The following is a 55200-nucleotide window of genomic DNA, read 5'->3' as shown; positions in this document are numbered from 1 at the left end:
CCAGTAGAGCGAGTTGTGGCGCGAGTGGTGGCCGGGTTTGGCGAACGAGGAGACCTCGTAGTGCTCCAGGCCGCGCTCCTTCAGGTACTCGTGGGTAAACAGGTAGCGATCCAGCATCGCGTCATCGCCCTCGGGAATCACGGTTCCGAGTTGGACCTGTTTCGCCAGAGGCGTCTTGGGCTCGACGGTGAGGGAGTACGCGGAGATGTGCGGCGCGCCCAGGCGGAGCGCTTTCTCCAGGTTCGCGCCCCAGTGCTCGAACGGTTGCTCGGGCACGCCGAAGATGAGGTCGACCGAGAACGAGTCGAACGTGTCGGCGGCGATCTGCACGGCGCGCTCGGCCTGGGCGGCGTCGTGGGCGCGGTTCATGAACGCGAGGTCCTCGTCGAAAAACGACTGCACGCCGAGCGAGAGCCGCGTGACGCCCATCGCGCGAAGCGAGCCCAGGCCGCTGGCGGTGAGGTCCTCGGGGTTCGCCTCCAGCGTGACCTCCTCCACCTGCGAGGTGTCGAAGTGCGCGTGGACGGCGTTGAGGATCGTCGCGAGGTCCTCTGGCGGGAGCAGCGAGGGCGTCCCGCCGCCGAAGTAGATCGTCGCCAGAGGCTCGCGGGACCCGAACTCCTTGCCGTACGCCTCGATCTCGACCGCGGCGGCGCGCGCGAAGGCTCCCGTCTCACGGCTCGTGGTCGTGAAATAGAAGTCGCAGTAGATGCAGCGCTGCGAGCAGAAGGGGACGTGGATGTAGAGGCCGGCCAATGCGGAGCGGGAAGCGGGACGAGGCAAGTACGCCTCTGGCGCGTGCCGGAGTGTGCGCGCGGCTGCGAGGTTTGGGTGGGTTCTCGCTAGAGGCGGTGGAATGGGCGCCCACGCCAGAGGCCCCTGGCGCCGGCGACGCGCGCCGGGGCGGGATTCTACCTTCCAGGCTCCGCCGCCGCCTCTTCTCTGTGATCGACTTCTCCCGCCTCGCGAGCCAACTCGGCGACTTCTCGGCCTACCAGCGCCAGGAGCAAAACCGCCACGCGTGGCGGCTGGAGACGGCGTGCGCGTGTCTGGACGAGTGCGCGCCGGACTGGGAGCCTCTGGCAGAGCGCGCGCGGAAGGCGGGGCGTGGGCCGCTGCGTGGGATTCCGCTCGGTCAGCCCGATGTGGGCACCGCTCCAGGCAGCCGTCCCGCGACGGTCACGGTCGTGGCGACCGACGGCAGCCAGATCTTCCCAGACCGGCACTCGGACCCGGCGTGCTACCTCCTCAACGTCGGCCGGATCGCGCTGCACTACGGCACGCTGGACGCGCCGCTCATGCGCGCCGAGCCTGACTTCCGCTACTCGCGCGGCGATCTGGACGACCTGGCGCCGGACGACCCGGCCACGCCAGAGGCCTCGGCGGAGGTGGTTTCGGCCCTGCGCGACGAGCAGGAACTGGACTGGCTGCACAAAACGGCCGTGGAGGAGCGCCGCAGCGGGCGCGAGATCGTGGCCCTCGCGGACGGCACACTCATCCGCTGGATGCTGCGCGGCATGAAAAACCGCGCGCTGGAGACGACGCTGCTCGCGCGCTACGTCGCCATCCTCGACCGCTTCCAAGAGGACGGCGTGCCTCTGGCGTCGTACATCTCGCGGCCGGGCGCGGCGGAGGTGGTGAACCTGCTCCGCTTGCACCGAGGCGAGGAAGACTGGGCCACGGGCGATGACTCCCTGCACGGCCTGCTGGACCGGCACCTGTTCGAACGCGTGTTGGAGGTGGGCGAACGGAGCACGACGTTCCAGAGCCGGAGCGAGGTGCTCTCGCAGTACGGGCCGCACCAGATCGTAGCGTTCTACCTCCGCCTGAAGGGCGAGGTGGCGCGCGTGGAGATGCCTGCGTGGGCTGCGAACGTGCCGGGCTGGCTGGACCTCGTCCACTCGGTCCTGCTGGACCAGGCGGAGAAGGGGGGGGGCTACCCGATCATCCTGCAAGAGGCGCACGAACGCGCCGTGGTCCGCGCGGAGGAGCGGGAGATGTTCTTCCGCCTGCTCGCAGGCCGCTTGCGCCGCGATGGCTTGGCGGGGGACGCCAGCGGCAAGAGCGTCTCCAAGCAGGTGCCGCGGGTGTAACAGTGTGGCGCCAGAGGCCTCTGGCGCTGGGATGGCTCAGGCCGAGCGTGGACTTCGTCCGCGGGAGGCCTGCAGCGGTGGGTTCTGCCGCGCGCGGTTCGACGGCTACGAGAGACATAGGGATGCCGTGGAGGCTACCACCCGAGCACAACCGCCGCTACGAGTAAAGCGGCGTACGCCGTGAACACCGCCCTCGCGGCTACTGACCTCCTGCTCTTGCTCAGTTCAAAAAAGCCGGGGTCTTTCATCTTAGCCCGCTCTAGGAAAAGCACGACGCTAGAGCCGATGACCACTACCGGGCTAAGAACGATCAGTGCCTTAATGAGCATGATGGGAGCGCGGCAGAACAGATTGGCGCTCAGCAGCGGAGGGCGAACGAGCGCAAAAGTGGGAGCGCGCAACGTACGACGCGGGCCTCTGGCGGAGGCGAGAACGCCACGGCCCTCCGTCGGCTGCAGCGCCGGGTTACACCGCGCGCGTTTAGAAGAACAGGGCACCACCCACGCTTGCACAGAACAGCATGGTGTAAGACGCTAGGTATAGGTAGTACAGCACTGGAGCGGTGTCCCGGCTGTTTCCATTCATCTCCCCTCGTCTGACCCCGTCCCATAACATTCCCCCCGTAAGTGCCGCCGAGGCAACCATAACCAGACGAAGGCCTGTAGGTCCGCTGTGGATAGCCCAAAGCACGATAGCATAGAAAACGGTGGTCGCCAGCATCCCGCCAAGCACGATCAGCGTGACGGACACCCAACGAGGCCGGGCAGGATGTTGAGGGGCAGGGTCCGGCGGCTCGAACTTGACCTCAACGGTTGACAACCGCGCGAGAGGGTCGGGCGCGCCAGAGGCAAATCTCTCAAACACCGAGGCGACCGTCGAGAGTGCAAGCGCGGTGTTAGTCGCACGATGGTGTTTCCCGTTTGTCGCGTGATGCTCAAGAAGGAAGCCCCCAGTAGGTGAGCCGTGCGCCTGCACAAACGTCCCGTCGCCCCGGTCCAGAATCGCGAATGCATCGGGGCTCCCGTCAAGCGCCACCAGCGCCTCGCGGGTCTGATCTGGGGTGGGCGACCGGACCGAAGTTCCGTCACCGAGGGTCAATTCCACAGTAGCGGGAGCGCGGTGTAACAGATGGCGGCTCAGCCGCAACGGGCAACGACCGCGGACCATAGGGAAGGCAACGTAGACGCCGAGCCCCGGACGAAGCAAGAGCGCTGGAGCCCGTTGTCGGCCTGCAGCCGCTGGTTATGCAGATCTTTGGGCGTAGACCTCTGCCAGGTCTCTCAAAACCGATACGACATCCTCGTAAGCCAGCTTCACGAAGTCGTAGTTGAGAGATAGCTGCTCTTGGTTCCAGCTTCCAGTTACGATCTCGACTCCATTGGTTGCGCTGATGAACGAGCGGAGCGCATTGCTACCGCCGTCCGCCGAGACGCGGCCATAGGAATGAATCAATGAGTTGCGGACCCTGTTGTAGCCCTCGACTCTCTCCCAAGCGTCGCTTTGGTCAGGAAAGGGGATGTCCATCACCTTCTGGTGATACACCTGGGACCGGAAGATTCCGCGATGACTCAGTTCCTTGGGTGTGACCTTGCCCTCTCCCTCCTCACGGGCTAGGTACTTGGTGAGTTGATCGAGTGTGTTTTCAAGAAACGAGTAGAGTGAGAGGAAGAGAGAGGCGTAGATCAGATTGGGAAACGCCTCAGACACTTCGTTTGCCTCCATGCCTGCGGCAAAGAAGTCCATAAACGAGTCAGTGGTCTGCGCTTCGACGTGAGCGTCCAAGGCTGTCTGCTGAGCCGCCTCAGCGTCAGCCGCCTGATCCGTCAGGAAGCCGTTGACATATTCGATAAGGCGACCGAGCCTTTCCAACTCAGTGCTGATCCAGCTTGGGAGGTAACCGTAGTTCATCGGAGTTGGGTGATCTGCATAACTAGTACTTCAGCGGCACTGAGTGCCGGTTGAAGTCCGGAATCGGGACAAAAGGCGGAAGCTGGGCGGCATGAAGCGATGGTTCGCGCACTTCATGCGTCAGAACATCCGGAAAGCGTCCAACCTACGCACGCGCAAACTCCAGCGGAAATCCGCCCGCACCGCCTCTGGCGACCTCCAGGCGCAGGTGGATTCACCGCGCGCACGAGTTCGCCCCGGCCCGCTACACCGCACTCGCCAGAGGCCCGGGAGGACCGAACCTCTGGCGCCGCGTCCCGCCAGAGGCGCGATCTTCCGGCATGAGCACCCCCATCGCCGAAGTCGTCGCCAGCAGCACCCGCGAGATCGTCGCTGAGACGTACCGCGACGCCGAGCCGCCCGCGTTCGGGACCTGGATCGAGGTCGAGATCGCCTCTGGCGCCATCGTTTACGCCCTCGTGAGCCACACCGAGACCGGGAGCCTGGAGCCCGGCCGCCGCGCGATGGCGCTGGGCGCCGGCTGGGACCGCGAGACCATCCAGCGCGAGATGCCTCAGCTCCAGGAGCTCATCCGCACGACCGTCCGCGCGCAGATCCTCGGGTGGTGGGATGGAACCTCGCGCCGCCCCGACGGCCGCCCCCGCGTCCGCCAGTCGCTCCCGCCGCACATCGCCGCGCTGCACGACCGCGTGCGCTGCTGCGCGCCAGAGGCCGTCGCCCTCCTCGGCGAGCCGTTCGACGCGCTCCGCACCCTCGCGCGGCACCCCGACCCCGCCGTCCCCGCCGACGACCTGATCGCGGCCGTCCTCAGCGGCCTCTACAAAGCTCACGGCCGCGGCGACGAAGGCGACGCCGTGCTTCTGGCGGCGGGCCGCGCGCTGCTCCGCCTGCTGGACGACGACCACGAGCGGCTCACCTCCATCCTTCGCCGCGCGCAAGATGCCATCTAGCCGCCTGTGGCGACGCATCCCGATAGGCACCTCGGGCCTCTGGCGCCAGAGGACTGGGAGAGTGCTGCTCCTGGTGATGTGCCTCGCCAGCGGCTGCGCGGACGAGCCCGAACCCGTCGCGCTTCCAGATCCTCCGAGCACCGAACAGATCAGCGAGGACCTTGTCGGCCTCCGGTTCGACTTTTTCGAGGACGGCTCGGGCGCGAGGCCGTGGACCATCGAGGCCGAGGAGATCCGCCAGCTTCGGATCGTGGATCAGGTAGTGGACGACAGCGGACGGGTCGCGCGGTCCCGCGTCGCGCTCGCGCTCCGCGCCGAAAAGCGCTCCATCCAGGGCGAACTGATCCTGCGCCACCGGCGCGAGGCCCCCAACTGGGTTTTCGAGGGCGGAGGCCGCTCCGGCCCCAACTGGCGCGCGGGCGACGCCGAGGCGACGCTGTTCGCCGTCCGCGTCCTCTCCGACTCCACCATCCGCCGCCGCACGCTCGCCTTCAGCCCCATCGCGCGCTATGAGAACGGCCGCTACCTCGCGCCTCTGGCGCCGTACGAGCAGCGCGCACGCGCCCTTTTCGACTCCACGTTTGCCAGTGACAGCCTCGCGCTCGCGGCGGAGACAGGCCTGAACCGAGCCGCAGCCGATGCCCTCGCGCCTCGCGGCAGCAAGCTCTACGCGCTCGGCGCCGGCCAGCCGCCCGCCGAGGTCCGCGTCGATAGCGTCCGCGCCAGCCTGCTCGGTTGCCAGTACGTCACCGCCTACGCCGACCCGCCGACGCCAGAGGCCGCGCGCTGGGCGCGCCTCGGCACCACCTCCAGCGTGATGGGCGCGCCTCTGGCGGAGGGCACCGCTCTCAACCGTCCGCTCGCGAGGGCGCTGGAGGGCGTCGCGCGACAGAGGTTCGAGATCGCGGGCGTGGACACGCAGCGGCTTCGTCAGCAGCGCGCCATCGCGGCGGACCTGGACGGCGATGGCCAGGACGAGGCCGTGGGCGTGTTCACCATCGGCGAGGGCGAACGGCGGCGGAGCCTCGCCGTTGCGGCATCGCCCGGAGCGACGGCGCCGCGCCTCCTTTTCGAACGCGTACCGGACCGCCCCAGCGGCTTTGCCACGCTCTCACTGCTCGGCGTGCTGGACGTCGATGCCGACGGCGCCGCCGAAGCGCTCTTCCTCGAAGAAGGCACCGAGGTCTACCGCTACCTCATCGTCACCTTCCGCGGCGGCCGGTTTACGGACGCCTTTCGGGGCGGCGGGGGCGGCTGCTGAGCCTCTGGCGCCAGAGGCCCCGCGCCTAGAAGATCACGCCTGCGCGGAGCGGCACGACCACCGTGAGCGCGTCCGAGCCCACCACGAGTGCCGGATCGATCTCGAAGTACAGCGAGGTCTCGGAAAGCGGAACGGCCCAGCCAAACCCGAGGTGGACCGTCGGACCCGCGCCGCCGCCGGAGAAGGGCACGTAGCCGCCGAACCCGCCCAGGATGTAGCGCACCGAGTTCTCTCCACCCGGCAGCGTCACAATCATCGACACCTGCGGCGTGGCCGTGATGACCGCGTCGCTCGCGAGGCTGGTCGAGATCCCCAGGCTCGCCGCGGCGGAGAGGTCGGCGTTGACCGGCAGCGCGATGCGTCCGCGGATGCCGAGCCCCACCGAAGGGTCCACGTCGCCGCTGCGGACCGGGATCGCCAGCGCGTCGATGCCGATGCCGATGCGGGCCGGCGCGTTCTGGGCGGAGGAGGGGACCGCCGTCAGCAAGAGGGCGAGCAGGGGGAGGGCGAAGCGCAAAACCATGGGAGCGTCGGGGGTGCGCCGCAAACTATCACGGCGCCAGAGGCCCTTGCCGCCTCTGGCGAGCGCCCTCGCGCGAGATTCGAGCGGGAGGCGCACGAGGCCTCTTGCGAGCCGCGCGCGTCACCGCCTCTCGCGTCAGCGGCCCCGTGCAACAGGCTCCAGGCTGCGCCGTAGTCTCCGGCCACCCCCGCCGCTCCTCGCTGTTATGGAAGTCATCATCGTGTTCATCCTCTTCGTCCTGGCGCCTCTGGCGGTGTTCCGAGGCATCAAGATGCTCCGCGACTCTAGCCCCGCGCGCGAGAGGCCCGAGCGGGCATCCAGCGGGGCCTCGAGCGCGATGCGTAAAAGCGAGCTCGAAGCGCTCATCCAGGACGCCGTGATCGACGCGACGGCGCCTCTGGCGGCCCGCATCGACGAACTGGAGCGCGAATTCCTCCTCGGCGACGGACGCCTCGACGCGTCCACGCTCTCCGAGGCGTTCGACGACGACCTCGCGCCAGAGGCTTCCGGCCGCAACGAACTCCGCGCCCGCGACCGCGCCTGATGAGCACCGTCCGGCCCGATCCCGGCGACGAGGTCTGGGACGACCTCGCCCAGCGCCGCTGGCGCCGCATCCGGTGGCGCCAGACGACCGATCCCACGCCAGAGGCCGCCTCGCGTCGGCAAAGGGGCGCGCCGCCCGAGGACGCCGTGTGCGCCGCCTACGGCTCGCCCATCCACCGCACCGGCACCTACTACGTCCGCCCCGCCTACACCGACGGCGAGATCTGGCTCAGCCAGCAGGGCTACGACGCCCTTATCCGCCGGACCCGCGGCCGGCGCGCATCTCGACGATCTGGCGAACGACCGTAGGTGCCGTCGCGCATCCCCCGGCCTCTGGCGTCTGCGTGCAGACCGCCGCCTGCACGGGGTCCAGCATCGCGCCTGCGGCCACGCCGAGGCCTAGCGGGCGCCAGTGGATCTCCGGGAAGTAAAGCCGCGCAATGGGCTCTCCGGTCTGCGCGAGAGGCTCGGTAAACGCGAGCCCGTCGATGCCCTGGCGGCTCAGCATCTGCGTAAACGCCGTCTGGTCCTCGGTCGGCACGCCGGTTCTGCGGAAGGCGGCCACCTCGGCGGCGCTGGGGATGTAGAACGCCAAAAAGCGCCCGCCGCGCGATTCGACCTCGGCTTTGAGCGCCTCCATGTACACGTCGTTGAGCCACTGGCGGTGCGGCTCGGAGTACGCCAGAGGCGTGTTCAGCGTGTCGAGGTCGAACGTGCTGGGACCGGGCTGGCGCTCGCCGAACAGCCCCACGCCCACGCGGCGTACCAGCCCGGCCACGTGAGAGTGGCTTTGAAGCGTGTACGCCCCCGGAAGCTGGGACCATCGCGTCTTCGTCTGCCGCGGCGTGTCGCGCGGCGAGACAGGCGTGAGGGTGCGGTCCTCGCCCACGTCGAAGTACGTCGCGTGCTGGAGGTTCGCGTAGTCGTTGTAGCAGAAGAGGTAGACCACCACCTCGGGGCGCCAGAGGCGTCCGCGCGTTTGGAGCAGCCGCAGCGCGTAGCCCGGCCCGGCGCCGATGCGTGCCGCGTTGGTCACGCGCACGTCCATGCCTCTGGCGGAGAGCCCACCCGCGAGCTGCGAGGCCGCGGTTTGGTCGTCTTCCACGCCCATGCCGTAGGCGAAGGAGTCGCCAAGGATCAGGACCTCTGGCGCCGTCGAGTCGGCCGTAGAGGTCGGCGTTTCGCGGAAGCCGTGGGCGTCGTGGTGGAACGTGTACGTGTAGATGCCCGGCAGGCGGACCGTCCCGGAGAGGCCGGGCTTGGGGATCACGCCCAAATCTGCATCTAGCGTGAGGTGCGAAGGCCCCACCGGCTGCGGCGCGAAAAGCCGCAGCGCCACCTCGGCGAGGCCGAGCGCGAGGACGAGCCCGATCCCCACCGCCGCGATTCCGAACAGCCGGCGCGTGCGGGGCGCCAGAGGCGAGTCGGCAGAAACGGGCGTGTCCACAAGCGGGGGAGCGGGGCGCCAGAGGCTCGGCCTCTGGCGGGGTCGCTAGGGGGTGCGGAGCGTGCCTTCGCCGTCGTCCTCTTCGGCGGCCTCCTGGTCGGCGCGCACCTTGGGGTCGCTCAGGTCGGTCTCTTCGTCGATCTCGCGGTCCGAGTGGAGGTCCGGGCGGACGCGCGGGATAAACGTGGCGTAGACGAGCTGGCCGTTCTCCTCGAATGCGTGAACGTAGAGGTTTTCCCGCAAGAGGGAGACGGCCATAAAGCCCGAGACGCGGAGCGCGAACAGCGTGTTGGGCGTTTGCACCACGCCGCGCGTGAGCGAGCCCGCGCCAGAAACGAAGTAATCCACCGGTGAGCCCTCCGGGCGGTGGTGCTGGAGGTTGTGGTCGTGGCCCGCGAAGTACGCCTGCACACCGCGATTCTCGAAGATGGGCACCAGGCTCTCAATCAACCGCGGGTTGTCCTCGTAGCGCACCGAGCCGACGTAGATCGGGTGGTGGCCGACCACGATCTTCCACGCCGCGTCGCTCTCCGCCAGGGTCTTGTCCAGCCACGCGAGTTGCGCCTCAGGGTCCCAGTCCTCCGTCTTGTTGTACTTGCCCCGAGGCTCGCGTTCACTGAGCGGCGTGGTGTCCAGGTAGACGAAGAGCGCCTGGGTGGAGTCGTCCACCTGAACGGTCTCGGTGTAGTAGCGCGCGGGCATGTGCCACCGCGGGCTTTTCGTCATGTAGTCGATCTGCGCCTGGTAGTCCCCTTGCCAGTCGTGGTTGCCGAGCACGGAGTACCACCGGCTCTGAAGCGCGGGCGCGGTGTAGATGTTCTCGAACGACCGCTCCCACTTCGGGTCCTCGATGGAGTCCACGCCCTCGGTGTAGAAGTTGTCGCCCGTCGAGATCGTGAACCGGCTGTTGATGCGTGCGCCCACCTCGCCCATCGTGACCGCCACGTCGCGCTGGTTGAAGAACCCGTTTCGGCCCCAGTCCCCGACCACGAGGAAGTTCATGACGTCCGGCGAGAACGCCTGGGACTCCTCCGGCACCTTGTAGTCCGCGAGGATCTCCGGCGTGAACTCGTCGGCGCGCGTGCCGACGGCGGTAGGCGTGCCGCTGCACCCGGCCGCCAGGAGGGCGGGCAGGATGCCCAAGAGGATCAGGAGAGGGGAGAAGCGGCGCATAATCGGGGGTTCACGGGCGCGGGGCCAACGCCCTCAAGAACGCACACGTATGCCGGGACGCCCGCGAAGTTCGGTCGTGGCGCCAGAGGCCGTCTCGTCTTAGCCTCTGGCGCGAAGCGGGCACGACCCTCCGCTGGTGGTTAGCGCGCGTTCATGCCGCGCACGCCGTCGCGGAGCGCTTGCTGGCGGCGGTTGAGGTCCGCCTGCGCCTGCTCGATCTCGCGGTCCAACTGCTCCAGCCGGCTCTCTTGTTGGTCCAGCTTTGCGAGGAGGCGGCGGCCGTAGTCGGTGTCGCTGTCCACGGCCTGGAGGTTCTGGCGGATGCGGTCCTGGTCCCGCGAGATCTCGCCCCGCTCGTTCTGCAACGCGTTCAACCGGCGCTGCGCCGTCGCGACGTCCTCGGCGAGCGCTGCAGCGCGTTCCAGCATACGTCGGGCCTCTGGCGAGAGGCCCGACGTAGTACGGACAAGCGCGAGGATGCGCTCCGGCGTCTGCGACGCGAGCGCGTAGGTCTCGGAAAGGGGCGCGGTCTCGTTGACCACCAGCGTGTCCGCCTCGCCAGGGGCCACGTCAACTCGCAGGCGGTAGAGCGCGGGCGTGGTCTCTTCGGCCGTGAGGCTGGAGAGCGCGCCGCCGCTCATGCGGGGATGCTCAACGAGAACGGTTCGGTCACGCTCGCCGCGGTTCTCGATGCGGTAGCCGGTTCGGCGCACGCGCTCGCGTACGATGCGGAGCACGCCGTCCGCGATGGTTGCCGTTTGCACGTCGCCTATATCCTGGCTGCCGGGAACGGGATCGACGAGCACGTCCTGATCGACGGCGAACGTGACGAGGCGGTCGTCGCCGGGGCCGAGGTCGTTGAGGAGCGCGTCGCCGGCGTAGCCGTCGTCGAAGACGGTGATGGGGCCGCCGCGGAGGTGCTTGTCCGTCCGGTTCGTGATGCGCGCGCCGCGCAGAGGGTGGCGTCCGGCGCTGCCGGGCGTGTAGACGCTTAGCCGCTCCGTGCCGATGGCATCGGTGACGATAGGGAGCATCGCGGACCCGCGCCGGGGGATGGAGATGCCGTCTAGGATGTAGGCGAACAACTCGCCGAGTGCGCCCGCCTGCGCGTTGGAGACGACGCCGGCATCCAGCGCCAGAGGCTCGGCAGCGGGTGGCGGAGGCGCAGGTGCTTGGACGCCTCCTCGAAGAGCGGTTACGCCAGCGACGCTTCGGGCAGGTAGGTTTTCCATCTCGTCACCTGAAACAGTACGCGCGCTCTGGATTTTCTCACTCTGAACCCCATTGGCGCCCACGCCATCCTCGTACGTGCGCGGGCGCACGCCAGAGGCGTCGTCCGGGATTTGCACGGTGGGCCGCTGGAGGTATCGCGGCGAGTACAGGTCCATCTCGAACGAGATCGGCCGCCCGCTCACGAGTTCGAGGCGCACGTCGTCCCAGTCGCTCTCGGTCGGGTTCTCTACCACGGCCCAACCCTGGAGGTAGCCGTCGGCCTCGCCCGGCTGCGGAAGGACGAGCCGGTACGTCGTCTTCCAGACGGGGGACTCAACGACGTAGCCCAGCTTGACCGGCCTCTGGCGCGAGCCGCGGAAGCGGACCGTCACCGGCTTGCGCTCGCCGCTGCTGCCCTCGGCGAGCGCCATCAGCGCGCCCTCCACCTCGGCGCGAAGCTCGGCATCGAGGATCTCGACGCGGCGCGCGTCCGAGAGTTGGATCGTGCGGAGTCCGCCCGAGGTGAGAATCGTCAGCCGCACGCCGGGATCGTTCTCGCCGCCCGTCGGGCCGTCCACGCTCGCCAGAGGCCCACGGAACGTGCCCGCGGCGGTCTCCACTTCGAGCGCCGCGCCGCGCATCTGCGTCAAGAGTGACGCGATGCCGCCTACACCCGAGAGGTCGACCGCGAACGCTTGCAGCCGGCGCTCCAGCGGCGCCTGCGACGGGTACACAACCTCGCTCACGCGGCCCTGCTGGTCCTCCACGACGAGCGACTTGATCACGTCGTCCAGCGCGCTCTGCTCGAAACGCAACGTGAGGTCGGCGTCGCCGCTGACGCGCCCGTCGTGCTCGAAGTAGCCCACGCCAGACGTGAACAGAATCACCCGCTTGACCGGGACATCGGCGGAAGGCTGGGCGCCAGAGGCGAGCGGCGTGAGGAGAAGCGCGGCGAGGGCGAGGCGGAGGCGCATGGAAGCGGCGGGAGGGAGCCGACAGGATCGCCCTCGGCGTCCAAAGTTGCCACCTCCAGATCCGACCTCTCGCGCGGAGCCGGCCTCTGGCGTCAGCCGCCGGGGAAGCCCTCGGCCTCTTGGAGCCGCTTCAGTTGCGCGGCGTGGTGCGCTCGGTGGTCGGTCGCGAACAGGGCGGCCCCCCGGGCGGTGATTGCGCCCGCGCGCGGGTGGAGGAGAAGGCCCACGTCGGCAAGCGCTTCGGGGACGGAGCCGAGGGCCTCGCGCCAGCGGCTCGGGAGGCGGTCCCAGCGCTCGCGCACCTCGCAGGGGTCGTCGCCCTGCGGCGTGATGTGCGCAGTGGCGCGTGCCGGAACGCGCGTGCGCCCGCCGGAGCGCAGAAACCTGCGGACCGCCTCCAGCGCCTCTGGCGAGGGAACACCCACGTCTCGGCGGCCCTCGCCTGCGGCGATCTGGCGCTCTAACCCGACGATCAGGCCCTCCTCCACGCGCACGAGGTGCTCCATCACGTCGTTCGCGTTCCACTGCTCGGGACCGGGCCGCCAGAGGCGGGCCTCGGGCGCGAACGCGTCGAAGCGCTCAGTGAACAAGCGGTGCTCGGTGTCGAGAAGGAGGGCGTCGGTGGTCATCATGTGGAGGCGCGCGATCCGCACGGCGGGACGGAACCCCACCCGGTCTTCGCATGGACGAAACGCCGCGGCGCCGTACCCTCAGGCAGGGTTTGCACGCCTCTGGCGTCGCTGGGGAATTGCAGAACCCGGTTGCGTAGACGGTCCCACTCGCGCGGAGCGGTTGTTGATCCGCCAGAGGCCAGACCCCCCGATCCGATGGAAACGCTCGTCCTCGATACGTCCCGACCTTTTCGCAGCCGCCTCGCGCTGGCGAAGCGGCACGCGGCTGCGCACGCGCGGCGCGCGGCCTTGAACTCGGCCGTTCTGGGGGGAGCCGAGGCGCTGGGACTCACGCTTGCGCTGGTCTTGGCCGGCGGCGTCCGCTTGCTCTGGGCGGGCGAGCCGCAGATGGTCGTCGGCGCGGGGTGGGCGGCGATCCCGCTTTATCTCGCCGGAGCCGCCCTCTGGCGCCTGCTGCCCGGCTGGGGCCTGGGCGCCGTAGAGGAGTTCCGCCGCCAGACCATCACGCTTGTCGGCGCCTTCGTGGCGACCGCGCTCGGTATTTGGATGGTGCGGCACTCGTCGGTCCTGCTGGATTCCAGCCGGCTCACGCTCGGTGTGGCTGCGGTGCTCAGCCTCGTGATCGTGCCGCTGATGCGGATCAAGGCCAAAGACCTGCTTATTCGCCGAGACGCCTGGGGCGTGCCGGCGGTGATCTACGGCGCGGGTGAGGCGGGCTCTCGCATCGTGCGCCAACTGCAGGAGGAGATCGGCATGGGCTACAAGCCCGTCGCCGTGTTCGACGAGGACCCCGACCGCTGGGGCGGCTACCTCGATACCGTGCCCATCGTCGGCGACATGGAACGCGTGGCGCCAGAGGCCGCTGTGGCGTTCCTCGCGCTGCCGGAGGCGGACCGCGAGCGGCAGTCGCTGCTCTTGGAAGGGCCTCTGGCGATTTACCCCACGGTCGTCGTCGTCCCCGAGATCCTCGACGCGCCGAGTCTGAGCGTGCGCCCGCGCGACTTCGCGGGCATCCTGGGACTGGAGATCACGGCCACGCTCACGCAGCCCGCCGCGCGGTTCGTCAAGCGCGCGTTCGACCTCTCGGTCATGGTCCTTCTCGCGCCGTTCTGGGTCCCCGTCGTCGGGCTCCTGTCCCTCGCGATCTGGCTCGAGGACCGCACGACGCCGTTCTACGGGCAGGAGCGGATCGGGCTCGACGGCCAGACGTTCCGCGCCTGGAAGCTCCGCACGATGGTCCCCAACGCCGAGGCCGTGCTGGCGAAAGCGATGGAGGAGGACAGCGCTCTACGCGAGGAGTGGGAGACGTACTTCAAGCTCGAACACGATCCGCGGATCACGAAGGTGGGGGCGTTCCTGCGCAAGACGAGCATGGACGAGTTGCCGCAGCTGTTCAACGTGCTCCGCGGCGACATGAGCCTTGTTGGCCCGCGTCCGCTTCCGGCGTACCACCACGAGGAGTTGCACGCCCGTGTCCGAAACCTGCGCGAGCGCGTCCGGCCCGGCATTACGGGCATGTGGCAGGTATCGGGCCGCAGCGACAGTGGCAACACCGGCATGGAGCGGTGGGACCCGTACTACGTCCGCAACTGGTCGCTGTGGTTGGACGCGGTCATCCTCGTGCGGACGGTCCGCGTCGTCCTCAAGGGATCCGGCGCGTACTAGCCTTTTACGTCGTCGCCAGAGGCCTCTGGCGGAGCGGCATCGGGTGCGTCCCCAGCGGGGTCGGCGAGCCCGCCCGGGGTGTCCCGTGGCGCCATGGACGGCGTCGTATCCGTGGACGGCGGCTCCGCCTCGGGTAACGGGGACGCAGGCAGTCGCGAGATGGCGGCGGAGACGGCGGCCTCCAGGCTCTGCACCTCGTGCATGTCGATCGCGCCCTCACCGGCCCATAGGATGGCGCCGGTCGCGCGCTCGACGAGAAACGGGTACACGTCCGCCTCCTTGGAGAGCTTGAGCGTTTTGCGGAACGGCTTTTTGTCCACGTAGATCGGCAGCGTCCGCGCGTGCTCCGCGTCATCATCCACCTGGCCGCGGATGCCCATCGTCGCGAGGGAGCCGAACAGCTTCATCCCGCGGCCGACAACGGGCGTTTCGACAACGGCCATCTGCCCGGCGTGCTGCGCCGCGATCTCGTCGCCGAGCCGCGCCCATTGGTCCGCGAGCGGGTCCAGGTCGTCTTGGAACAGCACGATCACGAGCGCCAGAGGCGCCGGGAGGTCGGCGGGAAGGGTGAGTTCCTTGCCGTCGAGGTCGGTCGCGCGGACCTCGGGAAAGGTTTCGGGGGGAGAGGAGGAGCCGAAGAGGGCCATGGCGTGTGGCGAGAGGGGACACGAGGATAGCGCCTCTGGCGTACGTTGCCGTCCCCATCCTTGCTCTGACATGCGCACGTTCCTGCTCGCCCTGCTTTTGTGCGCCTCTGGCGCTTCAGCCCAGACCACCCACACGGTCGTCGTGCGGAGCTTTACGTTTACGCCCGCTGCGCTGACGATTGAGGCGGGGGACACCGTCCGGTGGGTCAACGAGGACGGCGCCCACAACGTCTCGCAGCTGTCGGGGCCGGAGGCCTTCGGGCGCCCGGACGTCGGGGCGGGGTGGACCTACGAGTTCACGTTTAGCCAGATCGGTACCTCCACGTACCAGTGCGACCCGCACTCGGGCGTTATGCAGGGCTCCATCACCGTCACGTCCAACACGTCCACGGAAGAGGCGCCCGACGCCAGCGCGAGCCTGACCCTCGCGAGCGAGAACCCGTTTACGGGGTCCGTCCGCCTCGTGCTCACGCTTGTGCAGTCCGAAACCGTACGCGTCGCGGTGTTCGACGCCAGAGGCCGCGAGGTCGACGTGATCTACGAAGGGGTGGCCGCCGCAGGGCAGACCGACTTCGTGTGGGCCGCTGGCGCCTCGCGCCCCGGCGTCTACATCATCCGCGCGACGGCTCCCGGCCTCGCGCTCTCGCAGGGCGTGTCTCTCGCGGGCAAGGCCGAAGCCCACACGGGCGGGCACTAAGTCGGGGCCTCTGGCGCCATGGAGGCTCGCCAGAGGCTGAATCCCAAACGGCGCAGGTGTTACGCCGCGGAGTCCTCGCTCTCGGTGTCGATCACGACGGGGACGAGGTCGTAGCCCATCGCGTCCAGCATGCCGCGGACGTCGGTCCCGGCGAGTTCGGCGGCGCGGCCCAGCGAGATGTGGTCGGCTTCGAGAAGGCGGACGGCGACGCGGGCGGGGGCGTCGAGGCTGGGGTCGATCTGGGCGGACATGCGGAGCGGGTATGGTGGGCGAGGCGCGGCGCGCTCCTGGAAGGTATTGGAACCCCAGGAGATTGTCCATGAAACCCCGGTCCCGCTCTGGTGAAGCCCCGCCGCCAGAGGCCTCTGGCGCTACTGCTTTACGTTACGCGTCAGCTTGTACGTGCCGCGACCCACGCGTGCCGCGTGCCCGGTCTGTACGAGCTTGCCGAGCACGCGCCCGGCGTAGTCCGGCGTGGTCCCCGCGGCTTTCGCGAGGTCATCCCGGTGGACGGCGCCGGGGATCCGGGCAAGTTGAAAAAGGACTTCCTGGGTGACGGTTCGCGTTTCGGTCTCGGGCATGGGCGGTGCGGATGTGAGACCGTTCTACCGCCAGAGGCTGAATTTGTTTGCTAGGCGTCGGCTCGGTCCCCGCAGGCCTATCTGCGCAGCCGCAGGCTCCGCCTCTAGCGCCTACAAAAGAGGCCCGGCTCTATGGAGAGAGCCGGGCCGGAAGCGCCTCTGGCGCGAGACGGGGTCGCCAGAGGCTAGTCGTCGTAGTTGTCGATCTGCGCGCGCTGGAGGCCGCCGGAGAAGTCGATGTAGCAGGTCTTGGTTTCGGTGTAGAAGTCGTAGACCTCCCAGCCGCCTTCGCGGTGGCCGTTGCCGGTGGCTTTGACGCCGCCGAAGCTCATGTGCGCCTCGGCGCCGATGGTCGGGCCGTTGACGTACGTGATCCCGGCGTCGATGTCGCGCAGCGCACGGAAGGCGCGGGCCACGTCGCGGGTGTAGATCGCGCTGGAGAGGCCAAAAGCGACGTCGTTGGCGACCTCGATGGCCTCGTCGAAGCTCTTGATCTTGATGACCGAGAGGACCGGCCCGAAGATCTCCTCTCGCGCCACGCGCATATCGCGGGTGACGCCCGTGAGGAGCGTCGGCTGGAAGAAGTAGCCGTCGTCCAGGCCTTCGCCAGAGGCGCGCTCACCGCCCATCGCGATCGTCGCGCCGTCCTCGCGGGCGACGTCCATGTAGCCGGTCACCTTGTCGAGCGCCTTCTGGTTGATGAGCGGGCCCATCTCCGTGTCGGAGTCGTTGCCATAGCCCAGCTTGAGCGTGCTCGCCTTGGCGATGATGCGCTCCACTAAGTCGTCGTGTACGTCCTCGTGGACGATGAGGCGGCTCGTGGCGGTGCAGCGCTGGCCGGTCGTGCCGTAGGCGCCCCAGATGAGGCCCTCCATCGCGAGGTCCACGTCGCCGTCCTCCATGACGATGGCCGGGTTCTTCCCGCCCATCTCCAGGCTGACGCGCGCGTGCCGTGCCGCAGCGTCGGCGGCGATCTTCGCGCCGGTCTCCGAGGAGCCGGTAAAGGAGATAGCGGCCACGTCCGGGTGGTCCACGATCGCCTGGCCGGTCACGCCCGCGCCCTGCACCAGGTTGACGACGCCCTTAGGAACGCCGGCATCGTGCATCACCTGCACGAGAAGCGCGCCCGAGTGCGGGGCGTCCTCGCTGGGCTTGAACACAACGGTGTTGCCGCTCAGGATGGCGGGAAACATCTTCCACGTCGGGACGGCGACGGGGAAGTTCCAGGCCGTGATGAGGCCGCAGACGCCGATGGGGCGCCGGACGGTCATGTTGAACTTGTTCGACATCTCGCTCGGGACCGTGTGGCCGAAGAGCTGGCGGCCCATCGTCATCGCGTAGTAGGCCGTGTCGATGGCCTCCTGCACGTCGCCCTTGGTCTCGAAAAAGGGCTTGCCCATCTCGCGCGTCATCGCGTGCGCGATCTCGCTTTTGCGCTCGGTCATGATGTCGCCGACGCGCTTGAGGATCTCGCCGCGCTTGGGCGCGGGCATCAGGCTCCACTCGCGGAAGGCCGCCTTTGCCGCCGCGACGGCCTCGGCCACGTCCGCCTCGCCAGAGGCGGGGAAGGTGCCGACGAGGTCGGAGTTGATCGCCGGGTTGCGGCTCTCGAACGTCTCGCCAGAGGCGGCGTCGCGCCACTCGCCGTTGATGTAGTTCTTGAAGATGTGGTCGGCCATGAGTCGGGATTGAGGAGAGGGAGGGGGCCTGTGGCCCGGAACGTATCGCGTGAAGGTAGCCGGAAGGGCTTTCAGGGGCGGCCTGCGCGCCGATTCTCCGCCCGAGGTTCGCAGTGCGCCGACGGTCTCGAAACCGCCGACGATCCGCAGCGGGATGCCTCTGGCGCCAGAGGCCTAGCCCAGCGGGACGAGCGCGAGGTACCGGAGGCCACGGACCGAGACCACGAGCGCGATGAACACCCACGGGCGCACGCGCGCTACGCCCGCCGCCAGCGTCAAAGGGTCGCCGATCACGGGCAGCCACGAGAGAAGCAGCGCCGGCACGCCGAACCGCTCCGTCCACCTAAGCGCGGTCCGGCCTGCGCCAGAGGCCTGAAGCTTGGGCTCGATGCGCTCGCGGCCCCACCGCCCGAGCACGTAGTTCAGCGCGCACCCGAGCGAGTTGCCAAGCGTCGCCCAGAGGAGCGCCTCTGGCGCCGCCATGCCGAGGCGCAGGGCAGCCACGAAGGCGACCTCGGAGGAGATCGGCACGAGCGTCGCCCCCAGAAACGCCGCGCCTGCGAGGCCGAGCGCGCCGTAGGCCTCGACCCACAGCGCGAGGTCGGCGCTCACGGCCCCTGGCGCCAGAGGCCTACCACCGCAGCAGCACGTCCGCGACGACGAGAGCGAAAAAGCACGGGACCCAGATCACGGACGTGAGGAAAAGGCGCCGTGCGCGCTCGTCGTTGGGCTCGGAGTAAAACGAGAAGGCGGGAATGGTGAACACGACCCCGATAAAGGCCATCCCGACGAGGTACAGCATCCCGGCCGCGCCCGTCGCGCCGGGCAGCATGCCTACGACGAGAAGCGCGAGCGTGGAGACGAGCGCGATGCTCGTGGTGGCGCGCACCCCGCCTCTGGCGCTCGGGAGCATCTTGAAGCCGCCCTTCTGGTAGTCCTCGCGGAGCACCCACGCGAGGGCGTAGAAGTGCGGGAGCTGCCACAGGAAGAGGATGCCGAACAGCACCCAGCCGGTCGTGTTGAGCGAGCCCGTGGCCGCCGTCACGCCGCCCAGCGCTGGGAGGGCGCCGGGGATCGCGCCGACGAGCGTGTTGTGGACCGTCCGTTGCTTGAGCGGCGTGTACACCAGCACGTACAGGCCGACGGTCAGGACCGAGAGGGCGGTCGTGATCGGGTTGGTGGTCAGCGCAAGGACAACCGCGCCCGCTACAGCGCACCCGATGCCGTAGAGCGCTCCCGCCAGAGGCGAGACGCGGCCGGCCGACACCGGCCTTTGGCGCGTGCGGCCCATGCGGGCGTCGAGGTCCCGCTCCACGACGTGGTTGAGCGTGCCCGCGCCGCCGGCGGTCAGCCCCGTCCCCACCATCAGGCCGATCAGCGTTTTCCACACGATCGTGCCGTCCGAGCCCAGCAGGTAGCTCGCCGCCGCCATCACGACGACGAACGAGGCGATGCCGGGTTTGAGCAACTCGCGGTAGTCCGCGAACCGAGCGAACTCGGCGGTTTCTGCGGGAGCGGTTAGCGGTGTGGAGGACCGCATGGGGCGGGTGTCGTTCGTGCTTCAATCAAACCCCAACCACGGGATCCGTTCCGTCAAGTTGCGGCGGATCGCGGAGGGATGAGGGATGAGGGATGAGGGATGAGGGATGAGGGATGAGGGATGAGGGATGAGGGATGAGGGATGAGGAGGGGCGCCGCCCGATTTGTTCCGCCTCTGGCGCCAGAGGCCGAGCGCGGCACCGAACGGTTTAGGACCTGGACCTGACCGGTAAGGCTCCTCGTGGCTACCCCTACCGCATCACGCAGTACGCATCCCCTGAAGCGCCAGAGGCCCGCCCAACTGCGATCTTCCAGTCCCCAGTCCCCAGTCCCCAGTCCCCAGTCCCCGCATGACCGTCCGCTCCTTTACCGTCGGCCCGTTTCCCGAGAACACCTACGTCATCCACAGCGCGGGCGAGGCGGCCGTGGTCGACCCCGGGACGGCCTCTGGCGAGGAGCGCGACCGCGTGCACAGCTACATCGAGCGCAACGGGCTGCGCGTCCGGCACCTGCTGCTCACGCACGGACACCTGGACCACATCCTCGGCTGCTCGCAGTTCGCGGCGCGCTACGCCTCTGGCGCCGAGGGCGGAGGCTGGGCGATGCATCCGGCGGACCTGCCGCTGCTGCAGAACGCTCGCGTTCAGGGTGAGATGTTCGGCATCCGCGTGACCGAGCCGCCCGCGCCGACGCGCGACCTCGCGCACGGTGACCAGATCGAACTAGGTGAATCCACGCTGGAGGTGCGCCACGCGCCCGGCCACTCGCCGGGTTCGGTCGTGTTCGTGGACCACGCCAACGGCCAGGTCATCGGCGGCGACGTGCTGTTCCAGGGCTCCATCGGCCGCACGGATCTGTGGGGCGGTGATACCGCCACGCTCCTGGCGTCCATCCGCGAGCAACTCCTCACGCTCCCCGACGAGACGGTCGTCTACTCCGGCCACGGCTCGAGCACGACGGTCGGCGCCGAGCGCCGCTCGAACCCGTTCCTGGTTGGGTAGCGGCCTCTGGCGTCACCGCCAGAGGCCGGAGCGGTTAGCGGCTGCGAGAGCCTCGGCCGCGGCCCTTGCCGCCGCCGGAGCTGCGCTTGCGGCCGTTGCCCTTGCCGGCGCCGCCAGAGGCCCGGCCGCCGCCGCGGTTTCCACCGCCCCGGTTCCCGCCCTTACCGCCAGAGGCCTTCTGGATGGCCTCGCTCATCGCGGGCGCGTCGAAGCCTTCGTAGGTCACCTGCTCGATCTCACGGCCGGTGTGCTTCTCGATCGCGCGGAGGTTGTCGTTCTCCGGTGCCGAGATGAAGGAGATCGCGTCGCCCGTCGTCTCCGCGCGGCCTGTTCGGCCGATGCGGTGGATGTAGTCCTCCGGGATGTTCGGCGTGTCGAAGTTGATAACGTGCGAGACGCCGTCGATGTCGATGCCTCTGGCGGCGATGTCGGTCGCGACCATGATCTGGTACTCGCCGCCCTCGAAGCCCTTGAGCGCGCGCTGGCGCTGCCCCTGGCTGCGGTTAGAATGGATGGCGATGGCGCTGTAGCCCGCGCGGTCCAGCTTTTTCTTGATGCGGTCGGCGCGGTACTTCGTGCGGGAGAAGACGATGATCTTCTGCACGTCCTCGGTCTCGATGATGTGGTGCAGCAACGCCTGCTTCTCCGCCTCCGCGATGCGAACGGCGCGTTGCGTCACGGTCGCCGCCGGGTCCCGCCGCTGGCCCACCTCCACGGTCTCGGGCTTGTAAAGGATGCTTTTCGCAAGCTCCTGGATAGCCTTGGGCATCGTGGCCGAGAACAGCATCGTCTGGCGCTGCTCCGGCACGGCGGCAACAATCTTGCGCACGTCCTTGATGAAGCCCATGTCGAACATGCGGTCGGCCTCATCCAACACGAGCACGTCCACCTTGGAGAGGTCGATCACGCCCTCGCCCATAAAGTCCAGCAGGCGGCCGGGGGTGGCGACGACCAGGTCGGTGCCTCGGCGAATGGCCTCGCGCTGCTTGCCCTTACTTACGCCACCGTAGATCGTCGCGCTGCGGATGGAGGTGTGCTTGCCGTACGTCTTCGCGGCGTCCGTCACCTGGATCGCCAGCTCACGCGTGGGCGTGACCACGAGCGCACGGATGGGCCGCTGGCGCCCGGATCCCTTCGAGGGCTCGCGCTCCAGGTAGTCCAGGATGGGCAGCACGAAGGCCGCCGTTTTGCCCGTCCCCGTCTGCGCCACGCCGACCACGTCGATGCCTTTGAGGCCGTGGGGGAGCGTCGCCGCCTGGACGGGGGTGGGCGTGGTGTATCCCGCGTCTTGCACGCCCTTGCGGACGGCGGGGGAAAGGTTGAAATCGTCGAACGTCATGCGTCGTGGGCTCAGCCTCTGGCGCCGGAGGCCCAAGAGGGCCTACAGCGAAGGCGAGCGGGGAAGCGAAGGGGTCCGCTTCCGAGAATCACGACGGCGCCGACGGCGCCCCGGCCGGTAGCGATGAGCTTCTAAGATCGGGGACGGGGCGGCTGGGCGCCTCTGCTTCGCCTTCTTGCGGAGCGTCGTAGGCCTCACAAAGGGTGCGCTGCACACCGCCTCTGGCGCCAGAGGCCTCTCGGGGGATCCATCGGCGGACGCAACAACCGTTGCCAATTCACCCCCCATGCACCCGCCTGCAGGGCTCGGTTTCCTAGTTTTGTGTCCGTCGCTGGCGCCACGTCGCCAGAGGCCCCTGCCTGCCTCGGCGCGCGCTGCGCCTCTGGCGGGCATACGTCGGCCGCCCGGAGAGACCGGGACCGGCCGGACTCCACACGTATCCCACAGGGACACCCGCGGGACTGCCCGCACGCCCAATGGCTACCAAGCCCCCGATGTACGAACTGATGTACATCATCAACCCTGTTCTCAACGAGGAGCAGACCGCTGACATCGTCAAGCGCGTCGATGCCTACCTCAAGGAGAACGAGGCGACCATCGACAACACGAACGTCCAAGGCAGCCAGCGGCTGGCCTACCCCATCGAGAAGAAGCGGAACGGCTACTACGTGATCGTCAACTTCTCGGCGCCCGGCGAGTTCATCGCCCGTCTCGATCGCGCCCTGCGCATCAACGACGACATCATGCGGCACCTCCTCCTTCGCTACGACGCGAAGATGGCGCGCCACTACGAAGCCATGAAGACGGGCGACGCGCCGAAGATGCCCACCCGTACCGAATCCGCCTAACCGATCCCTCCGATGGAAGTCACTCCAACCCCGAAAACCACCGCGATGGAGGGCGTTAGCGCCCCCACCGACGACGCCCCCGCGACGCAGGTCGAGCAGATCGCCGAGCAGAGCGACCGCGAGATCGTTAAGAAGGCGGTGGACCCCAAGACGGCCGCCACCCTCATGGCGGGCTCCACGAACGACACCCTGGAGCGCATCGCGGCGCCCGGTGCGCGTCACGAGCGCCAGAGCTGCCCGTTCAAGGCCGCCGGTATCGAGTACATCGACTACAAGGACGTCGAGACGCTCAAGCAGTACATCAACGAGCAGGGCCGGATCTTCCCGCGTCGCATGACCGGAGTCTCCGCCAAGTTCCAGCGCCAGCTGACGACCGCCATCAAGCGCGCCCGTCACTGCGCCCTTCTGCCCTTCGTCGCCGACAACGTCAAGTAGTCATCGGTTTTTGGGTGCTCGGTGCTCAGCATGAGCGGCCCCGCGCCGCCAGAGGCCTCGGCCGCTGAACACCGACAGCCGACAACCGAACACCGAACACTGATATGAAAGTCATTCTGACTGAGGACCACGACACGCTCGGCCTTCGGGGCGACGTCGTCGAGGTCAAGAACGGATACGGGCGCAACTTCCTCGTGCCCCGCCAGCTCGCGGTCATCGCGAGCAAGTCCAACGTGAAGCGTTACACCGAGGAGCGCCGGCAGCAGGAGCACAAGCTCGAAGCCCGTCGCGAGAAGGACGCGCAACTCGCGGCCAAGCTCGAAGGCACCGAGGTTGTCATCGCGATGAAGACCGGCGAGGAGGATCGCATCTTCGGATCGATCACCACGCAGCAGATCGCCGAGGGCCTCGAAGCCCAGGGCCTGCCCGTCGACCGCCGCAAGATCACGCTGACCGAGGACATCAAGACCGTGGGCGTCTACCCCGCAACGGTCCGGATCTCCCCGGAGCACACGGCGGAGGTCAAGGTCAAGGTGGTCCCCAACGAGGAGACCATCTAGCCTCTGGCGCCAGAGGCGCGCGGTCCGCGCCTCACCCGCTTCAGCGCCCGCTCCGGACCCCGGGGCGGGCGCTGTACGTTTCGAGCCCCTCGCGACGTTCGCCTCTCTTTCGTCCCCACCTGCTCGGTTGTGATTCGCCTGCTCACCGCTATCGCCCTGCTCGCATTCGCCTCTGGCGCGAGCGCTCAAAGCTCCTCCTCGGGCCCGCTTCGGGCGACCGACCTCGTGACGTGGACCGCGCGCATCGTGCCCGGCGAGGACGCGGGGGAAGCGCGGTTCGTGGCGTCCGCCACCATCGCGGACGGATGGCGCCTCTACGCCGCCGAGTCGCCTTCGGGCATCCCGCTGACGCTCACCATTGGCGCACTTCCGACCGGCGTCAGCGCCAGAGGCGGGCTCCGACAGACGCGGCCGCAGGAGAAGTACGACGAGATCCTGAAGGAGAGCTACACCTACCACTCCGGGACCGCGCGCGTCTCGCAGGGGCTCCACGTCACCACGCGCGCGTCCGGACGGCACCGCGTAGGAGCTGAAATCCGCTTCGCGGTCTGCAACGACAGCGTGTGCCTCCCGCCGACGACCGTCCCCGTCCGGGCCACGCTCTCGGTAGGGGGGTAGGTTCTGCGCCAGAGGCCTTCGGGCAGAGAGCCTCTGGCGTCAACTCCGCGTGACCTTGTGCGCAAGTCATGCGGCACACCCCCAAACGGCCGATACCCTGGCCGCATCGGACCGATTCTCTGCCCATGTCTCGCCTCGTTCTTCTTGCTGCCCTCTTTGCCCTCAGCGGCTGCGAGGTGGCGGACCTCCTGACGGACCCCTCCAGTGATCCGACCACCTCCACTAGTGGGGAGGCCTGGACTGAGATGTTGGTGGCGGTCAACGCCGCGCGCGCCGAGGGACGAAGCTGCGGCGACACGTGGAAAGACGCCGTGCAGCCTCTCGCGTGGGACGGAGCGCTCCACCGAGCGGCGCGCCACCACTCGCGCGACATGGCTTCTACAGGCCGCTTCTCTCACACAGGCAGCGACGGAAGCCGCGTCGGAGACCGCGCGAGCCGTGCAGGATACGCGTGGCGGAGCGTAGGCGAGAACCTCGCGCTCATGGATGTCCCGGTCCGCAGCGTCGTGGACGCTCTCTTGCAGAGCCCCGCTCACTGCAGCGCCATCATGGACCCGACCTTTACCGAACTGGGCGCCGCGCGCGAGTCCAACTACTGGACGCAGGTGTTTGGACGCCCGCGCTGACCTCTGGCGGAAAGCCAGAGGCGGTGCTGTCGGCGGCAGGCCGGGGTCAGGGAGCGGACGAGGACCGCTTGCGGTCGAACCGCTCCTGCTGGTCCGTTCCGGCCGGGACCATGTACGGGTCCGGGGGAAGGTCCACCATGCGGATCACCGGGTAGTCCTTACGGCGCATAAACGGCTGAGGGGGCTCGCTGATGTCACTGCCGATGATGAGCACCATCGTGCCCTGGTCGTGGATCGTGGCCCCGACGGAGGAGATGTGGTCGCCACCGGTCTTCTCCCAGGTGTCGGTCCACGAGTAGAGCCACTTCGCGTCCGGCTCCAAGAGGCGGATGCAACCGTGGGATGCAGGACCGGCCGTCGGGAGCGCGTACTGGTGCATGTGAATGCCGCGCCGCTCGTGGAGGTTCATCACCCAATGCATCTCCCACAGTTCGGCATCGGGGCGGCTGGAGCCGTAGCCGGGGCTAAGCGTGCTCACGCGGTAATCTTGCTTCCAGTTGACGTTGAACCGTCCGCTCGGCGTGCGTCCGCTTTCCGCACCGGTGTTGATGAGGCCCCACCGCTGGAGCTCGCCAAAGCTGTAAGCCGCCCAGGACTGCACGGTCTTGTTCAGGATCACGATCTTCTCCAGTTCGCGCGCGCCGGGGTAGTAGCGCGGGAACGGGGAGTACGCGCGGAAGTCCAGGCCGAACGCGCTCGGCACCACCAGCGTATCGCCGGGGCTGAGGTCCTCAAGGTCGTTCCGGTTGAGCAGCCACAGCAGCGGCTTCACAACATCGCGGTTGCCGTACTGGCGGTAGAGCGAGAGCCGGGCCTCCAGCCGGTTGGATCCCTCGGGGACCACGTAGTAGTCGTAGTAGACGCGCGGCACGTCACGGATGCTCTCCGAGGTCCGCTTTTCCATCGTGTCCATCAGCCACGCCTGGCTGAAGTAGGCAGTGCTACCGTCTTGCGAGAGGTCCTGAGAGATCAGGGCGTCGGCGGCTCGGTCGGAGTCGCTCTGCGCGAGGGCGGGGCCGCTGGCGAGGACGCCGAGGAAGGCGGCAAAAAGCGCGTTGCGAAGCATTTCTGAGGGGTTGATATCGTTTGATCCAGTATACAACGCCGGGATTCAAAGGGTCCGTGCCCGGGCGTTTGAGACGCCCGTCTTGGGCTCTGATTCGTACACGCGAGCGGGCGGCCACTGATTGCCTCTGGCGCGAATCCGCGCGAGGTGAGAGCTTGCGCGACCCGACTTTTGCACCGTGCCTGATTCCGCCCTCGACCTCGCTTCTGGCGTCCGCTCTCGCCAGAGGCGGACCATCGCTCGCGCCCTCACGGCGGTGGAGAACGCGCTGCCGGGCGCGGCTGATCTAGTGGACGCGCTCTATCCCGACACGGGCCGCGCGTGGCGCATCGGCATCACGGGCCCGCCGGGCGCTGGGAAGTCCACGCTAACGGACCGGCTGGTTTCGGCGCTTCGCGCCAGAGGCCAGACGGTGGCGGTGGTGGCGGTGGACCCGTCCAGCCCGTTCACCGGCGGCGCGCTGCTCGGCGACCGCGTGCGCCTGGCCGACCGCGTGGAGGACGACGGCGTGTTTGTGCGCAGCCTCGCCGCCAGAGGCGCGCTCGGGGGCCTGGCCGAGGCGGCCGAGGCCGCGTGCGACGTGTTCGACGCGGCGGGCTTCGACGTCGTCCTGCTCGAAACCGTCGGCGTGGGGCAAGGCGAGATCGACGTGGCGGACACCGCCGACACCACGCTTGTCGTCCTCGTGCCCGAAAGCGGCGACGCGGTCCAGGCGATGAAAGCAGGCCTCATGGAAGTCGCCGACGTGTTCTGCGTCAACAAGGCCGACCACCCGGAGGCGGGCGCGATGGTCCGCGCGCTTCGCCAGATGATGCACCTGCGGGCGCCCGCGGCGCAGGCCGTTGGGGCCTCTGGCGAGAACCCAACCGTCGTCAAAACGTCCGCGCTCAACGGCGAGAACATCGACGGATTGATGGGCGCATTGGACGCGCATCGCAGCCGGCTAGAGTCGGAGTGGGACGCATTGCGAGAGGAACGGCTACGCCGCCGCGTGCGCCGGCTCGTCGAAGGCCTCTGGCGCGAGACGTTCTGGAGCGGGGAGCGCCGCCAGAGGCTAGCGGCGGCGGTGCATGAAATGGACAGCGCAGCGCGCGCGCCGCACGCGCTCGCGGCACGGGTCCTGGACATCCAACCGTAGCGGCCCGCCAGAGGCGGGGCAGAACGGAGTGGGCACGGACGGGGACGTCAGAGGGCGTGTTACCACATGGTATCTTCGCCCGGCTTCTCTGTATCCCCGCGCCCAGGCGCCAACCCGATCACCCCGACCGACCCCTCATGAAAGGACCCGACTCCGAAGCGGCGAGCGACCTCGCCGCCCACGAAATCGCTCCCGGCCACGCCGGAGGCGCCCTCGCTGTCAACGACACGCGCTTCTTCGGCCACCCTGTTGGGCTGGGCAACCTCTTCTTTACGGAGATGTTCGAGCGCTTCTCGTACTACGGCATGCGCGCCCTGCTCGTGCTGTTCATGACAGCGGAGACCGCGAACGGTGGCCTGGGCTACGACGTCGCCAAGTCGGCGCTGATCTACGGCCTCTATACGAGCCTCGTGTACCTGGTCAACCTGCCGGGCGGTTGGATCGCGGACCGCCTGCTCGGTCAGCGGAAATCCGTCCTCGTGGGCGGCATCATCATCTCGCTGGGCCACTTCACGATGGCCGTCCCCGGGATCGCCGCGTTCTATGCGGGCCTTGGGCTCATCGTGATCGGTACCGGCTTGCTCAAGCCGAACATCTCGGTGATGGTCGGGCAGCTGTACTCAGAGAAGGATGCCCGCCGCGACGCCGGGTTTACCATCTTCTACATGGGCATCAACATCGGCGCGTTCGCGGCGCCGCTGATCTGCGGCTACCTCGGCGAGAACATCAACTGGCACCTCGGCTTCGCAGCCGCTGGCGTCGGCATGGTGATCGGCATGATCGTCTACGTGGTGATGGGCAGAAACCTCGGCGAGATCGGGCACCTCGCGCCTGACGCCCAGGCGGAGAAGCCCGCGAGCACGCGCCTCTTTGGCATCGGCATCGCGGCAACGCTCGCGCTCCTGGGAGGCATCTACGCGCTCTCGGCGATGGGCCTCTACGCGCTCAACGAAACGACCATCACGCGGATCTACTCCGTGATCCTCGTCGCCATCGTGGTGGGCCTCTTCGGCTGGCTGTTCACGCGGAAGTACTGGACCGATCTGGAGCGCAAGAGGCTCTACCTGATCGGGTTGCTGTTCTTCGGAGCCGTGATGTTCTTCCTCGCCTTCGAGCAGGCGGGCTCCAGCCTCAACATCTTCGCGAACGAGAACACGGAGCGCGGCTTCCTGGGGCTCGAGATCCCGGCGTCGTTCTTCCAGTCCATCAACGCGCTGTTCATCTTCACGATCGCGCCGCTCGTGGCGGGCATCTGGCTCTGGCTCGGTCGTCGCAATCAGGATCCGTCCAGCCCGGTCAAGTTCGGCATCGGCCTCGTCTTCGTCGGCCTGGGCTTCGTGGTCATGATCGGCGCCTCGGCTGCGTCGGCGAGTGGCGCGCTGGTGAGCCCGATGTGGCTGGTGCTGACGTACCTGCTGCACACGTTGGGTGAGCTCACCCTGTCGCCCGTCGGCCTGAGCGCGATGACGAAGCTGGCTCCGGCCCGCGTCTCCTCGCTCATGATGGGTGTCTGGTTCCTCGGCTCCTCCGTCGGCAACTTCCTCGCCGGCTTCGTGGCCAGCTTCTCCGGATCGCTCGAAGGGCCGAGCTTCTTCGGCTTTATCGCTGCCATCTCGATCCTCTCCGGTCTCGTCTTTTTCTTCGCCGCTGGCCCGTTCAAGCGGATGATGGAGAAAGCCGAGATCTCGATGGGCGGCCGCGGCCACTGATTCCACGCCGCCTCTGGCGCCAGAGGCCACGCCTTCGCGCACCAGAGGCGCTGAGACTCCACGAGCGGGAGCGGTCACGACGGCCGCTCCCGTTCTAGTTTCCGGCATGACCGACGTACCCGTTACCGTCCTGCCTCACGGCGAGGGCCTCCAACTCCCCGCCCACGCCACGCCCGACGCGGCCGGCCTCGACCTCCGCGCGGCGGTGCCCGAGGGCAAGCCTCTCGCGCTCGCGCCCGGCGCGTTCGCGCTCGTGCCGACCGGGCTCAAGATTGCACTGCCTGCTGGCACCGAAGGCCAGGTGCGGCCCCGATCAGGCCTCGCCTTCAAGCACGGCGTCACCGTTCTGAACAGCCCTGGAACGATCGACAGCGGCTACCGCGGCGAGGTGGGCGTGCTGCTCATCAACCACGGCCCGGAAACGTTCCACGTCGCCAGAGGCGAGCGGATCGCGCAACTCGTCGTCGCGCGGTACGAGCAGGTCCGGTTCACGCCGGCGGAGAGCCTGGACGCGACCGAGCGCGGGGTGGGCGGCTTCGGCTCGACGGGGACGGCCTAGCCTCTGGCGTGATCCGCGTCTAGTCTCGGCGGTGGATCATGAACACGTGCTCTACGGGTTGAACGGTCTCGTTGCGGACCGTCTGATTGGACTCGTTAACCTCTTCGAGCCGAACGTGAACCAGCGTCGTGCGCACGCCAGAGGCGAAGGTGAACGGGAGGGCGAAGGCCTCCGTCCGGGTCTCGCGTTCGTACCGGCCGTCTTCGTAGCGCGTGGCGAGCGTCCACGTGGTGCGGAACGCGCCGTGCCGTGCAGGTGGCAGCGCTAGAAGCGTCGCCGTTTCTCCCCACGCCATATGCCTCGGGGCGCGGACATCCAGTGAGAGCGGCGTGGTCCAGGCGCCAAAGCCCCAGTCCGACGCGTGGCCCACGAGAGGCCGCTCGGGCCGCTCCAGCCGGGCTCCCGGGATCGTGGCGAGGCGGGAGACGCCGCGACTACGGATCTGCGACACCACGCGGACTGCTTCGTCGCGCTCGAGATCGGGGCGTGGGGAGTACAGAAACCAGTCGACCTCAAAGGGATACTCCCGCTGGAGAGCGGGCCCAAGGCCACACCCGGTCGTGTGGTCGCCCGGGCTGAAGTGCTGGCTAAAGAGCGTGAACACCTCCAACTGCGTCGGCGGCGAGAGGCGGGACGATTCCATTTCTAGCCGCCCGCCCCAGCCGTCCGAAACGAGGGTAAACCGCGTCCCGTCGTCGCCGATGTGGATCAGCCAGGTCGCGAACACCTCACCCTCTGGAGCCGGGAGACCGCGCACGCGCCGGCCCTGAAGCAACGCCGAGCACGCCTCTGGCGCCAGCGAGAGCCGCGTCTCGCCACGCGTGTAGAGGCACGACCACGAGTCCGCGACCGCGCCGTCGATCTCGCGGTCGTAGTTGATGCCCAGGGGCGGCGGCGCCAGAGGCGTGCCCATCGGCGCCTTCCGCCCGAGGCCTTGCGTGCCGAGCGTGCTGCCCGTTGAGGAGAAGAGGTACGCCTGAGAAGAACCCAGAAAGCGGTTGTTCCACTCGTGGTCTACCTCGTTTGTGATCCGGACATCCGAGCCGTCGGGTTGCCGAACAACGCCGACCGTCGGTGAGAGCAGCCAGAAGGCGTTGATCATCGCTGCGCGCTCTGGTGACGGGAGGGTCCCCAGATTGACGTGCGATGCCCACGTGCCACGCCGAGCAGAGAACCCCGAAGCGATCTGCTGGGGGAGCACGGGCAACGGTCCTCCGGTGGTGTCCGGACATCCATCCGCGAGGTGGCGCCCTGGCATCATCGAGAACAGCAGCCCGTTTGTGCTGGTCTTCAGCTGACGCTCGGGTTGGGGAGGGCCACCCTCTTGCCAGGCGTACCGATACCACAGCCGGCGCTCCGCGGTCTCGCCAGAGGCGGACACCACCCACTCATTCGGGCCATACAGCGAGCCGTACGGGCCTCTGGCAGCGGGAGGTGTGCCCGTCATCATCTGCTCCCACTCCGTCGAGGCGTAGTCGAAGTCGTCGAAGAGGACGTTCTCCGGGAGAGCGGCTGGCGTCTGCGCCCGCAGGCACAGAAACGGGGCGGCGGCGAGAATGGCGAGCCAGAGGAGACGGGTCATGCGTGCAGAGAAGCGGGGCGCATGTGCGCCAGAAGCTCCATCCACTGAGCGCGGACGGCCTCTGGCGCGAACGCGGCATCGTAGCGCGCGCGGGCTCCACGCGACAGGGCGAACCATACATTGGGCTCCATCGAGGCTTCGACGGCGTCCGCGAGCGCGTTGGCGTCTGGCGCGGCAAACCGTCCGCTCACGCCGTCCTCGATCATCTCCGGGATGCTGGCGTGACGCGTCGCGATGACGGGAGTCGCGGCGCTCAAGGCCTCGATAATGGTGAGAGGCTGCGCTTCGATGGGGTACGTCGTGGGCAGCACGAAAAAGTCCGCATCGAGGTAGAGCCGCTGGATCTCCGCCCGATCGCTGACGCCGCCGAGGTGCCGGACCGCGCGCGCAGCGCCAGGGGCGTGGGCCCGCGTCCAGAACGCGCGCTCGTCTTCCGCGCTGAGCCAGCGGCCTGCAAACGTTGCCTCGACCTCGACGCCGCGGTGCTGCAACTCCGCGATCGCGTCCAGCACCACGAGGTAGCCTTTGCTTGGGATCATCCCCGACAGGAAAAGCACCCGCACCGGTCGGCCAGAAACCGACCGCTCAGACTTCGCGCGCGCCGCCTCTGGGGGAACCTCCACGTCTGGCCCGATGGTGTTGTGGACGACGATGCGCTTCTCAGGGGGGATCCACTGGGCACAGCGTTCGGCGAGCCCGTGCGAGAGGAACACAACCCCGGCGAGGCGCCGGATGAGCCCCGGTGCCGTCCACCGCGTCAAGGGGTGCTCGAACTGTGTGTGGAAGTCCCCCCGGTGGACGACGGCGTACACTTCGCGCTCGCGGCCGAGCGCGGGCAGGACCGTTCCCACGTCTCTCAGGTGTCCCATCACGCTGGGAGAAACGGACGGCCAGAGAATGGGGCCAGCCGGGAGGGAGGACGCCCACGTGCGAAGCCGTGCACCGGCACCGAGGTAGTGCTTTAGTCGGTCACCGCGCGAGACGTCGCTGATCTGGTCGCCCTCCGGAGCCGAAAGGTTGAAGCGGCGCACGTCTAGCGTCCCGCCGTGCTCACGGTCCAACAGATCGGCGAGGGTGCGGGTGACCACCGCCTGACCGTCCAGCGGCGGCGGAAATCGGCCGACGATCGCGACGGAACTCATACGAGCGGCTCCAAAAGGTCCAAGACGCGCCGAACGACGGTGTCCCAGTTTGTCTCCTGCTCGTAGCGATCTCGAGCCGCCTGCGCGAGAGCAAAGTACCGGTCTCTGTCGCGAAGCAGAGCGACCGCGTCAGCCGCGATCTCTTGCGGGGTGGCCTCTGGCGCGAACAGCAAGCCGCCGTCGCCGACGGCGCTGGGAACGCCCCCGGTTCGGGTGGAGATCGACGGGAGCGCGTACGCGCCCGCCTCGGCGAAGACGCATCCGAAGTCCTCGGCCCGCACCGGCATGCGCAGAAAGTGGCTGTCGTGGAGCAGCGCTAAAAGCCTCTGGCGTTGTGCGGGGTCGTCCTTCGACAGAAACCCCTCTACAGCCACGCCTTGGGCTTCGGGCGCCAGAGGCGGGTGCGCACCGGCAACGTGGAGCATGGTGGGAAGGCCGAGCGCCGTCATCTCCTCGGCTACGCGTACGGCGCGGTCGCCCCCTTTTCGAAACCAGTCTTTGCCCAGAAACAGGAGCTGCGCCCGGTCCGAGCGTCGGCCCGCGAGCGCGCGCTCAGCGTCTTCGCGCGAAGGGGGAGCATCGAGGTTGGCCGCCCATGGGACAACGTGTACGCGCTCCGGATCCGCGCCGAAGTAGCCGATCGCGGACGCTGCCGCGGCCTCGGACGCGTACAGCGCGAGGTCCGCCCGGGCGATCCCGGCGCGGTCCGTCTCCAGCCCCTGGCGCACGTTGTCGTCCGCCAACCCGCTGTAGTCGCTGTAGTACTCGAGGTTCATCTCGAACGTCCCGTCCACCCAGAAGGCCGCGGGAACGGACGGATCGAGGTCCACAAAGGGGAGGGAAGAGAGGCACAGGACGGCGTCGGGCTGGAGCCGCTGAATGGCCTCGTTGGCGCGCTGGCTCATCGCGCGCGTGGACAACCACGTGTGGTGTCCCAGGTACCCCCGGCCCGCCAGCCGGTGTTTCAGCTTGGTGACCTTCCCGCTCAGCGGGGCGCCCTCATGGAGGGGACCGACGGTGCTCAAGCGCCCCCCTCGCTCTGCAAGCGCCGCGCGGAGGTGGCGCGCGACCCGGAACGGGATGCCCGAGAACGCCGCGGGGTCCGTGGGGTCTTGAAGCGCGAGAAACGCGAGGTGCATCAGTCCGGGATGGCGTGGTACGCGCGAGGATCGCGGCGCGCGAGGGCGGCGAGCGCGAGGCGACAGCGGAGCGGGAACGCCCGCTTGGAAGGCGTGAGGCACGCCCGCCAGAGGCCCTCAGCGAAGTCCTCCGGCCGGAAGCTCGCCACAATCTCGCGCGAGCGTTGACCAAGCCTCTGGCGCACCTCGGGAGCGAGGGCGGCGGTGCGGGAGAGGAGGGCGGCAAGATCGTCCTCGGCCTCTGGCGAAAACGTCCAGCCGTTCTCACCGTTTTCCACGAGGTCGGGCGCGCATCCTGCGCCGGTCGAGACGAGCAGTGGCAGGCCTGCCGCCATCGCCTCGTTTACGACCAGTCCCCACTGGTCCTGCGTCGCGGAGTGGACGAACGCCCCGGCGTGGCCGTAAAACGCCGGGAGCGCGTCGCGCTGCTGGAACCCCGCGAACGTCACGCCTTCGCCGGCGAGGGCCGCCAGAGGCTCGCGTTCGGGCCCGTCGCCGAGCAACACAAGCGGCCACGGCACGTCGCTCCGCGTTCGATACGTCGCGTACGCCCGAAGCAGCGTGGAGAGGTTCTTGCGTCCCACGAATCGGCCAGACGCGAGGAAGTACGGCCCGTCGGGCGCGAGGGCCGGCCGGGGTTGCTCGGCTCCAGAGGCGAACGAAGCGTTGTCCACGACGTCCAGCGGCGCGTACGTTTCGTGGATGCCCAGGGCGCGAGCGTAGGCGCGGCTCTGAGTCCCCGCCACGAGCGCGGCGTCAACGCCCGAGACCAGCGCGCGCTTGAGCGCTTCCCGCGGCACGCTCCGGGGCGCGTCCTCCGCGCGGCTGTCGAACATCATGACCGCCGTGCGCCTCTTGCGCCGGCACCAGGCGAGCGCCGCGAGCGCGTCGGGCGTGGAGTAGCTCGCAAAGGCGACGGCGGAGGGATCCAAGCGGTCCAGCGCCTCGGTGATTCCGCGCGCCATTTCGGCGTTCGGGATCGCCTCGACCGTCCGGTCGGGGAACGCGCAGGTCCGCGGGAAAGGGGACTCGCCTTCGGTGTCCCACGCGTACGTCGCATCGTCACCCGCGACCTCCATCCCGACAAGCGTACCGCCTCGCGCGTCGAAATAGCCGTGTGCTGCGGCCAGGCGTGCGATGTGGTAAGGGCCGAACCTCGCCCAGAGTACACACGCGGTCATGGCGCCAGGCGGTTGAGGATGGTCTCCGTGTACGCCTGGACCGTAAACCGGGCGGCAAAGCGGGCCGCTCCCTCCGGGTCGAACCCCGCCTCTGGCGTCTGGCTGGCTCGCGAGAGCGACGTGGCGAGGGCTCGGGTGTCTGTCGGGTCGACTGTCTGACCGAGGCCGTGCTCGCGCACGAGGTGACCCATCGCGCCCCACGCCTGGGAGAGGACCGGCACGCCGGCGCCAGCGGCACGCATCAAAAAGCCGCTGGAGCCCACGTGCTTCACGTACGGAACGAGAAGCACGTCCGCCGCCGCCACCACCGTCTGCATCTCGCCCGTCGGCACGAACGCGTCGCGCACGACGAGTTGCACGGCGGTCGAGCCCCGAACCTCGTCGGCAAGCGCGTCGAATCGGTCCCGGACATCGGCGCCAACGCGCCCCATAAAGGCCACCGCAGTACGCGCTTGGGCCTCTGGCGCGAGCGCGAGGAGCGCCCGGAGCGTTTCCAGAGGTCCCTTGCGGTCGTCCAGACCGCCCGCCAACAGGAAGAGCGTGCGCCCCGGTTCGATGCCGAGATCCGCGCGGACCTCGTTGCGAGGGCGGAGAACGGGCTCCTCCGGGACCGGGTCGGGGAGAAGCGCCACGTTCGGGCCAAGCGCCTGGAGCGCAGGCACAGCCGTCGGGTCCAGGCTGAACAGTGTGTCGAAGGCCGGGTGGCGTAGAGCGCGTCGGGTGAGCAGTCGCTTTAGCGTGCGCTCGGCCCGCTCCCGCAGCGACGTCGAAGGAGATCCGATGGCGTCGTAGTGGAGCGTGGGCCGGAAAAAGATGCCCGAGACCAGAGCGTCTGCCGGTAGCGGGACGCCCCATCCCAGCGGCGCGAGAAAGTGATCAAAGCTCATCGCCAGGACCCGCTCCGGCCGGTGAGCCAGGATCGCGCGCGCCAGAGGCTCGGCGCGACGGGTTCCGAGCAGGCTATCCCACTGCGTTCCCTGCTCCAGAGCCGAATCGTACGGGGCGAGGCGGATCCGGCCGCCGCTGGCGTTAGCCCGATCGGCGACCTCCGGGAAGTTGTCCGCTAGCTGCTGAGGCGGTACCAGGACGAGCACGTCGTCACGGTCCCGCGCCATCCAGGCATCGGCGAGCCAGCAGAGGTGCTCCGCGCGGTGGCCGCCAGAGGCGGACTCGTACAGCATCAGGCGGGGACGCATCACGCGAGCGGGTGCTCCTCAGGAAGGCAGAGGACTTCTTCTGTCGTTCGAAGAAATGTCGGCGTCACGGGCGGGTGGCCGGGCGTGAACGGGTCCAGGATGCGGTACCCGCACGACTCGAACAGTCGGACCATGGCCTCTGGCGACGAGCCGTTTGCGCGCAGCAGGTCGGCGCTGAACTCGGTGACGACCGCCGGGCGGTGGTCTCGGAGAGTCTGCATCGCGCCCCCGAAGACCTGGGCCTCGAAACCCTCCACGTCCACCTTCAGCAGCGCCGGGCGCAAACCATGCGCGGCCACGACGTCGTCCAGACGAGCCGTGCGGATGCGTTCCTGCACCACGCCAGAGGCGATCCCGCTCGACGCGAGCGCGGGGTGCGCCGCCTCGCCCAGCGTGCTGTACTCCTCGTTGCCTTGGATGGTGTTGAGCGATGCCGTGCCCTCACGGTCGGACAACGCCAGAGGCTCGACGAGCACGTTCTCCGTCACGCCGTTCCGCTCCAGGTTGCCTCGGAGGCGCGCCACCATCGCGGCCGAGGGCTCAATAGCAAGCAGGCGCCCGCTTGTAAGGCGCTGCGCGAGCCCTACGGAGAAGAAGCCCGCATTCGCCCCCACGTCGATCACGTCGCGCTCGGGATCCAGAAGGCTGGCGCATAGGCCGAAGACCTCCGGCTCGTAGTCACCGTCCAGCATCAGCCGCGCGAGGATGTGTGATCGGGGGTCGAGTTCGAACGTGCCGCCAAAGGTGTCCACGCGGACAACCGGGGGCTGCGCCAGAAGCCCTCGCGCGTCGTCCCACACGGAGGCTCGAAGCGCATGGCGCCTGCCGACGATGCGGCGGCGCACGGCGAGAAGGGGACTCGCGAGGGCGCGCGCAGGGCCTGAGCGCCGGAGCAGTGTGCGGAGACGGTCAGTGAGCATAGCGCAGGGAGCGGTGGTACAGGCCGCTGGCGAGAGCCATCGCGAGGGTCACGATGAGTATCTGGTCCAAGACCGCGAACGGGTTCGAGGGGAGGCCGAGCACGGCGAACGCGAGCACGGCACCAACCGACGCAGCCGCGTAGGCACGTTCCTCGTGTGCGAGCGCGGCCGATGTTGCCGCACGGATCCCGTAGAGTACCGAGGTGCCGAATGGAATCAGGAACAGCGTGAGGCCTAAGATGCCCACCTTATGCCAGAGCCAGATGTACCCGTTGTGGATGAAACCCCAGGAAAGCGTGCCATTCGCGATGAGGTCCTTCCGAAACACCTGGGCGCCCCAACCATGGCCCAGGATCGGGCTCTGCTGAATCTCTCGCCACGCACTGGCGGTCTCTTCATAGCGGTTGAGAAGCGACACATCGGCCGTAAACGCGCTCGAAATGGAGAACAAGCGCCGCGCCAGGCCGATTCCGATCAGCGCGAGTTCGTCTCCCAGGACGGCGATCGCTCCTCCTACGAGGAGCGCCGCGCCCAACAGGCTAAAGCCGACGAGCCTGCGCTTGCCATGCCCTGGTAAGAGGCTCCCCGCGATCATAAGGGCCACCGCCGCAGCCACCCATGGGCCTCGCGACTTCGCCAGGATCAACCCGCCCAGAAGCAAGCCCGTCGCGGCGAGCAGTACCACGCGCATGCCGAGCGTGCGAACCACCGCCAGGGCGCACATCGCCGTGAGAAGCGCGCCGATCACCTGGATCTCGCCAGAGGCGATCCGCACATCCACGACTTCGTAAAACGCTTCAGCGCTGCTGAGCGCCATCTGAAGCCGTACCGCGGCGCTAATAGCCGCGACGACCCCGAGCCCGATCAGCAGCGTCGCGATGATGCGCGGCCCGTAGCGGTGGCGGATGCACACCTCGCGTGCCGGCAGCCACATCGCGAACGCCAGCACGGTCGTGATGTCCGACCGGAACTCCGCGCTGAAGCCGTCGCCTCTAGCGGCGAGACCGACGCCGAAAACGAGCGCGACTGCTAGAAAGAGGACGTATGCGAGGTCGGGACCCGTTCGGATGCATCGGTACCCTTCCGCGGCGCTCAGCACGTACCACAGCACCGGGTAGAGAAGCAGCGCAACGCCGAAGGCGACCTCGAACGCGTCCGTCCCATCGTCGCCGCCGAGAGCCGCGATGCTAAGAATGGAGACGGCGATCAGCCCGACGGTGCGGGGCGCGGCGACGGAGGGGGCCCAGACCAGCAGCGCCAGAAGCCCAATTCCCGCGACCACCAAGAGGGGTAGGGCCTCTGGCGCGAGAGCGAGGACCGCCAGAAGCAGACCCGTAGCCGCGAGCCCGCTTCCCACCGCCAGAGGCAGAGGGGGGAGTGAGAGCTTTGCACTCTCCACTAGCTCTCGGCGCGGAGCCGGCTAAAGACGCGCGCGCCGTTCTCCCGGACAAGCGCCCAGGTCAGCAGCAGCAGCAGCGCGAGGATCGGCGCCGCAAGGGTCGCGGACAGGACGATGATGGACCGCCGGGGCTCGGCCTTGCGAGACGGCGGCACGGCCGGATCGAGCACCTGGACGGCGCTGGCGTCGCGGCGCTCCGACATGGCCGCCTGCTCGTACATGGGGCGGATGGCCGTCAGGATGGCCTCTTGCGTTTTAAGCTCCTGCATCAGTTGCCCATACTGGCGTCCAACGGCGGGAAACTGCTGGAGCGGGATGGGCATCACGGCGTCTTCCCCTCCCGTCAGGCGGTTGAGTTGAGACTGCGCGGACGACACAGCGGCACGGGCCGCGGACACGTCCGGGTTCTCGTCCCCGTACTGGGACCGGAGCGCCTGGTACCGCACCTCGGCCTCGGCAACTTGGCCCCGAGCGGCGCCGATCGCGCCCATCAGCGCTTCTGCCTGGGATTCCAGCTGGACCACGCCATTGCGCTCCTGGAATGCTTGCATAGCCTGCCGGGCGGAGTCCAGCGCGAGCTCGGCCTCATTCAGACGCGTCTCGAGAAACTCCCGCTGCTCGGCTGCGCTCCCGCTGCTCAGCGCGATGTGCCGCCGGTTGAGCACCGCCACGTAGTAGTTGGCGATATCGGCGGCGCGCTCGGGGCTCTCATCCAGCACGCGTACAGAGAGGTAGTCGTACTCCAGATCGACACCGATCCCGGTGTTCGCAGAAAGCGCCGCTACGGCTTCATCGCGAGGAGAAGCCTTTTCCTGGGTCTCATACACGCGGACCAGGTCAAAGCGGTCTACGACCTCTTCGAGGGACGTCCGAGAGGTGAGAATGGCCGAGTAGCGCGTATAGCCGCCCCCGCCGTCTTGCCCGAGGATGGCCGACGCGCCGGGAGCGATGGATTCGAGCAGGCCTCCAAAGCCGTCGCCGCTATCGGGCAGCATGACGCGGGTTTCGGCCTGGAACCGGTTCGGCATCAGCAGCGCCAGCCAGACCGAGAGGCCAGCTGCGAGGATGGTGATGGCGATCAGTACCCACCGGGCACGGTAGGCCACGCGGGCCGCCCACCACAGCCGCTCGAGGAGCCGCGGTGAGATCACGCCCTCGCTCGCGGGCGCCTCTGGCGCCAGAGGCTCAGCCCCTCGTGGCAGGCTGCCGGGGCCGTCGCCGCCTGAGATCCGGACATCGGGTAGGGAGGTAGACATCGCGCGGTCCTAGTTGCGGAGCGCCTCTACGGCGAAGATGACGGTGGCTACGGCTCCGACCGTCGAGATGATGGTCTGGTAGAGCTGGAACCGTCCCTGCTGCCGAAGCTGCCGGTCCTGGATTTGGATCTGCTCGGTCTGAAGCGCAAGCTGCCGGTTCTGGAGGGCGAGCGATTCCAGCTGCGCCGTATCTGCGGTGGGCTCGCGGTCGACGTACACCGCGTCGCCTTCACGCACGAGGCCGCCAGAGGCGAAGAGCCCCGTTGCAGCGTCCACCACGTACACATCCGTCGCGCTCGGAGCGACGCCGCCGACGGCCTGAACGTAAGCCTCTGGCGCGAGTCCGGGGGAGTAAGGCACGTAGCCGGGGCGGACCACCTGGCCGTACACGCGGACGAGCCCGAAGTCCTCGGGGACGACGAGGCGGTCGCCGTCTTCGAGCGCGATGTCGTCACCGCTCGCCAGCGCGTCGGCGAGATCGACGGAGAGGCGCGGCGTGCGGAAGGTCTCCTGCACGAACAGCCGGCGGCTGACGAAGTCGAGGCCGCTCAGGCGCCCGATGCCGAGCGAAAGCGAATCCAGGCGGCTCAGACGGGGGGCGGCGGAGAGGAGCGATTCCTCGCCGCTGACCTCCGCACGGACAGCCTCGGGTTCGGACTGCGCGGAGCGCTCGATGTAGGCGCCGCGCACGAGCGCGTCGTCGGCGAGACCGCCGGCCATGTCTAGGAGCGAGCGGAGCGTGGTGACGCCCGAGGTAATGGGGTACGTGCCGGGGTAACGGACCGAGCCGAGGGCGGTAGCGGTCCCGGCCTCTGGCGCCAAGCCAATGGCGTAGATCTGGTCGCGCGGCTGCACCTGGAACGCCGCCGCTTCCGCCAGAGGCACGTCGGTGACGTCTCTGCCTCCCATCCGCGTCACGCGGAACGCGCGGATCGTGCTCTCGGCGCGGTCGCCAGAGGCCAGCGTGAGCAGGGCGAGCGCGGTGTCGCCCGGGCGGGTGTCGTACACGCCGCGGTAGGGGACGTCGCCGCTCACGAACACGCCCTCGCGCGAGGGGTCGAAGGTGGGGAGGTGGACGGCGTCTCCGTCTTGGAGGTACGGGTTGTAGCGCGTGTCGCCGGTGACGAGGTACCGCGCGATGTCGATACGGCTCTCTGTCCCATCCGTGTGCCGGACGGTGACGTTGCGGTAAGCCGGGCGCGCCTCGCGGCGCGTGGTGGAAACGGGCTGGCGGTATGTGTCGAGCGTCAGCCGGTCCGAGTCGCGCATGGCCGTCGCGGGCCGGGCCACCATCAAGGCATCTTCTACGCGTGCCGCTGCGCGCACGGCGTGGCGGCCGGGCTCGGGGACGGCGCCCGTGACGTGGACGGAGAACCGGCGCGGGCTCGCGAGAGCGATCGCCGTGGTTACGTTCGTGTACCGGCGCCCCAGAGCCGCCTCAGACTGCCGGCGCACGCTTTCCAGCGTCCGGCCTGCCACGTTGAACGTACCCGCCTCGGGGATCACGAGCCGCCCGTCTGCGGTGACGACGGCTGTGAACTGGCGCGCAGCACTCCCGCCGCCGATAGCGACGAGAAAGGTGTCGCCCGGTCCCACTAAGTACTCCGTCTCATCGACGGAGCCTTCGAGCGCGATATCGTCGGCCCCGTTGATGCTTCCGGTGCGGGGGATCGAGGGGAGCCCGGTGCCGAAGGGGTTGCTCTGCGCGTGCGCGCCAGAGGCGACCAGGCAGGCAAGCAGCGCCAGCGCCAGAATCCGCGGAGAGAAGACCATGAAGGAGCAGAGGGAGAGGGCCCGGACCGAACGGAAAACTGCTGGCGAAAGTACGTTGAGCCGTATGTGCCTGCCAGGGCGCTCCGGTTGCCCCCCGGCCCCTGGGGCCGTTTTTGCCCCGTCTCCTCAGCCCATGCCAATCGCCCGCTCCGCCCCCGCCAAAGTCAACGTCGGCCTCCGGGTCCTCCGCAAGAGGCCCGACGGCTACCACGAGCTTGAGAGCGTCTTTCTGCCTCTGGAGTGGGCCGACCGTGTGACCGCCCGCGCGAGTGAGGGCTTGTCGCTGACGTGTTCCGACCCGGCGCTTCCCACCGACCGCGGCAACCTGGTGTGGCGGGCCGCCGAGGCGCTGGCGGACTGGGCCGGGATCCCGCCTCTGGCGGCGCTGCACCTCGACAAGCACGTGCCGTACGGGGCCGGGCTCGGCAGCGGGAGTTCGGACGCCGCCGCAGCGCTCCGCCTGCTCGCGGACCTCTGGCGACTCGACGTGCCGCCAGAGGCGATGCACAGGCTCGCGGCCGGGCTCGGCGCCGACGTGCCGTTCTTCCTCCTCGATGGCCCCGCCATCGCGACCGGCACGGGAACGGACCTCCGGCTTCTGGCGGGAGAGCAGGGCAGGCCCTACCGGTGCCCGTTCACGCTCGTCGTCGCCGTCCCGGACGTGCACGTGCCAACGGCCGAGGCGTACGGGTGGATCACGCCAGAGGCCTCGCCGCACCCGCCGCTGGCTGACGCCGTTCGCTCCAACGATCTGGAGCGCTGGCGGCGCGAGGTGACCAACAGCTTCGAGGCGCCCGTCGTGCAGCGATTCCCGGCTGTGGGGGAGGTTCGAGACGCGCTGCTCAATGCGGGAGCCGGCTGGGCCGCTCTCTCGGGCTCGGGAAGCTCTGTTGTGGCCGCGTTCGAGTCGCTAGAGGCAGCGCAGTCTGGCGCGGAAAGGGTGGGCACGGGCGGGGCACGCGTGCACGTACAGCCGCCTGGGGCGGAGGGCGCCGGCGCGTAGTGGGGCGGCGCACCGCTACCTTCGGCGCATGACGACCCCCACTTCCCATCCGAGCCCGCAGGCTCGCCAGAGGCCTCTGGCGCCAGGTCGCGTGTAATGGACGGAGCACGGGCGACCCGTAACGCCGCGTCGAGCGTCGCGCAGACGGTGCTGAGCGCGCTTCTTCTGTTCGGGCTCTATCGGTACCTGCTGCTGGAGATCGGGGCCGAGGGGATCGGGGTGTGGTCGGTTGTGCTGGCGTCTACGGGCGCGGCGCGGATCGCGGACCTGGGGCTGACGGGAAGCGCCGTGAAGTACGTCGCGGCCTACCTCGCGAGGGGGGACCAGCGGACGGCCGCGGAGGTCGTGGAGACGACGGTCACGACGATCGCGCTCGTGATCGGCGTGATGGCGATCGCTGCGTATTTCGCCGTCGGAGCGTTCTTGCCCGCGATCATCGACCCCGAAGGAGTGAACCCTGCGGCTCTCGACGCGGCGCGCGCTCTCTTGCCGTGGGCGTGTCTCTCGTTCTGGCTCGTGAGCGTCGCCGGGGCAGCACAAAGCGGGCTGGACGGGTGCGCCCGCTTCGACCTCCGCAACGCGATCCTGCTGGGCTCGCAGGTGCTCTACGTTGGGCTCGCCGTCGTCCTTGTCGGGCCGTATGGCTTGGTCGGGCTCGCCTTCGCGCAGATCGTCCAAGGCCTCTTGTGGTTTGTTGGGTTGTGGGTCGCGATCCGCCAGAGGCTTCCTGAGGTGAGGTGGATTCCCTCCCGGCTGCGGATCTCGCTCGTGCGCGAGATGCTGGGCTACGGCGTGAACTTCCAGATTCTAGGCGTGCTCCGGATGCTCTACGAGCCAACGACGAAAGCGCTGATGGGCCGCTACGGAGGCCTCGAACTGGCGGGCCTCTACGAGGTGGCGTCGCTCGCCATCCTGAAGCTCCGTTCGTTGCTCGTGGCCGCGCTCCAGGTCCTGACGCCAGAGGTCGCGTCTTTGGAGGAGCGCGAGCCGGAGCGCGTCAACGAGGTCTACCGCGACGTGGACCGGCTGGGGTGGGCGCTGACGTTGGCGCTGTTCGCCGCCGTCGCGGCCGCCGCGCCGCTGGTTTCGCACCTGCTCGTGGGGCGCTACGAGCCGGGGTTCGTGGCATTCTCGCTGATCCTGGCCGTGGGGTGGGGGCTGAACTCTCTTTCGGCCCCGGGCTTCTTCTTGCTGCTCGGCACTGGGCAGATGCGCCATGTCGTCGCCAGCCACGTTACGGTAGGCGTCGTCAACGCGGCGGCGGGCTGGGCGCTGGGCATCGCGTTCGGTGGGAGCGGGGTGGCGTGGGGCTGGGCACTGGCGCTCGGCCTGGGCGCTGCCCATTTGGTCGTGGGCCTCTGGCGCCAGAGGGGCGTCGTGTCCCTGCCGAGCGTGCACGTGGCCGCCGTCGGCGTGGTTCTGATGCTCGCGGCCGGAGCCGCGGTGTACATCGCTGGGCGGGTCCCGTCGAGCATCGGCGTGTCGGTCGGGGCGCTGCTCGGGTTCGGTGCCGTGGCTATTGTCGCCGTCTGGCCGTTGCCGGAGCGGAGGCGCGTCCAAGCGGCGCTTCTCGGAGTGCTCGGGCGGTAGCGCACACGGAACGGCCTGGCGCGAACCCTTTGGCCGAGGCCTCTGGCGCCAGGGGCTACCCCTCGATCTCCTGCTCGATCTCCAGCGCCGCGGCCACCAACTCGTCTTCCATGTTGGCGAGCTTCTCGTGCTGGGCGACGTAGCGGCTCATGGCGTCCTTGAGGGTCGTGTCCTGCCGCACCACGGTCCTCTGGCGCCGCTCCTGCGCATCGACGACGCGCTCGATCGCCGCTACCATCTCGGCATCGGCGAGCGCCTCGCGGACCGCGCCCTGGTCCACGGTCCCGACCTGCTCCTCGCCCACACGGTAGCGCACGCGCACGATGGTCCCGGCTACGTCCTCCCGAGCGACGGCCGCAAGGATCGCCTCGGTCGGGTTCGCCGACTCACTCGCGTCCACCTCAATGGGGAGAAAGCGGCGCGCGGGCGTGTCCACGTATTCGTAGCGCGTCCGCGGCTCCGCTCCGGGCTCGATGTCGACGAGCACGAAGCCCTTGCGCGCGTCGAACTCCTTGAACGAGATCCGCTCGATGGACGAGGAGTAGATCACCGGTGGCCCCTCGCCTCTGGCGAAGGCGTCCGCGTTACGGTCCTGGAAGCGGTGGATGTGGCCCAGCGCCACGTAGTCCACGCCTGGCTGTGCCAGCTGGCCGACCGTAAACGTCGGCTCGTGCGCGATGAGGCTGGAGCGCTCGCTACCGCTCAACTCAGCTCCCTGGACCGTCAGGTGCGCCGCCACGATCGCGGGGACCGCGGGGTCTAGTTCGCGCGCCGACTGCTTCACGAACGTCGTGTACATCTCCTCGATCGCGCCGCGGATCTCGTGCGGCGTGGAGCGCCGGTAGGCCTCTCGCGAGAGGATCTTGGACCGGATGGGCCACGGCAGCGCGATGAGTTGCAGCGGGCCGGACTTGGTCTGGATCGGGTTGCTCGGCCCGCGGAACGTCGGTGTGACGAAGACCTCGACGTGGCCTTCGAGCACGCCGAAAATGTCCACGGAGGACGCCTTCCCGAAGCTTACCGGGTGGTCGTGGTTGCCCACGATCATCACGATGGGTATACCCGCCGCCGCCAGAGGCCGCAGCGCTTCGGCGAAGAGCTTTTGCTGCGTTGGCGTGGGGTCGGCCGTGCGGTAGGCGTCGCCCGCGAACAGGAACACGTCGATGTCCTCCGCGATCGCGCGCTCTACCATAAAGTCGAAACAGCGCTTGAAGTCCAGCAGGCGCGTGTTGAGGCCGCTGGCGGGGTCGAGCCGGCCGTGCGTCTCGTAGCCGAGGTGGATGTCGGCGCAGTGGAGGAGCTTCATGGAGGGGTGTGTTCGGAAGACTACAGGCGTACCCGTGTGCCTCTGGCGCCAGAGGCCTCTGGCGGAGGCTACGACGCGGCCTATGACAAAAAGAGGGAAGCAGGGCGTCCCGCTTCCCTCTCTGTCTATCTGGACGGCAGAGCTACCAGCCGATCCGGCCGCCGCGTTCGGACGAGCCGCCCTGCGGGGTCGGCGCCGGTGCCGGGGCGGGCGCCGCAGGCTGAGCGCGGTCGCGCTGGCGGTACTGGTCGATCATGCCGCGCGCCTCGTTGCGTTCCTCGCTGCTCTCCGAGGACCCGCTAGAGCGTCTGCTACGGGAGCGGGAGTTGCTGTCGCCGGCCCAGAAACCTCCGCCTCCGATCCGTGCCGAGCGGCCCGCCGAGTAGTTCTCGGGCTTCTCGAATCGGCGATCCGGGTCGAGCGCGACCGTCGAGTCCGACTGGAGGAGCTGGAAAAACGCGCCCACGTTGGGGAGCGCCGTCCGGGCGCCCTGGCCCAGCGTGGTGGAGCGGAACTTGATCCGGCGGTCGTTGAAGCCGACCCACGAGCCGACCACGAGGTCGGGGTGCATCGCCATGAACCAACCGTCCGCGTTTTCCTGCGTGGTCCCCGTCTTGCCCGCGAGGTCAAGCCGGCGCGTGGCCGGGAAACGTCCCGTGAGGGAGCGGGCCGTACCGGACTGGATCACGCCACGCATCGTTGCGAACGTGGTGTAGGCCGTGGACGGGTTGAGCACCTCGCGCCCTGCCGGCGTGAAGTCCTCGATCACGTTGCCGTAGCGGTCCTCGATGCTCGCGACCGCCAGCACGATGTGCGGCGGCACGGCAGGATCGCTCGGACGCTCTTCCTCCATGGAGGGGCCGTGGTAGATCCCGCCAGAGGCCACGGTCGAGTAGGCCGCGGCCATCTCCAGGAGGTTCACGTCGCTGGTGCCAAGCGCGATGGAGCGCACGGCCTCGATGGGGCTACGGATGCCCATCTCTTCGGCGGTCTCCTTGATCTTCTCCGGACCGAAGTGCTTCGTCACGCGTGCGGCCACGATGTTGACCGAGCCCGCGAGCGCGCTCTTGAGAGGCAGGTAGCCGCCCGTCCCGCCACCGGAGTTCTTCGGGATCCAATCGCCCCACTTGAAGCCAGCGTTGCTCACGTACGAGTCCGGGCTGTAGCCCTCGGCGAAAGCGGTGGTGTACGCGAAGAGCTTGAACGTGGAGCCCGGCTGGCGCCGCGAGGTGCCCACGTGGTCGTACTGGTCCTCGACGTAGTTGCGGCCGCCCACCCAGGCTTTGACCTGCCCCGAGTGCGGGTCGATGGCGACAAGGCCGGCCTCGACGCGCATCTTGATGGTCTTGAGCGAGTCCATGAACGTCTCCTGCTGCCGGAGCTGCGCGATGGCGTCCTCTCGCGCCACGCCGTCGCGGCGGAGGCTCTGGTACGGCTCAGTGTCGGCGATGTATTCGTTCACGACGGCCGTGTTGCGGCGCCACCAGTAGCCGTACGGGTCGGACGTGGAGCCCCACGATTGCCCGGTGCGCGCCTGCAGCGTCTCCATCTGCTCTTGGACGGCCTGCGTAGCGAGCGCCTGCATCCGGCTGTCGATGGTGGTGCGGATCACCAGGCCATCGGCGTAGGGGTCGTAGTTGTTTCGCTCGGCCCACTCCTTGAACCAGATGCGGAGCACCTCGGCAAAGTGCGGCGCGAGGTTGTCCTCGTGGCTGTATGGGCTGAACGTGAGCCGGATGGGCGCCGCGCGGTGCTCCTGGTATGCCTCCTCGCTGAGCACGCCCTCGTTGCGCATGTTCGTCAGCACGACGTTGCGGCGGTCGATGCTCTGCTGGTTCGTGGACTCGAACGTGACCTCGCCCTCGGGGCGGCCTCTGGCGGGGTCGTAGGCGCTGTTCGCGGCGAGCATACCGATCAGGACCGCGGACTCCGAGGGGTCGAGCGCGCTCGCATGCTTGTCGAAGAACGTCTCGGCCGCGCTCTCGATGCCGTAAGCATTGTAGAGGAACGGGACCGTGTTGAGGTACGCTTCCAGAATCTCGTCCTTGGTGTAGATCCGCTCGATGCGGATGGCGGTCAGGATCTCTTTGATTTTGCGGACAACGGACTTCTCGCCGACGACGAAGTTGACGTCCTCACGGTAGAGGTTGCGCGAGAGCTGCATCGTGACCGTAGACGCGCCGCGGAAGTCGCCGCTCACGATGGCGTCCTTGACGATGGCGCCGAGCGCGATGCCGTCCACGCCCCAGTGGTCATAGAAGCGGCGGTCCTCCGTCGCGAGAAGCGCGTTGACGACGTGCGGGGAGATGGAGTCCAGCGGGACCCACGTGCGGTTCTCGTCCTGGTAGTACCGCGCCAGCTCCAGGTTGTCCGAGGTCAGGACAACGGTCGCCAACAGGTTCTTGGGGTTCTCGATCTGCTCCAGCGAGGGCAGCTGCGGCCAGAAGTAGGCCACCATGCCGAAGCCGGCGACCGCGCCGAGCGCCACGATGCCCATGATGACCGAGAGGACGCGGAGCGTGCGGCGGCGCTGCGACGTGCGCGGCGTCTGGGGCGGAGGGGGAGGCAACACCACGCGAGAGGCGCCGTCGCCCGAGGCGTAGTCCGGGCTGGCGAAAAACGCGCCGAGCTCGGCGTCGGCCGTTGCACCGTCGCCCGAGGCGCGCGTCGCGCTGGCGCCAGAGGCCTCTGGCGTGCCGTCGAAGAAGTCTTCGAGCTCGGTGTCGGCGCCGCTTTTCCGGGCGTCGGAGGAATCGAAGTACGACTCGAGTTCGGAGTCGGAGTAGGTGGAGTTGTCGTCCATGAGTCCCGGGGAGGGGTCAGAGGAGGGCGGGCGAGGGCGCCCGGAGGGTCTCGGCGGCCCCGTCCGTCCATCGGAGGAGCGAGGCGCGCACGGGGCCGCTGGCGTCGTCGTGCGGGTGAACGGGGTCGAGGCGCCCAAAGGTGCGCGCGCCGAACCAGTAGCCGGTGTTGAGGTAGGTGCCGTGGTCGGTCGCCTCCAGCGTGGCGGCGTGCGAGTGCCCCATCACGACGAGGTCCGCGTCGGTCTCGCGCAAGAGGCCTCTGGCGGCGTCGCCGACGCGCTGGGCGCTCTCGGCGTCGGGGGTGCCGTCGGTCCCGAAGCGGTGCGAGACCCAGCGGGCAAAGGCATAACCTGAATCGCCGGGGAGGCACATGCGGTAAAGCCGGGCGGTGTGCGGGTGTCGCACGAGCGGCTGGAGGCGGTGGAGGAAGCGGCTGAGGACCCGGGAGGGACGGTCGAGACCGTCGCCATGTGCAATATAGGCGCGTGTGCCGTCCATTTCGCCCGCCCAGGCGCCCCGCCAGAGGCGCACCCCGATCTCGCGTTCGAGCAGGTCCACGTGCCAGGGGTCGCGGTTGCCGACGAGGTAGTCCACCTCGGCGCCGCGGTCGCACCAGTCGGCGAGCAGGCCGAGAAGGCGCAGGCCCTCTTTGGGCGCGAGGTGCCGGTACTCGATCCACTGGTCGAACACGTCGCCGAGAAGCACGAGCCGGCCGCCGCCTAGAACCTTATCCTCGTGCGCTCGGAGCATGGCGACGAGGTCGCGCTCGGCCTCTCGCGTGGCATCGCGGGAGCCGCGTCCAAGGTGGGCGTCGGAGACGAAAAGCGTCACGGAATGGTAGGAGGCCGTTGGCGGTCGGGCGGCGCCAGAGGCCCTGAGCGAGCGTGTTCGGGTGGCTGTGGACGTCAACGAAGGCGCGGGGTTGCTGGTGCGGCCTCTCGCGTTCTTCGCCGTTCTGAGCCTCTGGCGGCCGGGTCGCTCGCAACTTCGCCCTCGCCTGCCCGTTCGCGCCGCTCTCCCATCCGTTCGTCGTGGCGTTTCCTCAAAGCAGTTCGCAACTCTCCGGCGGTGGCATGATGCCGCCCGTCGTCAAGAACCTTCTCATCCTCAACGTTCTCGCGTTCGCGGCCCAACTCGTTTTCCGGATGCGGACGGGGACGATGGACACCGGGATTGGCCCCGTTGAGCAGTGGTTCGCGCTGTGGCCCGCCGGGATCCCTTCTGAGACCGTCCTGCCCACGTTTGGAGGGCTGTTCTGGCCCTGGCAGATCGTCACGAGCGCGTTCCTCCACGGCGACTTCTCCCACATCCTGTTCAACATGTTCGGGCTGTGGATGTTTGGAGCGCCCCTGGAGCAGACACTCGGGTCCAAGCGGTTCGCGATTCTCTTCGGAGGAGCGGTCCTGGGCGCGAGCCTCCTGCAACTCGGCGTTATATCGTGGCCGTTCCTGGGTGACGCCCTCCCCGCAGGGGCTTACGGCCCGACGCTCGGGGCCTCTGGCGGCGTGTTGGGCGTCTTGGGCGCGTTTGGGATGCTGTACCCGAACCAGCCCATTTACCTGCTGTTCTTGCCCGTCCCCATCGCGGCGAAGTGGATGGTGGTGGGCTACGCCGCGATGGACATCCTGGGCGGCTTCGGAGCCTACGCGTCCAACACGGCTCACTTTGCGCACCTCGGCGGACTGATTACAGGCGTTTTGCTCATCCTGTACTGGCGAGGCCGACTTCCCGTTAAACCTCGCGCCCGCACGCTCTAGCTTTCCCACATGTCCGATCCCAACTCCCCCGTCACGCGGTTTCAGAACTGGCGCCGCAGCCTCCCGCCTGCGCTGCGCCTGATCCTGACGATCAACGTCGTGGCTTTTCTGGGGCTTATCGTTCTCAGCATCGTGGGATTGGGAGGGCTCGTGGTGGAGTGGACGGCGCTTTCGAGCGCCCCGGCCGTTGCCATTACGAGGCCGTGGACGATCCTGACCTACGGGTTCATCAATCCGCTTGGCGCGCAACTGATCTGGGGGATCATCTCGTTCGTGTTCGCACTCGCGTGGCTGACGTGGATCGGGCGGGACCTGGAGAACACGTACGGAAGCCACCAACTCCTCGGCCTCTACCTCCTCGCGACCCTCGCCGGAGCCGTCCTCGCGCTCGCGTGGGGAGCGCTCGGCGGTGGAGGCATTGGGCTTTACGCAGGCGCGTGGGGACCCGTGGGCGCGGTCGTCGTGGCGGCGGGCGTGCTGCACCCGCGCGAGACGATGAACCTGTTCTTGCTGGGCTCCATCTCGATGAAGTGGATCGCGATCGCGTTTGTGACGCTGGACTTCCTCTCGACGTGGCTGCAGGCTCAGTTCCTCGACGTGTCGCACGTCGGCGCGTACGCGATGGGCGTCGCGTTCGCGCTCGCGCAGAAGCGGAACATCGAGCTGGGCGGCTGGACGCGTGTCCTCTTGCGCGGCGAAGGCGTCGCGCCGGACCCGATGGCGTCGTACCGTGCCAGCCAGGGCGGGATGGGAGGCATGGGCCGCGCCAGAGGCGGCGACGATGAGGGGGAGGCGTGGAAAAAAGCCGCCAAGGCGACTTCCACCAAGACCGCAGGCCGGCCGCGCCCCGCTCCGCGCAAGTCGTCTCGCCCTGCGGCGCCGACGCAGGCGGACATCGATGTCATCCTCGACAAGATCCACGAGAAGGGGCTGGAGAGCCTCTCGAAAGACGAGCGCAAGGTGTTGGAAAAGTGGTCAGGCGGATGACTCCCGCCGTCACCGATCCTCCCCGCCGCCAGAGGCCGCCGACGCTCGCCCGTCGCGCGGGGGGTGTGCTGCTGTGGGTCCTGACGCTGCCGCTGATCGCAGCCGTCGCGGTCGGGCTGGCGGCGCAGTGGATTGACCCGCGCGCGCTCTGGTGGCCGCAGCTGTTCGCCGTTCTGCTGCCGTTCCTCTCGTTCGGGCTCGTCGCCACGGCCGTGCTGTCGCTCGTGCTGAAGGTGCGCGGGTTGGCGCTCGTCCAGACCGTCCTGCTGCTGTTCGTCCTCGTTCGCACCGAGCCATGGGCGCGCCTGGGCGAGGCCTCTGGCGAGGGCGAGGCGCTCCACCTCATGACCTTCAACGTGCCGGAGCAACTGGCGCCAGAGGCCATGCGCGACTCGATGGCGGCGTTTGTCCGGCGCGAGGCGCCCGACGTGCTGGTGGTGCAGGACGCGTGGGTCCGTGGCCCACGCCAGGAGCGCGAGGCGTGGGAAGCGCCGCAGGTACGCGGCGTAGTGGACTCCTTGGGCTACGGCCTCCGCGTTCCCGCTCTCGTGCCGGGCCAGCGCGGCTGGAAGCGCGGCGCAACCGGCATCCCGCTGCTTCTGGCGCCAGAAGCCGCGCGCGTGACCGCGCAAGAGGCCATCGTGGTGGCGGGGCCGGGCGACGACGAGTCCTCGCAGGCGACCCGGAGCGTGATCGAGTGGGAGGGGCGCTCGTTCGTGCTCTACAACGTGCACCTCCGCTCCTTTGGGCAGGCGAAGCCGTGGCTGGACCCCGAGTTCACGCCGCTGCGCCCTCGTACGTGGCCGCGCAGCTTTTCGCGCCTCTCTGAGGTGTACCGCGAGCGGGCGACGGATGTGGACATGATCGCCGAGGCCATCGCGGCGGAGACGCTGCCGGTCGTCATCGCGGGCGACTTCAACTCGACGGCGGACAACTGGTCCTACCGCGAGCTGCGGCAGGCGGGCGGGATCCGTCGTCAAGACGCGTACCGCGAGGCGGGAGACACCGTGTGGGGGCGGACGTACCACGCGGACAACCTCGTCGTCCGGATCGACCACGTTTTGGTGGACCCCGCGCTGGCCGTGGAGCGCGCGGAAATGCGCAACGTGGGCTTCTCCGACCACCGCCCCGTGCTGACCCGCCTCCGCTGGCGGGACGAATAGGGGAAGGATCCGCCTCTTGCGCGTGACGAAAGCGGCTTGGGGCGCTTCAGATTTCGTAAAGTGCGCCGCTCTAAGGCTATCCCACTACATGCGTCTCTCCACCTACGACCTGCTCCCGTATACCCTCCAGTTGTCCTCGCCGATTCGCCTCGGCGACACGGAGATGACGGAACGGAAGGGGATCCTCCTTCGCTTCGAGGCCGAAAGCGGTGAGGTCGGATGGGGCGATTGCGCCCCGCTGCCTGGGTTCTCCCGCGAGACGCTGGACGAGGCCCGAACCGCGCTCGACACGCTCGCGGCAAGCTTTGGCGAGCACAGCCTAGACCCACGTCTGTTCGTGGACCCCGCCGGACCGGTGTACCGCGCGCTCGACGCCGCGACGCCGCCGCCGAGCGTCCGCTACGCGCTCGACCTCGCGCTGTGGAGCATGGGCTCTGAAGTGCTGGACCGCACGCTCGCGCAGGGGCTCCACCCCGAGCCCGCCGTCGCGCTCCCGCTCTGCGGCCTGTTGCAAGGCGACAAACGGACGATCCTCAAGGACGCAGCCCGGATGGGCGGCGCCTCGTACCGCGCGGTCAAGATGAAAGTCGGCCGCGGCAAGATGGACGACGAGATCGCGCTCGTGCACGAGGTGCGCAGCAAGATCGGCGCCGGGGTGGAACTGCGGCTGGACGCCAACCGCGCCTGGACGATGGAGGAGGCCAAGGACTTCGCCAGAGGCATCCGGGACGCGCAGGTCTCGTTCGTCGAGGAGCCGCTGAAGGACCCGACGGGGCTCCCCATGCTGTGGATGGACACGGGGCTCCCCATCGCGCTGGACGAGACGCTGCACCTGCCGCAAGGCGAGGCGTTCGTCCGGGGCTGGGTCGCCGCCGTCGTACTCAAGCCGACGCTGATCGGCGGCATTGTGCGGACGCTTCAGCTCGCCGCCAAGGCGCGGACCGTGGGCGCCCGTCCGATCCTCTCCAGCTCCTACGAGAGCGGCGTCGGCCTCCGCGGCTTGGTCGCGCTCGCCGCCGCGACCGACGCCGAGCCTGCAGGCTTGGACACCGCGCGGCGCTTTACGACCGACGTCCTCGCGCAGCCGTTGGTCTTTGACGGCCCGTTCGTGGACGTGCCCGCGCTGCTGAGCAAGAAGGTCGAGATCAGCGACGCCGTCGCCGCATGACCGATCCCGCCTCTGCCCACGCCCTGCGGCAGCCTCTGGCGCCGGCGGTCGTCGGGCGGGAGGCGGTCGCGTGGGGGGAGTGGAACGCGCGCATCGGGCGCGCCGCCAGAGGCTTGACGATGCTCGGCGTAGACCGTGTGGCGCTGAGGTGCACGGACCGCTTAAGCCTCGCCGTGCTGGCGCTCGGCGCGATCCGGGCAGGCGTCCTGGCCGTTCTCGTGCCGACGCGGTGGCCGGCGCCTCTGGCGGAGTCGGCGCTCGCGAACGCTGGCGTTGAGGTGGCGGTGACGGATCTGCCTCTGGCGACGCTCAAGAATCTCGCGCCAGAGGCCATCCTGGCAACACAAGGTGAGAACCGTGGCGGCTCGCTGGACGCGGACCGTCCGGCCGTTGCGGTGTTTACCTCGGGCTCGACGGGAGCGCCAAAGGCCGCCGTCTTGACGTGGGGCGCGCTGGAGGCGAGCGCCAGAGGCGTGAACAGCCACCTGGGCCTGGAGGCGGGGGACCGATGGTTGCTGGATCTCCCCGTCGCACACGTTGGCGGGTTGGGCGTCGTGGTCCGATGCGCGCTCGCGGGCGCGGCGCTGGCAGTCCCTAGCCCAGGGCAGCCTCTGGCGGACGCGCTCGCGGCCCTCGCGCCGACCCATGCCTCGCTGGTCTCCACTCAACTACGGCGCCTTCTCGCCTCTGGCGCAAATCTGGACTCGCTCCGCGCGATCCTGCTCGGCGGCAGCGCGATGCCCGACGCGCTCCTGGCCGAGGCCGTCGCCAGAGGCCTGCCGGTCTCGCCGTCCTACGGCCTGACGGAAATGGGATCGACGGTGACGGCGGTAAGCGTCCCCGCGACGCCAGAGGCGCTCGCTACCTCGGGCCGGCCTCTGGCGGGGCGCGAGGTTCGGATCTCGGCCTCGGGCGAGATCGAGGTGCGCGACGCGACGCGCTTCTCGGGGTACTTGACTCCGGATGGACTCATTGAGCCGTTCCAAGCCAGCGGGTGGTTCGCGACGGGCGACTTGGGAGATATCGACGGGGCGGGTCGGCTATGCGTGAGCGGGCGGCGCGGGCTGCGGTTCGTCTCGGGCGGCGAGAACGTCCAGCCGGAGGCCATCGAGCGGGAGCTCCTCGCGCTCGGGGCCGTCGCCGAGGCGGTCGTTGTTCCCATCGAGGACGCCGAGTTCGGCCACAGGCCTCTGGCGTTCGTGCGCCCCGCCGCAGGTGAGTCGGCCGACAGCGACGCCATTCGCGCGGCGCTACGCCAGAGGCTCCCGGGGTTCATGATCCCGGTCGAGGTGGTGCCGTGGGAGGGCGCGCAGGGGATGAAGCCGGATCGCGTGGCGCTCGCGGAGGCGGCACGCCAGAAGCGCAATGCGTGACGCGCGCCTGAATGGGGGAGGCGCAGTAGGTTCGGGGCTCATTCGCTTCTAGCTCCATGCGCGCCGTTTTCGCCCTGTTCGTTGTGTTCACGTTCGCGGGATGCGCGGGGGCGCCGCCTGAGGCGCCGACGCTTGTGGGCACGTGGGAAGGCGAAGCGGGGCAGTGGGACGACGGCGACCGCGCGCGCGAGCCAGACAGCCGCTGGCCCGTGGCGATCACGCTGGTCCAGAGCGCCTCTGGCGAACCCAATGCCGCCATCGATTACCCCTCGTTCCCCTGTGGCGGGCGGCTGCGTTACGTCGGTCCCAGCACCGAGGTGGACGCGCGCCCGGGCGATGTCGTCTTTCAGGAGGAGATCACCTACGGCGAGGACATCTGCTTTAGCGGAGGGACGGTCCTCTTGCGCCTGGAGGAATCCAGCCTGGTGTTCGCCTGGGCCATCGACTCCGCGCCGACCGTCGCCGCGGGCCGCTTGCAGCGCTCGCGCCGCTGACCTCTGGCGCCTGCGCTTTTATCCGTCCCGCCAGAGGCGAGCGCTACAGGCCGTGAAGCGCGCGAACGTGCGCGGTGATCTCCGTGAGGTCCGGCCCCTCGCGGCGGCTCGGGCCGAACGGGTCCGCGGGCTCGGCGGTTGGGTCTAGAAGAGCGCGGAGTGAGGAAGCCACGCCTGCTCCCAAAACCTCGGGGTGGTAGCCGCCTTCGAGGGTCAGCACGAGTCGGCCGCTGGCGTAGGCGTCGGCCGCTTCCATCACCACGCGCACCAGGTCCGTTAGCCCGCTGACGGAGAGCGAGAGTCCGCCGATGGGATCGAGCCGGTGGGCGTCGTAGCCCGCGGAGAGGAGGATGAGGTCCGGCCGGAAGCGCGCCGCCAGAGGCCCGATGGTCTCGCGGTAGAGTCCGACGAGCCCCGCGTCTGTCGTGCCGCCGGGGACGGCGAGGTTGACCGTCGAGCCCTCGCCGGCGCCGGTGCCGGTCTCGTCCATCGCGCCCGTGCCCGGGAAGATGTCGGCCTGCTGCGAGGACACGAAGAGGACCGA

Annotated in this window: 53 protein-coding genes (2 of these 53 running past the window's edge); 24 read left to right on the top strand and 29 right to left on the bottom strand. The window is 68.7% G+C overall.

Annotated elements, in window-relative coordinates:
* Window positions 1–783 carry the 5' portion of a radical SAM family heme chaperone HemW gene (gene hemW, locus BSZ36_RS09095; protein ID WP_218827620.1) on the bottom strand. Its footprint begins 390 nt before the window's first position, so only the first 783 of its 1173 coding nucleotides appear in the window; the start codon lies at window positions 781–783; its stop codon lies beyond the left edge, outside the window.
* A 161-nt stretch (window positions 784–944) separates the two neighbouring features.
* On the opposite strand from hemW, the gene BSZ36_RS09090 reads away from it, so the two are divergent.
* Entirely contained in the window at window positions 945–2093 is a 1149-nt protein-coding gene (locus BSZ36_RS09090; RefSeq protein ID WP_094548143.1) for a DNA double-strand break repair nuclease NurA, read from the top strand.
* Window positions 2094–2227: 134 nt separating this feature from the next.
* Here BSZ36_RS09090 and BSZ36_RS09085 read toward each other — a convergent pair whose 3' ends face one another.
* Both BSZ36_RS09085 and BSZ36_RS09075 read right to left on the bottom strand, forming a co-directional pair.
* Window positions 2228–2422: a hypothetical protein gene (locus BSZ36_RS09085; protein ID WP_094548140.1), complete on the bottom strand. Its 195-nt coding sequence runs from the start codon at window positions 2420–2422 to the stop codon at window positions 2228–2230.
* Between the two features lie 913 nt (window positions 2423–3335).
* Window positions 3336–4001 carry a hypothetical protein gene (locus tag BSZ36_RS09075; RefSeq protein WP_094548135.1) on the bottom strand — a complete coding sequence of 222 codons (666 nt, stop codon included), beginning with the start codon at window positions 3999–4001 and terminating at the stop codon, window positions 3336–3338.
* A 320-nt stretch (window positions 4002–4321) separates the two neighbouring features.
* Here BSZ36_RS09075 and BSZ36_RS09070 point away from each other — a divergent pair, with 320 nt between their 5' ends.
* Window positions 4322–4951 (top strand): hypothetical protein, encoded by a 630-nt coding sequence (locus BSZ36_RS09070; protein ID WP_094548132.1) that lies wholly within the window; start codon window positions 4322–4324, stop codon window positions 4949–4951.
* The gene (locus tag BSZ36_RS09065; RefSeq protein ID WP_143536826.1) at window positions 4941–6212 is read left to right on the top strand and encodes a hypothetical protein; all 1272 of its coding nucleotides are present in this window, start codon (window positions 4941–4943) and stop codon (window positions 6210–6212) included. The genes BSZ36_RS09070 and BSZ36_RS09065 overlap by 11 nt, the downstream gene beginning before the upstream one ends.
* 25 nt (window positions 6213–6237) lie before the next feature.
* Here the strand turns inward: BSZ36_RS09065 and BSZ36_RS09060 are convergent, their stop codons facing one another.
* Window positions 6238–6735, bottom strand: a complete 498-nt coding sequence (locus BSZ36_RS09060) for a hypothetical protein (RefSeq protein WP_094548126.1) — start codon at window positions 6733–6735, stop codon at window positions 6238–6240.
* Between the two features lie 205 nt (window positions 6736–6940).
* Between BSZ36_RS09060 and BSZ36_RS09055 the strand changes: the two genes are divergently transcribed.
* Together BSZ36_RS09055 and BSZ36_RS09050 are read left to right on the top strand one after the other, a co-directional pair.
* Window positions 6941–7279, top strand: coding sequence for a hypothetical protein (locus BSZ36_RS09055; RefSeq protein ID WP_094548123.1), 339 nt, complete (start codon window positions 6941–6943; stop codon window positions 7277–7279).
* The gene (locus BSZ36_RS09050) at window positions 7279–7587 is read left to right on the top strand and encodes a hypothetical protein (protein WP_094548120.1); all 309 of its coding nucleotides are present in this window, start codon (window positions 7279–7281) and stop codon (window positions 7585–7587) included. Before BSZ36_RS09055 ends, BSZ36_RS09050 begins: the two co-directional genes overlap by 1 nt.
* Here the strand turns inward: BSZ36_RS09050 and BSZ36_RS09045 are convergent.
* The 4 genes from BSZ36_RS09045 to BSZ36_RS09030 all read right to left on the bottom strand — a co-directional run bounded on the left by BSZ36_RS09045 (window position 7532) and on the right by BSZ36_RS09030 (window position 12716).
* Window positions 7532–8725: an SGNH/GDSL hydrolase family protein gene (locus tag BSZ36_RS09045; protein ID WP_094548117.1), complete on the bottom strand. Its 1194-nt coding sequence runs from the start codon at window positions 8723–8725 to the stop codon at window positions 7532–7534. The genes BSZ36_RS09050 and BSZ36_RS09045 overlap by 56 nt on opposite strands.
* A gap of 45 nt (window positions 8726–8770) precedes the next feature.
* The gene (locus BSZ36_RS09040) at window positions 8771–9898 is read right to left on the bottom strand and encodes a purple acid phosphatase family protein (protein ID WP_094548114.1); all 1128 of its coding nucleotides are present in this window, start codon (window positions 9896–9898) and stop codon (window positions 8771–8773) included.
* Window positions 9899–10038: 140 nt separating this feature from the next.
* Window positions 10039–12084, bottom strand: coding sequence for a hypothetical protein (locus BSZ36_RS09035; RefSeq protein WP_094548112.1), 2046 nt, complete (start codon window positions 12082–12084; stop codon window positions 10039–10041).
* A gap of 92 nt (window positions 12085–12176) precedes the next feature.
* A complete protein-coding gene (locus BSZ36_RS09030) occupies window positions 12177–12716 on the bottom strand; it encodes a DinB family protein (RefSeq protein ID WP_143536825.1) in 540 nt (179 codons plus the stop codon).
* A gap of 195 nt (window positions 12717–12911) precedes the next feature.
* Here BSZ36_RS09030 and wbaP point away from each other — a divergent pair, with 195 nt between their 5' ends.
* The gene (gene wbaP, locus BSZ36_RS09025) at window positions 12912–14381 is read left to right on the top strand and encodes an undecaprenyl-phosphate galactose phosphotransferase WbaP (RefSeq protein WP_094548106.1); all 1470 of its coding nucleotides are present in this window, start codon (window positions 12912–12914) and stop codon (window positions 14379–14381) included.
* Here the strand turns inward: wbaP and BSZ36_RS18920 are convergent.
* Window positions 14378–15028 carry a hypothetical protein gene (locus BSZ36_RS18920; protein ID WP_143536824.1) on the bottom strand — a complete coding sequence of 217 codons (651 nt, stop codon included), beginning with the start codon at window positions 15026–15028 and terminating at the stop codon, window positions 14378–14380. The genes wbaP and BSZ36_RS18920 overlap by 4 nt on opposite strands.
* 70 nt (window positions 15029–15098) lie before the next feature.
* On the opposite strand from BSZ36_RS18920, the gene BSZ36_RS09015 reads away from it, so the two are divergent.
* Window positions 15099–15725, top strand: coding sequence for a plastocyanin/azurin family copper-binding protein (locus BSZ36_RS09015; protein ID WP_179271107.1), 627 nt, complete (start codon window positions 15099–15101; stop codon window positions 15723–15725).
* Between the two features lie 59 nt (window positions 15726–15784).
* On the opposite strand, the gene BSZ36_RS09010 is transcribed toward BSZ36_RS09015, so the two are convergent.
* The 5 genes from BSZ36_RS09010 to cyoE form a co-directional block, all read right to left on the bottom strand.
* A complete protein-coding gene (locus BSZ36_RS09010; protein ID WP_094548096.1) occupies window positions 15785–15976 on the bottom strand; it encodes a hypothetical protein in 192 nt (63 codons plus the stop codon).
* A gap of 120 nt (window positions 15977–16096) precedes the next feature.
* On the bottom strand, window positions 16097–16306 hold the full coding sequence (locus tag BSZ36_RS09005; protein WP_094548093.1) for a helix-turn-helix domain-containing protein: 210 nt from the start codon (window positions 16304–16306) through the stop codon (window positions 16097–16099).
* A gap of 185 nt (window positions 16307–16491) precedes the next feature.
* Window positions 16492–17985: an aldehyde dehydrogenase family protein gene (locus BSZ36_RS09000; protein WP_094548091.1), complete on the bottom strand. Its 1494-nt coding sequence runs from the start codon at window positions 17983–17985 to the stop codon at window positions 16492–16494.
* Between the two features lie 174 nt (window positions 17986–18159).
* Entirely contained in the window at window positions 18160–18597 is a 438-nt protein-coding gene (locus BSZ36_RS08995; RefSeq protein ID WP_094548088.1) for a YqaA family protein, read from the bottom strand.
* A gap of 19 nt (window positions 18598–18616) precedes the next feature.
* The gene (gene cyoE / locus BSZ36_RS08990) at window positions 18617–19525 is read right to left on the bottom strand and encodes a heme o synthase (protein WP_094548085.1); all 909 of its coding nucleotides are present in this window, start codon (window positions 19523–19525) and stop codon (window positions 18617–18619) included.
* A 349-nt stretch (window positions 19526–19874) separates the two neighbouring features.
* Between cyoE and BSZ36_RS08985 the strand changes: the two genes are divergently transcribed.
* Window positions 19875–20525 carry an MBL fold metallo-hydrolase gene (locus tag BSZ36_RS08985; RefSeq protein WP_094548082.1) on the top strand — a complete coding sequence of 217 codons (651 nt, stop codon included), beginning with the start codon at window positions 19875–19877 and terminating at the stop codon, window positions 20523–20525.
* A 34-nt stretch (window positions 20526–20559) separates the two neighbouring features.
* On the opposite strand, the gene BSZ36_RS08980 is transcribed toward BSZ36_RS08985, so the two are convergent.
* Complete coding sequence (locus BSZ36_RS08980) at window positions 20560–21864, bottom strand: DEAD/DEAH box helicase (protein ID WP_094548080.1); 1305 nt, start codon at window positions 21862–21864, stop codon at window positions 20560–20562.
* Between the two features lie 476 nt (window positions 21865–22340).
* Between BSZ36_RS08980 and rpsF the strand changes: the two genes are divergently transcribed.
* From rpsF to BSZ36_RS08955, 5 genes are all read left to right on the top strand, one after another.
* Window positions 22341–22712 (top strand): 30S ribosomal protein S6, encoded by a 372-nt coding sequence (gene rpsF, locus BSZ36_RS08975; protein WP_094548077.1) that lies wholly within the window; start codon window positions 22341–22343, stop codon window positions 22710–22712.
* 165 nt (window positions 22713–22877) lie between these two features.
* The gene (rpsR, locus tag BSZ36_RS08970) at window positions 22878–23147 is read left to right on the top strand and encodes a 30S ribosomal protein S18 (RefSeq protein WP_094551259.1); all 270 of its coding nucleotides are present in this window, start codon (window positions 22878–22880) and stop codon (window positions 23145–23147) included.
* 104 nt (window positions 23148–23251) lie between these two features.
* Window positions 23252–23707: a 50S ribosomal protein L9 gene (gene rplI, locus BSZ36_RS08965; RefSeq protein WP_094548074.1), complete on the top strand. Its 456-nt coding sequence runs from the start codon at window positions 23252–23254 to the stop codon at window positions 23705–23707.
* 129 nt (window positions 23708–23836) lie between these two features.
* Window positions 23837–24325 carry a protein-disulfide reductase DsbD domain-containing protein gene (locus BSZ36_RS08960; RefSeq protein ID WP_179271106.1) on the top strand — a complete coding sequence of 163 codons (489 nt, stop codon included), beginning with the start codon at window positions 23837–23839 and terminating at the stop codon, window positions 24323–24325.
* Window positions 24326–24450: 125 nt separating this feature from the next.
* Window positions 24451–24951, top strand: coding sequence for a CAP domain-containing protein (locus BSZ36_RS08955; protein ID WP_179271105.1), 501 nt, complete (start codon window positions 24451–24453; stop codon window positions 24949–24951).
* A 46-nt stretch (window positions 24952–24997) separates the two neighbouring features.
* On the opposite strand, the gene BSZ36_RS08950 is transcribed toward BSZ36_RS08955, so the two are convergent.
* Window positions 24998–26017, bottom strand: a complete 1020-nt coding sequence (locus BSZ36_RS08950) for a L,D-transpeptidase (protein WP_094548067.1) — start codon at window positions 26015–26017, stop codon at window positions 24998–25000.
* A gap of 178 nt (window positions 26018–26195) precedes the next feature.
* Here BSZ36_RS08950 and meaB point away from each other — a divergent pair, with 178 nt between their 5' ends.
* The 3 genes from meaB (at window position 26196) to dut (ending at window position 29423) form a co-directional block, all read left to right on the top strand.
* Window positions 26196–27155 carry a methylmalonyl Co-A mutase-associated GTPase MeaB gene (meaB, locus tag BSZ36_RS08945; protein WP_094548063.1) on the top strand — a complete coding sequence of 320 codons (960 nt, stop codon included), beginning with the start codon at window positions 26196–26198 and terminating at the stop codon, window positions 27153–27155.
* Window positions 27156–27292: 137 nt separating this feature from the next.
* Window positions 27293–28864, top strand: coding sequence for a peptide MFS transporter (locus BSZ36_RS08940; RefSeq protein ID WP_094548061.1), 1572 nt, complete (start codon window positions 27293–27295; stop codon window positions 28862–28864).
* A 106-nt stretch (window positions 28865–28970) separates the two neighbouring features.
* Window positions 28971–29423 carry a dUTP diphosphatase gene (gene dut / locus BSZ36_RS08935; RefSeq protein ID WP_094548058.1) on the top strand — a complete coding sequence of 151 codons (453 nt, stop codon included), beginning with the start codon at window positions 28971–28973 and terminating at the stop codon, window positions 29421–29423.
* 19 nt (window positions 29424–29442) lie between these two features.
* Here dut and BSZ36_RS08930 read toward each other — a convergent pair whose 3' ends face one another.
* From BSZ36_RS08930 to BSZ36_RS08895, 9 genes are read right to left on the bottom strand one after another with little or no spacing between them, the layout of a single operon-like run.
* On the bottom strand, window positions 29443–31005 hold the full coding sequence (locus BSZ36_RS08930) for a hypothetical protein (protein ID WP_094548056.1): 1563 nt from the start codon (window positions 31003–31005) through the stop codon (window positions 29443–29445).
* Window positions 31002–32147: a glycosyltransferase family 4 protein gene (locus BSZ36_RS08925; RefSeq protein ID WP_094548053.1), complete on the bottom strand. Its 1146-nt coding sequence runs from the start codon at window positions 32145–32147 to the stop codon at window positions 31002–31004. The genes BSZ36_RS08930 and BSZ36_RS08925 overlap by 4 nt, the downstream gene beginning before the upstream one ends.
* On the bottom strand, window positions 32144–33286 hold the full coding sequence (locus tag BSZ36_RS08920; RefSeq protein ID WP_094548050.1) for a glycosyltransferase family 4 protein: 1143 nt from the start codon (window positions 33284–33286) through the stop codon (window positions 32144–32146). Before BSZ36_RS08920 ends, BSZ36_RS08925 begins: the two co-directional genes overlap by 4 nt.
* Entirely contained in the window at window positions 33286–34467 is a 1182-nt protein-coding gene (locus BSZ36_RS19360) for a glycosyltransferase (RefSeq protein WP_179271104.1), read from the bottom strand. The genes BSZ36_RS08920 and BSZ36_RS19360 overlap by 1 nt, the downstream gene beginning before the upstream one ends.
* On the bottom strand, window positions 34464–35663 hold the full coding sequence (locus tag BSZ36_RS19355) for a glycosyltransferase (RefSeq protein WP_179271103.1): 1200 nt from the start codon (window positions 35661–35663) through the stop codon (window positions 34464–34466). The genes BSZ36_RS19360 and BSZ36_RS19355 overlap by 4 nt, the downstream gene beginning before the upstream one ends.
* Window positions 35663–36583, bottom strand: coding sequence for an FkbM family methyltransferase (locus BSZ36_RS08910; protein WP_094548048.1), 921 nt, complete (start codon window positions 36581–36583; stop codon window positions 35663–35665). Before BSZ36_RS08910 ends, BSZ36_RS19355 begins: the two co-directional genes overlap by 1 nt.
* Window positions 36573–37982 (bottom strand): O-antigen ligase family protein, encoded by a 1410-nt coding sequence (locus BSZ36_RS08905; RefSeq protein ID WP_143536822.1) that lies wholly within the window; start codon window positions 37980–37982, stop codon window positions 36573–36575. The genes BSZ36_RS08910 and BSZ36_RS08905 overlap by 11 nt, the downstream gene beginning before the upstream one ends.
* Window positions 37982–39238, bottom strand: coding sequence for a GumC family protein (locus BSZ36_RS08900; protein WP_094548041.1), 1257 nt, complete (start codon window positions 39236–39238; stop codon window positions 37982–37984). Before BSZ36_RS08900 ends, BSZ36_RS08905 begins: the two co-directional genes overlap by 1 nt.
* A 9-nt stretch (window positions 39239–39247) precedes the next feature.
* The gene (locus BSZ36_RS08895) at window positions 39248–41011 is read right to left on the bottom strand and encodes an SLBB domain-containing protein (protein WP_094548039.1); all 1764 of its coding nucleotides are present in this window, start codon (window positions 41009–41011) and stop codon (window positions 39248–39250) included.
* A 133-nt stretch (window positions 41012–41144) separates the two neighbouring features.
* Between BSZ36_RS08895 and ispE the strand changes: the two genes are divergently transcribed.
* Window positions 41145–42014 carry a 4-(cytidine 5'-diphospho)-2-C-methyl-D-erythritol kinase gene (gene ispE / locus BSZ36_RS08890; protein WP_094548036.1) on the top strand — a complete coding sequence of 290 codons (870 nt, stop codon included), beginning with the start codon at window positions 41145–41147 and terminating at the stop codon, window positions 42012–42014.
* Between the two features lie 96 nt (window positions 42015–42110).
* Window positions 42111–43604 (top strand): lipopolysaccharide biosynthesis protein, encoded by a 1494-nt coding sequence (locus BSZ36_RS08885; RefSeq protein WP_094548033.1) that lies wholly within the window; start codon window positions 42111–42113, stop codon window positions 43602–43604.
* A gap of 55 nt (window positions 43605–43659) precedes the next feature.
* Here the strand turns inward: BSZ36_RS08885 and BSZ36_RS08880 are convergent, their stop codons facing one another.
* The 3 genes from BSZ36_RS08880 to BSZ36_RS08870 form a co-directional block, all read right to left on the bottom strand.
* Window positions 43660–44910, bottom strand: coding sequence for a metallophosphoesterase family protein (locus tag BSZ36_RS08880; protein ID WP_094548030.1), 1251 nt, complete (start codon window positions 44908–44910; stop codon window positions 43660–43662).
* A 142-nt stretch (window positions 44911–45052) separates the two neighbouring features.
* Window positions 45053–47713: a penicillin-binding protein 1A gene (locus BSZ36_RS08875; protein WP_094548029.1), complete on the bottom strand. Its 2661-nt coding sequence runs from the start codon at window positions 47711–47713 to the stop codon at window positions 45053–45055.
* A gap of 16 nt (window positions 47714–47729) precedes the next feature.
* On the bottom strand, window positions 47730–48545 hold the full coding sequence (locus tag BSZ36_RS08870; RefSeq protein WP_094548027.1) for a UDP-2,3-diacylglucosamine diphosphatase: 816 nt from the start codon (window positions 48543–48545) through the stop codon (window positions 47730–47732).
* Window positions 48546–48787: 242 nt separating this feature from the next.
* Here BSZ36_RS08870 and BSZ36_RS08865 point away from each other — a divergent pair, with 242 nt between their 5' ends.
* The 6 genes from BSZ36_RS08865 (at window position 48788) to BSZ36_RS08840 (ending at window position 54656) form a co-directional block, all read left to right on the top strand.
* Entirely contained in the window at window positions 48788–49471 is a 684-nt protein-coding gene (locus tag BSZ36_RS08865) for a rhomboid family intramembrane serine protease (protein ID WP_094548025.1), read from the top strand.
* 9 nt (window positions 49472–49480) lie between these two features.
* Entirely contained in the window at window positions 49481–50458 is a 978-nt protein-coding gene (locus tag BSZ36_RS08860) for a rhomboid family intramembrane serine protease (protein WP_094548023.1), read from the top strand.
* Window positions 50455–51621 (top strand): endonuclease/exonuclease/phosphatase family protein, encoded by a 1167-nt coding sequence (locus tag BSZ36_RS08855; RefSeq protein WP_143536821.1) that lies wholly within the window; start codon window positions 50455–50457, stop codon window positions 51619–51621. The genes BSZ36_RS08860 and BSZ36_RS08855 overlap by 4 nt, the downstream gene beginning before the upstream one ends.
* 88 nt (window positions 51622–51709) lie before the next feature.
* The gene (menC, locus tag BSZ36_RS08850; RefSeq protein ID WP_094548019.1) at window positions 51710–52789 is read left to right on the top strand and encodes an o-succinylbenzoate synthase; all 1080 of its coding nucleotides are present in this window, start codon (window positions 51710–51712) and stop codon (window positions 52787–52789) included.
* Window positions 52786–54162, top strand: a complete 1377-nt coding sequence (locus BSZ36_RS08845) for an AMP-binding protein (RefSeq protein WP_094548017.1) — start codon at window positions 52786–52788, stop codon at window positions 54160–54162. The genes menC and BSZ36_RS08845 overlap by 4 nt, the downstream gene beginning before the upstream one ends.
* A gap of 56 nt (window positions 54163–54218) precedes the next feature.
* Entirely contained in the window at window positions 54219–54656 is a 438-nt protein-coding gene (locus tag BSZ36_RS08840; protein ID WP_094548015.1) for a hypothetical protein, read from the top strand.
* Window positions 54657–54699: 43 nt separating this feature from the next.
* On the opposite strand, the gene BSZ36_RS08835 is transcribed toward BSZ36_RS08840, so the two are convergent.
* Window positions 54700–55200, bottom strand: partial view of a histone deacetylase family protein gene (locus BSZ36_RS08835; protein WP_094548013.1) — the 3' portion only. Its footprint extends 525 nt past the window's final position; the window shows 501 of its 1026 coding nt (coding positions 526–1026); its start codon lies off the right edge, out of view — the gene reads right to left on this strand; it ends in the stop codon at window positions 54700–54702.

It is taken from the genome of Rubricoccus marinus (assembly GCF_002257665.1).
Classification (GTDB): Bacteria; Bacteroidota; Rhodothermia; order Rhodothermales; family Rubricoccaceae; genus Rubricoccus; species Rubricoccus marinus.
This window is presented reverse-complemented; position numbering and strand designations above follow the sequence as displayed.

What these genes read in the sequence shown, in the direction of transcription:
- BSZ36_RS18920 (WP_143536824.1), bottom strand. Translation starts at nt 15,028, where the DNA reads ATGGCCCTCTTCGGCTCCTCCTCTCCCCCCGAAACCTTTCCCGAGGTC.
- BSZ36_RS08840 (WP_094548015.1), top strand. Translation starts at nt 54,219, where the DNA reads ATGCGCGCCGTTTTCGCCCTGTTCGTTGTGTTCACGTTCGCGGGATGC.
- BSZ36_RS08930 (WP_094548056.1), bottom strand. Translation starts at nt 31,005, where the DNA reads ATGACCCGTCTCCTCTGGCTCGCCATTCTCGCCGCCGCCCCGTTTCTG.
- BSZ36_RS09000 (WP_094548091.1), bottom strand. Translation starts at nt 17,985, where the DNA reads ATGGCCGACCACATCTTCAAGAACTACATCAACGGCGAGTGGCGCGAC.
- BSZ36_RS09055 (WP_094548123.1), top strand. Translation starts at nt 6,941, where the DNA reads ATGGAAGTCATCATCGTGTTCATCCTCTTCGTCCTGGCGCCTCTGGCG.
- BSZ36_RS19355 (WP_179271103.1), bottom strand. Translation starts at nt 35,663, where the DNA reads ATGCGTCCCCGCCTGATGCTGTACGAGTCCGCCTCTGGCGGCCACCGC.
- BSZ36_RS08900 (WP_094548041.1), bottom strand. Translation starts at nt 39,238, where the DNA reads ATGTCTACCTCCCTACCCGATGTCCGGATCTCAGGCGGCGACGGCCCC.
- BSZ36_RS08940 (WP_094548061.1), top strand. Translation starts at nt 27,293, where the DNA reads ATGAAAGGACCCGACTCCGAAGCGGCGAGCGACCTCGCCGCCCACGAA.
- rpsF (WP_094548077.1), top strand. Translation starts at nt 22,341, where the DNA reads ATGGCTACCAAGCCCCCGATGTACGAACTGATGTACATCATCAACCCT.
- menC (WP_094548019.1), top strand. Translation starts at nt 51,710, where the DNA reads ATGCGTCTCTCCACCTACGACCTGCTCCCGTATACCCTCCAGTTGTCC.
- BSZ36_RS08885 (WP_094548033.1), top strand. Translation starts at nt 42,111, where the DNA reads ATGGACGGAGCACGGGCGACCCGTAACGCCGCGTCGAGCGTCGCGCAG.
- BSZ36_RS09005 (WP_094548093.1), bottom strand. Translation starts at nt 16,306, where the DNA reads ATGCCCGAGACCGAAACGCGAACCGTCACCCAGGAAGTCCTTTTTCAA.
- BSZ36_RS09075 (WP_094548135.1), bottom strand. Translation starts at nt 4,001, where the DNA reads ATGAACTACGGTTACCTCCCAAGCTGGATCAGCACTGAGTTGGAAAGG.
- BSZ36_RS09035 (WP_094548112.1), bottom strand. Translation starts at nt 12,084, where the DNA reads ATGCGCCTCCGCCTCGCCCTCGCCGCGCTTCTCCTCACGCCGCTCGCC.
- BSZ36_RS08925 (WP_094548053.1), bottom strand. Translation starts at nt 32,147, where the DNA reads ATGAGTTCCGTCGCGATCGTCGGCCGATTTCCGCCGCCGCTGGACGGT.
- BSZ36_RS09040 (WP_094548114.1), bottom strand. Translation starts at nt 9,898, where the DNA reads ATGCGCCGCTTCTCCCCTCTCCTGATCCTCTTGGGCATCCTGCCCGCC.
- BSZ36_RS09030 (WP_143536825.1), bottom strand. Translation starts at nt 12,716, where the DNA reads ATGATGACCACCGACGCCCTCCTTCTCGACACCGAGCACCGCTTGTTC.
- BSZ36_RS09010 (WP_094548096.1), bottom strand. Translation starts at nt 15,976, where the DNA reads ATGTCCGCCCAGATCGACCCCAGCCTCGACGCCCCCGCCCGCGTCGCC.
- BSZ36_RS09065 (WP_143536826.1), top strand. Translation starts at nt 4,941, where the DNA reads ATGCCATCTAGCCGCCTGTGGCGACGCATCCCGATAGGCACCTCGGGC.
- dut (WP_094548058.1), top strand. Translation starts at nt 28,971, where the DNA reads ATGACCGACGTACCCGTTACCGTCCTGCCTCACGGCGAGGGCCTCCAA.
- BSZ36_RS08920 (WP_094548050.1), bottom strand. Translation starts at nt 33,286, where the DNA reads ATGCACCTCGCGTTTCTCGCGCTTCAAGACCCCACGGACCCCGCGGCG.
- BSZ36_RS08980 (WP_094548080.1), bottom strand. Translation starts at nt 21,864, where the DNA reads ATGACGTTCGACGATTTCAACCTTTCCCCCGCCGTCCGCAAGGGCGTG.
- BSZ36_RS09015 (WP_179271107.1), top strand. Translation starts at nt 15,099, where the DNA reads ATGCGCACGTTCCTGCTCGCCCTGCTTTTGTGCGCCTCTGGCGCTTCA.
- rpsR (WP_094551259.1), top strand. Translation starts at nt 22,878, where the DNA reads ATGGCGGGCTCCACGAACGACACCCTGGAGCGCATCGCGGCGCCCGGT.
- BSZ36_RS09050 (WP_094548120.1), top strand. Translation starts at nt 7,279, where the DNA reads ATGAGCACCGTCCGGCCCGATCCCGGCGACGAGGTCTGGGACGACCTC.
- BSZ36_RS08950 (WP_094548067.1), bottom strand. Translation starts at nt 26,017, where the DNA reads ATGCTTCGCAACGCGCTTTTTGCCGCCTTCCTCGGCGTCCTCGCCAGC.
- ispE (WP_094548036.1), top strand. Translation starts at nt 41,145, where the DNA reads ATGCCAATCGCCCGCTCCGCCCCCGCCAAAGTCAACGTCGGCCTCCGG.
- cyoE (WP_094548085.1), bottom strand. Translation starts at nt 19,525, where the DNA reads ATGCGGTCCTCCACACCGCTAACCGCTCCCGCAGAAACCGCCGAGTTC.
- wbaP (WP_094548106.1), top strand. Translation starts at nt 12,912, where the DNA reads ATGGAAACGCTCGTCCTCGATACGTCCCGACCTTTTCGCAGCCGCCTC.
- BSZ36_RS08955 (WP_179271105.1), top strand. Translation starts at nt 24,451, where the DNA reads ATGTCTCGCCTCGTTCTTCTTGCTGCCCTCTTTGCCCTCAGCGGCTGC.
- BSZ36_RS08860 (WP_094548023.1), top strand. Translation starts at nt 49,481, where the DNA reads ATGTCCGATCCCAACTCCCCCGTCACGCGGTTTCAGAACTGGCGCCGC.
- BSZ36_RS09070 (WP_094548132.1), top strand. Translation starts at nt 4,322, where the DNA reads ATGAGCACCCCCATCGCCGAAGTCGTCGCCAGCAGCACCCGCGAGATC.
- BSZ36_RS08865 (WP_094548025.1), top strand. Translation starts at nt 48,788, where the DNA reads ATGATGCCGCCCGTCGTCAAGAACCTTCTCATCCTCAACGTTCTCGCG.
- BSZ36_RS08875 (WP_094548029.1), bottom strand. Translation starts at nt 47,713, where the DNA reads ATGGACGACAACTCCACCTACTCCGACTCCGAACTCGAGTCGTACTTC.
- rplI (WP_094548074.1), top strand. Translation starts at nt 23,252, where the DNA reads ATGAAAGTCATTCTGACTGAGGACCACGACACGCTCGGCCTTCGGGGC.
- BSZ36_RS08895 (WP_094548039.1), bottom strand. Translation starts at nt 41,011, where the DNA reads ATGGTCTTCTCTCCGCGGATTCTGGCGCTGGCGCTGCTTGCCTGCCTG.
- BSZ36_RS09060 (WP_094548126.1), bottom strand. Translation starts at nt 6,735, where the DNA reads ATGGTTTTGCGCTTCGCCCTCCCCCTGCTCGCCCTCTTGCTGACGGCG.
- BSZ36_RS19360 (WP_179271104.1), bottom strand. Translation starts at nt 34,467, where the DNA reads ATGACCGCGTGTGTACTCTGGGCGAGGTTCGGCCCTTACCACATCGCA.
- BSZ36_RS09085 (WP_094548140.1), bottom strand. Translation starts at nt 2,422, where the DNA reads ATGCTCATTAAGGCACTGATCGTTCTTAGCCCGGTAGTGGTCATCGGC.
- BSZ36_RS08985 (WP_094548082.1), top strand. Translation starts at nt 19,875, where the DNA reads ATGACCGTCCGCTCCTTTACCGTCGGCCCGTTTCCCGAGAACACCTAC.
- BSZ36_RS08855 (WP_143536821.1), top strand. Translation starts at nt 50,455, where the DNA reads ATGACTCCCGCCGTCACCGATCCTCCCCGCCGCCAGAGGCCGCCGACG.
- BSZ36_RS08880 (WP_094548030.1), bottom strand. Translation starts at nt 44,910, where the DNA reads ATGAAGCTCCTCCACTGCGCCGACATCCACCTCGGCTACGAGACGCAC.
- BSZ36_RS08845 (WP_094548017.1), top strand. Translation starts at nt 52,786, where the DNA reads ATGACCGATCCCGCCTCTGCCCACGCCCTGCGGCAGCCTCTGGCGCCG.
- BSZ36_RS08910 (WP_094548048.1), bottom strand. Translation starts at nt 36,583, where the DNA reads ATGCTCACTGACCGTCTCCGCACACTGCTCCGGCGCTCAGGCCCTGCG.